General features: G+C 68.7%; 38 protein-coding genes and 4 pseudogenes. 10 read left to right on the forward strand and 32 right to left on the reverse strand.

Translation table 11 applies throughout. The annotated features are described in order from the left end of the window. Positions 1-133: 133 nt before the first annotated feature. The 4 genes and pseudogenes from BZY54_RS53520 to BZY54_RS24405 all read left to right on the forward strand — a co-directional run. A pseudogene (locus tag BZY54_RS53520) lies at positions 134-353 on the forward strand (transposase); the annotation flags it as partial. Between the two features lie 340 nt (positions 354-693). After that, complete coding sequence (locus BZY54_RS24395; RefSeq protein ID WP_086727476.1) at positions 694-2,961, forward strand: APC family permease; 2,268 nt, start codon at positions 694-696, stop codon at positions 2,959-2,961. Between the two features lie 232 nt (positions 2,962-3,193). Continuing rightward, positions 3,194-4,462: a magnesium transporter MgtE N-terminal domain-containing protein gene (locus BZY54_RS24400; protein WP_208640742.1), complete on the forward strand. Its 1,269-nt coding sequence runs from the start codon at positions 3,194-3,196 to the stop codon at positions 4,460-4,462. A 55-nt stretch (positions 4,463-4,517) separates the two neighbouring features. Then, the gene (locus BZY54_RS24405) at positions 4,518-5,825 is read left to right on the forward strand and encodes an NRAMP family divalent metal transporter (protein ID WP_086727478.1); all 1,308 of its coding nucleotides are present in this window, start codon (positions 4,518-4,520) and stop codon (positions 5,823-5,825) included. A 190-nt stretch (positions 5,826-6,015) separates the two neighbouring features. Here the strand turns inward: BZY54_RS24405 and BZY54_RS24410 are convergent. The 3 genes and pseudogenes from BZY54_RS24410 to BZY54_RS52320 form a co-directional block, all read right to left on the reverse strand. Further along, positions 6,016-6,300, reverse strand: a pseudogene (locus tag BZY54_RS24410) (TCP-1/cpn60 chaperonin family protein); the annotation flags it as partial. A 783-nt stretch (positions 6,301-7,083) separates the two neighbouring features. Beyond that, complete coding sequence (locus tag BZY54_RS52315; RefSeq protein WP_208640743.1) at positions 7,084-7,227, reverse strand: hypothetical protein; 144 nt, start codon at positions 7,225-7,227, stop codon at positions 7,084-7,086. 45 nt (positions 7,228-7,272) lie between these two features. Further along, entirely contained in the window at positions 7,273-7,611 is a 339-nt protein-coding gene (locus BZY54_RS52320; RefSeq protein WP_208640744.1) for an IS110 family transposase, read from the reverse strand. A 314-nt stretch (positions 7,612-7,925) separates the two neighbouring features. Here BZY54_RS52320 and BZY54_RS24420 point away from each other — a divergent pair, with 314 nt between their 5' ends. Further along, positions 7,926-8,975, forward strand: a complete 1,050-nt coding sequence (locus BZY54_RS24420; protein WP_086727480.1) for an IS110 family RNA-guided transposase — start codon at positions 7,926-7,928, stop codon at positions 8,973-8,975. A gap of 47 nt (positions 8,976-9,022) precedes the next feature. On the opposite strand, the gene BZY54_RS24425 is transcribed toward BZY54_RS24420, so the two are convergent. From BZY54_RS24425 to BZY54_RS24475, 11 genes are all read right to left on the reverse strand, one after another. Continuing rightward, positions 9,023-9,460 carry an NUDIX hydrolase gene (locus BZY54_RS24425; protein ID WP_244217314.1) on the reverse strand — a complete coding sequence of 146 codons (438 nt, stop codon included), beginning with the start codon at positions 9,458-9,460 and terminating at the stop codon, positions 9,023-9,025. Between the two features lie 78 nt (positions 9,461-9,538). Continuing rightward, complete coding sequence (locus tag BZY54_RS24430) at positions 9,539-10,615, reverse strand: vWA domain-containing protein (protein WP_086727482.1); 1,077 nt, start codon at positions 10,613-10,615, stop codon at positions 9,539-9,541. After that, the gene (locus tag BZY54_RS24435) at positions 10,608-11,516 is read right to left on the reverse strand and encodes an AAA family ATPase (RefSeq protein ID WP_086727483.1); all 909 of its coding nucleotides are present in this window, start codon (positions 11,514-11,516) and stop codon (positions 10,608-10,610) included. Before BZY54_RS24435 ends, BZY54_RS24430 begins: the two co-directional genes overlap by 8 nt. A 106-nt stretch (positions 11,517-11,622) precedes the next feature. Continuing rightward, positions 11,623-14,025, reverse strand: coding sequence for a xanthine dehydrogenase family protein molybdopterin-binding subunit (locus BZY54_RS24440; RefSeq protein ID WP_086727484.1), 2,403 nt, complete (start codon positions 14,023-14,025; stop codon positions 11,623-11,625). Positions 14,026-14,106: 81 nt separating this feature from the next. Then, on the reverse strand, positions 14,107-14,580 hold the full coding sequence (locus BZY54_RS24445) for a (2Fe-2S)-binding protein (RefSeq protein ID WP_086727485.1): 474 nt from the start codon (positions 14,578-14,580) through the stop codon (positions 14,107-14,109). A 67-nt stretch (positions 14,581-14,647) separates the two neighbouring features. Beyond that, on the reverse strand, positions 14,648-15,529 hold the full coding sequence (locus BZY54_RS24450) for an FAD binding domain-containing protein (RefSeq protein WP_086727486.1): 882 nt from the start codon (positions 15,527-15,529) through the stop codon (positions 14,648-14,650). 296 nt (positions 15,530-15,825) lie between these two features. Next, positions 15,826-16,314, reverse strand: a complete 489-nt coding sequence (locus BZY54_RS24455) for a (2Fe-2S)-binding protein (RefSeq protein ID WP_086727487.1) — start codon at positions 16,312-16,314, stop codon at positions 15,826-15,828. After that, positions 16,311-17,231, reverse strand: coding sequence for an FAD binding domain-containing protein (locus BZY54_RS24460; RefSeq protein WP_086727488.1), 921 nt, complete (start codon positions 17,229-17,231; stop codon positions 16,311-16,313). The genes BZY54_RS24455 and BZY54_RS24460 overlap by 4 nt, the downstream gene beginning before the upstream one ends. Then, positions 17,228-19,516, reverse strand: a complete 2,289-nt coding sequence (locus BZY54_RS24465) for a xanthine dehydrogenase family protein molybdopterin-binding subunit (protein WP_086727489.1) — start codon at positions 19,514-19,516, stop codon at positions 17,228-17,230. Before BZY54_RS24465 ends, BZY54_RS24460 begins: the two co-directional genes overlap by 4 nt. Continuing rightward, on the reverse strand, positions 19,513-21,123 hold the full coding sequence (locus BZY54_RS24470) for a hydantoinase/oxoprolinase family protein (RefSeq protein ID WP_208640745.1): 1,611 nt from the start codon (positions 21,121-21,123) through the stop codon (positions 19,513-19,515). The genes BZY54_RS24465 and BZY54_RS24470 overlap by 4 nt, the downstream gene beginning before the upstream one ends. After that, a complete protein-coding gene (locus BZY54_RS24475) occupies positions 21,110-22,177 on the reverse strand; it encodes a DUF917 domain-containing protein (RefSeq protein WP_208640746.1) in 1,068 nt (355 codons plus the stop codon). The genes BZY54_RS24470 and BZY54_RS24475 overlap by 14 nt, the downstream gene beginning before the upstream one ends. Positions 22,178-22,274: 97 nt before the next feature. On the opposite strand from BZY54_RS24475, the gene BZY54_RS24480 reads away from it, so the two are divergent. After that, the gene (locus BZY54_RS24480) at positions 22,275-23,756 is read left to right on the forward strand and encodes a PucR family transcriptional regulator (protein ID WP_107419797.1); all 1,482 of its coding nucleotides are present in this window, start codon (positions 22,275-22,277) and stop codon (positions 23,754-23,756) included. A gap of 35 nt (positions 23,757-23,791) precedes the next feature. Here BZY54_RS24480 and BZY54_RS24485 read toward each other — a convergent pair whose 3' ends face one another. The 10 genes from BZY54_RS24485 to BZY54_RS24530 all read right to left on the reverse strand — a co-directional run bounded on the left by BZY54_RS24485 (position 23,792) and on the right by BZY54_RS24530 (position 34,614). Further along, positions 23,792-23,977 carry a hypothetical protein gene (locus BZY54_RS24485; RefSeq protein WP_143668107.1) on the reverse strand — a complete coding sequence of 62 codons (186 nt, stop codon included), beginning with the start codon at positions 23,975-23,977 and terminating at the stop codon, positions 23,792-23,794. A 94-nt stretch (positions 23,978-24,071) separates the two neighbouring features. Further along, positions 24,072-26,369, reverse strand: a complete 2,298-nt coding sequence (locus tag BZY54_RS24490) for a xanthine dehydrogenase family protein molybdopterin-binding subunit (protein WP_086727494.1) — start codon at positions 26,367-26,369, stop codon at positions 24,072-24,074. Continuing rightward, on the reverse strand, positions 26,366-26,839 hold the full coding sequence (locus BZY54_RS24495; protein WP_086727495.1) for a (2Fe-2S)-binding protein: 474 nt from the start codon (positions 26,837-26,839) through the stop codon (positions 26,366-26,368). The genes BZY54_RS24490 and BZY54_RS24495 overlap by 4 nt, the downstream gene beginning before the upstream one ends. A 9-nt stretch (positions 26,840-26,848) precedes the next feature. Continuing rightward, a complete protein-coding gene (locus BZY54_RS24500) occupies positions 26,849-27,703 on the reverse strand; it encodes an FAD binding domain-containing protein (protein WP_158103908.1) in 855 nt (284 codons plus the stop codon). Positions 27,704-27,803: 100 nt separating this feature from the next. Beyond that, complete coding sequence (locus tag BZY54_RS24505) at positions 27,804-28,469, reverse strand: molybdenum cofactor biosynthesis protein (protein ID WP_086727497.1); 666 nt, start codon at positions 28,467-28,469, stop codon at positions 27,804-27,806. 32 nt (positions 28,470-28,501) lie between these two features. Then, complete coding sequence (moaA, locus tag BZY54_RS24510; protein ID WP_244217317.1) at positions 28,502-29,491, reverse strand: GTP 3',8-cyclase MoaA; 990 nt, start codon at positions 29,489-29,491, stop codon at positions 28,502-28,504. 40 nt (positions 29,492-29,531) lie between these two features. Beyond that, entirely contained in the window at positions 29,532-31,070 is a 1,539-nt protein-coding gene (locus BZY54_RS24515) for an aldehyde dehydrogenase family protein (RefSeq protein WP_086727499.1), read from the reverse strand. A gap of 14 nt (positions 31,071-31,084) precedes the next feature. Further along, complete coding sequence (gene npdG, locus BZY54_RS24520; protein WP_086727500.1) at positions 31,085-31,765, reverse strand: NADPH-dependent F420 reductase; 681 nt, start codon at positions 31,763-31,765, stop codon at positions 31,085-31,087. Between the two features lie 28 nt (positions 31,766-31,793). Continuing rightward, positions 31,794-32,894 (reverse strand): DUF917 domain-containing protein, encoded by a 1,101-nt coding sequence (locus tag BZY54_RS24525; RefSeq protein WP_086727501.1) that lies wholly within the window; start codon positions 32,892-32,894, stop codon positions 31,794-31,796. A gap of 40 nt (positions 32,895-32,934) precedes the next feature. Further along, a complete protein-coding gene (locus tag BZY54_RS24530; RefSeq protein ID WP_244217315.1) occupies positions 32,935-34,614 on the reverse strand; it encodes a hydantoinase/oxoprolinase family protein in 1,680 nt (559 codons plus the stop codon). Positions 34,615-34,965: 351 nt separating this feature from the next. Here BZY54_RS24530 and BZY54_RS24535 point away from each other — a divergent pair, with 351 nt between their 5' ends. From BZY54_RS24535 to BZY54_RS24550, 4 genes are read left to right on the forward strand one after another with little or no spacing between them, the layout of a single operon-like run. After that, positions 34,966-35,958: an LLM class flavin-dependent oxidoreductase gene (locus BZY54_RS24535; RefSeq protein ID WP_086727503.1), complete on the forward strand. Its 993-nt coding sequence runs from the start codon at positions 34,966-34,968 to the stop codon at positions 35,956-35,958. 13 nt (positions 35,959-35,971) lie between these two features. Continuing rightward, a complete protein-coding gene (locus tag BZY54_RS24540) occupies positions 35,972-36,283 on the forward strand; it encodes a hypothetical protein (RefSeq protein ID WP_158103909.1) in 312 nt (103 codons plus the stop codon). A gap of 42 nt (positions 36,284-36,325) precedes the next feature. Further along, positions 36,326-37,468, forward strand: coding sequence for an XdhC family protein (locus BZY54_RS24545; RefSeq protein WP_086727505.1), 1,143 nt, complete (start codon positions 36,326-36,328; stop codon positions 37,466-37,468). Positions 37,469-37,471: 3 nt separating this feature from the next. Then, complete coding sequence (locus tag BZY54_RS24550; RefSeq protein WP_086727506.1) at positions 37,472-38,188, forward strand: SRPBCC family protein; 717 nt, start codon at positions 37,472-37,474, stop codon at positions 38,186-38,188. Between the two features lie 272 nt (positions 38,189-38,460). On the opposite strand, the gene BZY54_RS51700 is transcribed toward BZY54_RS24550, so the two are convergent. From BZY54_RS51700 to glp, 8 genes and pseudogenes are all read right to left on the reverse strand, one after another. Continuing rightward, positions 38,461-38,649 (reverse strand): hypothetical protein, encoded by a 189-nt coding sequence (locus tag BZY54_RS51700; protein ID WP_167414055.1) that lies wholly within the window; start codon positions 38,647-38,649, stop codon positions 38,461-38,463. A 390-nt stretch (positions 38,650-39,039) separates the two neighbouring features. After that, positions 39,040-39,105: pseudogene (locus BZY54_RS55520) on the reverse strand (hypothetical protein); the annotation flags it as partial. Then, positions 39,083-39,214 carry a hypothetical protein gene (locus tag BZY54_RS55525; protein WP_425276310.1) on the reverse strand — a complete coding sequence of 44 codons (132 nt, stop codon included), beginning with the start codon at positions 39,212-39,214 and terminating at the stop codon, positions 39,083-39,085. The pseudogene BZY54_RS55520 and the gene BZY54_RS55525, both read right to left, overlap by 23 nt. 70 nt (positions 39,215-39,284) lie before the next feature. Beyond that, positions 39,285-39,536 (reverse strand): annotated as a pseudogene (locus BZY54_RS55530) (IS3 family transposase); the annotation flags it as partial. Between the two features lie 29 nt (positions 39,537-39,565). Further along, positions 39,566-39,808 carry a transposase gene (locus BZY54_RS55535; RefSeq protein ID WP_425276309.1) on the reverse strand — a complete coding sequence of 81 codons (243 nt, stop codon included), beginning with the start codon at positions 39,806-39,808 and terminating at the stop codon, positions 39,566-39,568. Positions 39,809-39,845: 37 nt separating this feature from the next. Beyond that, the gene (locus tag BZY54_RS24560; protein WP_086727507.1) at positions 39,846-41,291 is read right to left on the reverse strand and encodes a dipeptidase; all 1,446 of its coding nucleotides are present in this window, start codon (positions 41,289-41,291) and stop codon (positions 39,846-39,848) included. Between the two features lie 219 nt (positions 41,292-41,510). Continuing rightward, on the reverse strand, positions 41,511-41,828 hold the full coding sequence (locus BZY54_RS50340; protein ID WP_143668108.1) for a hypothetical protein: 318 nt from the start codon (positions 41,826-41,828) through the stop codon (positions 41,511-41,513). Beyond that, positions 41,825-43,198, reverse strand: a complete 1,374-nt coding sequence (glp, locus tag BZY54_RS24565) for a molybdotransferase-like divisome protein Glp (protein ID WP_086727508.1) — start codon at positions 43,196-43,198, stop codon at positions 41,825-41,827. The genes BZY54_RS50340 and glp overlap by 4 nt, the downstream gene beginning before the upstream one ends. Positions 43,199-43,380: the final 182 nt, after the last annotated feature.

Below are 43,380 nucleotides of genomic sequence, written 5' to 3' on the forward strand. Positions count from 1 at the left end.
GACCTTAAACGCCAAGCTAAGAGCTCGTAACAGGATCTTGTAGAGGTGTCCTGGTCGGGCGTGACCGATGTGATGATCCGGCCGTTCGTGTCGTGTGACGACTCGGCCGTGGATCGTGGATGACGACTTGTGGATGCGGATCGAACCGCTGCTGCCACCTTGGCCGGAGCGGTCGCCAGGGCCGAGGCCGGTGCCGGACCGGCTGTGCCTGCAGGGCATCTTGTACGTCCTGCACCAGGACATCTCCTGGCAACTTCTAACCTCTGGAGCTGGGGTTCGGCTCCGGACAGGCCTGCTGGCGGCGCCTGGACCGCTGGCAACAGGCCGGGGTCTTCGAGCGGTTGCACCGCCTGGCTTGACCCGACTGCGCCAGCACGCCGCTGCCCTCGCCCGCGAACCCCTGCCCGCCTTCTGTGACGAACTCCTCGCCGGACTCCTCACCGAACGCTACCCCGACGACGTCGCCCTCCTACCCTGCCTCTTCACCCACCCGGCCTCGCGGCGCTCCGGTCACCCGCAGCGACCACCCTGTGATTCATCGGCTGAGCACTGGACTCCATGACGCTGCCACGAAAGCCTTCAAGACGGTCTCCACCAAGGACTTCACCGCTGCTCAGCCCCGGCACGCTGCATAGCGATCGACCAAACGGGCACAAGGTGGTTACTGTCCAGGTATCGGGTACATGATCCCGCATGGAAGTCGGGCGTGGTCGCTCTTCGGATACGGACAACGGCAGCGGGAATGACAGCGCGGACACCTCCGCTGCGGGCGCGCCGAGCCCGGATGCCCTGCTGCCGAAGCTCAGTGACCGAGACCTGAAGACCCTGCGCTACGTCGGACGCGAGTGGGGGCAGGTGCTGGAGAGTCCCGAAGTGTGGCGATCCGTGCTGCCGGTGGATCCCAACCTCGGCGGCTACCCGGACGCCGTGCGCCCGAAGCGTTTCGGTCGCTTCGTACCCCTCACCGGCCTGCCCGCCGTCGAGGCAGAAGAGGAAGCTGAGGCCCCACCGTCGCCGCTCGGACGGGTCGGCCACCACGTCCGGCGGGTGCTGCTGGGCCCTCCGCTCGCGGGCACCGCAATCGCCGTCGAGCGGATGCGCAAACTAGTGGCCCTGCCGGTCCTGTCGGCGGACGCCCTCTCCTCGGTCGCCTACGGCCCCGAGGCAATGCTGGCAGTGCTGGTACTCGGCGGCGCCGCCGGACTGCGCTACTCCCTGCCGATCGCCGCGGTCATCGCCTTCATGATGCTCGCCGTCGGCGTCTCCTACCGCCAGACGATCCGCGCCTACCCGCACGGCGGCGGCTCGTACATCGTGGCCAGCGACAATCTCGGACGGGTGCCAGGTGTGATCGCCGCCGCCGGCCTGATGATCGACTACATCATGACCGTCGCCGTCTCGATCGCCTCGGGGGTCGAGGCGATCACCTCAGCGCTGCCCGCACTCGCCCCGAGCGCGGTGGTGATCGGTGTGGCGGTGATCGTCGTCCTGCTGGTGGGGAACCTGCGCGGAGTACGCCAGGCGGGTGCCGCCTTCGCGGCACCCACGTACGCGTTCATCATCGCGGTCTTCACGCTTGTGGCCGTGGGGATGGCCGACGCGGCCGGCCGCGGATTCCAGCCCATGCCGACGCCCCGGCTTCCGGTCACGGAAGGAGTCACCCTGCTGCTGGTCCTGCGGGCCTTCACCTCCGGATCCACGGCCATGACCGGTATCGAGGCGATCTCCAACGCCGTACCGGCATTCCGCCCGACGGAGTGGCGCAATGCCCGTACGACGCTGACCTGGATGGTCACCGTGCTGATCATCCTGTTCGGCGGCACGGTCGCGCTGGTCCACCTCGACGGGTTGGTGCCGCACGGCAACGAGACCGTCCTCTCCCAACTCGCTCGCCGTACCTTCGGCCCCGGAGTCATGTACGGCTATGTACAGGCGGCGACGGCCGCCATCCTGCTGCTGGCCGCCAACACCGCCTTCAACGATTTTCCCCGCGTGCTGTTCCTGCTGGCACGCAGCGGCCACGCACCGCGCCTGTTCCTGCGCGTCGGCGACCGGCTCGCCTTCAGCAACGGAGTCCTGGCCCTGGCGCTGGCCGCGATCGCAATCTTCGTCGGGTTCGCCGGCAACACGCAGTCCCTGATCCCGCTGTACGCCGTCGGGGTGTTCCTGGCGTTCACCCTGTCGCAGGCCGGCATGGTGGTGCACTGGCTGCGCCACCGCGTTCAGGCCCACTGGCGCAAGAGCCTGGTCTTCAACGCCACCGGCGGCCTGCTGTCCGCCGTCGTCTTCGTCACCGCAGGCATCACCAAATTCACCGAGGGCGCATGGGTCGCCGTCCTCGTGATCGGACTCCTCGTCCTGCTTGCCCTGCGCATCCGCCGCCACTACGACCTCTGCACCCAGGCCCTCGCCCTGCGCCCCCACGTCATCGAACTGCCCCGACAGTCGGCACCGGGTTCCAGACCGCAAGTGCGGCCGACTGCCATGCCCCCTATGGCAGCGGACACCGAGACGGAGGAACTAGAGGAAGTCGAGAGTGAGGAATGCCCGGAGGAGGTCAACCACCTGGTCATCGTGCCCATCGCCCGGCTCGACCTCGCCGGCATGCGCGCCCTGGCATACGCGGCCTCCCTCGGACAACCTCTCCTGGCCCTGCATCTCAGCCCGACCGAGACCGAGGCGGAACGCTTCCGCGGCTACTGGACGGCTTGGGGCGACCACCTCCCGCTCGAGGTCGTCGTCTCACCCCACCGCGCGATCGTCGCCCCGCTGGTCCACTACATCGAGACCCTGCACCACCAGCGACCCGATCTCACGCTGACCGTGATCCTCCCCGAGATCGTCGTGCGTCGCTGGTGGCAACGCGTCCTCCACAACCAGACCGCCCCCCGACTGCGGCGGGCTCTGCGACCACTGCCGAAGATCGTCATCACGACCATCCCGTTCCACCTGCCCAGATAGGCGAGCCGCCAGAAGGACAGGAAACCGCCGTAATGGCAGCCTGGCTACAGGGAGCAGGCGGGCTATCCCCCAGCCCGCACGACTCCGCCCCGCGCGGACGAAGCCAACAGCCACAGGCGTGTTGGTGTCTGCCTGATCCGAAGCGTGCGTGAGGGTATTCAACATGCCCGGAATGGAACCGCAGTCGGCCAGGCCGAAGCGTCGCGAGGACGGGGCCCTTGACAAAAGAGCTGTGCGGGAGGCCCTCGTCTCGTTGACGGCCTTGCTGGGCGTGGTGGTCGTCAACCCCGCCGGTCAGGAGATCGGCCATTTGCTGGATGTGATCTGCCGGTGGAGCGGCCAACGGTACCCGGCGGTGTCCGGGCTGGTGGTCAAGGTCGGCCACCGGGCCGCCTATGTGCCGGTCGCGGCGGTCGCGGACCTGGCCGCCGACGGCGTGCGGCTGAACTCGGCCCGGCTGGACCTGCGGGACTTTCAGGTGCGCGACGGCGAGGTACGCCTCGCCCACGATGTACTGGACCACCAGCTGGTGGACGTCGACGGGGTCCGCGTGATCCGCGCCTCGGACCTGTACCTGGCCCGCGTGGACGGAACCTGGCACCTGGTGGGCGCAGAGGTCGGGCTCAAGGTCCTGCTGCGCCGCATCGGACCGCGTCGCCTGCACCGGCGGCCTGCACCGGAGAAAGTGCTGGACTGGGCCGCTATCCAGGCGCTGGGCGGCCCGGAGCGCGAGGGCACCGCAGCGAGGCAGGTGCGGCTGCGCGCCCCGAACTCCGCCCTGAAGACCTTGCGTCCGGCGGAGCTGGCCGACCTGTTGGAGGACCTGGGCCGCGGACCGCGCAGCGAGCTGCTTCAGATGGTCGAGACCGGCAAGGCCGCGGACGCGCTGGAGGAGATGCACGCCGCCGACCTCGAGGCGCTGCTGCGCGAGGCCCCCACCGCACAGGCCGCTCGGCTGTTGGAGGAGATGGAGCCCGACGAAGCCAGTGAGGCGCTGCGCGACGTGCCCGAACAGGAGCGGGAGCGGTTGCTGGGCGCGATGCGCCCCCAGCAGGCTGACCGGCTGCGCAGGCTGCTGGGCTACGCCGAGGGCACGGCCGGTGCGCTGATGACGTCCCTGCTGGTCACCGCCACCGCCGACCGGTCGGTGGCAGACGTGGTGGCCGAGCTGCGCGGGCAGGCCGAGCACGCCGCCGACCTGGACGCCGTGTGCGTCCTCGACGGTGACGGCGCGCTGGTGGACGACGTGCCGGTGGTGCGGCTGCTGCTCGCCGAACCCGGCACCCGGCTGGCTGAACTCGTCCAAGAGCCGGCCCCGGTGACCGTCGCCCCGGACGCGCCGCTGAGCGAGGTGATCGAGCGGCTGACCGACACCCGCCGCCATTCCGTCGTGGTCGTCGACGACCAGCACCGTCCCGTCGGCCGGATCCTCGCCGACGACCTGGTCGACGCCCTCGTACCCGAACGCGGCCGCTTCCGTGTCTTCCGCCTCGTTCCCTGATGCGAAGCCGCGCGCCTCGTTGTTGCCCACATATCCGAGAGGAAAGGCCACGGTCATGGAGCGGAACTCCACCACGGCACCCGCCGCCCCCGACGTACCCGCCACGGCTGCGCCGGACCGGCCCGCGCCGCGCTGGAGGCGCCGCCTGGTCACTGCCCTGGCCGTCGCCGGTCCCGGCCTGATCGCCGCCAACGCGGGCAATGACGCGGGCGGGATCGCCACCTATGCCTCGGCCGGAGCCCAGTACGGCTACCGCACGCTGTTCTTCATGCTCCTGGTCACCGTCGCGCTGGTGGTCGTGCAGGAGATGTGCGCCCGGCTCGGCGCTTACACCGGTGTCGGGCTCGGCGGCCTGATCCGCGAGCAGTTCTCCGTCCGTGTCTCCGCCTTCGCCCTGCTATGCCTGATCATCGCCAACCTGGGCCTGGTGGTCTCCGAGTTCGCCGGCATCGGCGCCGCCCTCGAACTTCTCGGCGCCTCCCGCTATATGGCGGTACCGATCGCTGCGGCGGGACTGTGGGCGCTGGTGGTCTTCGGCTCCTACCGGTACGCGGAGAAGATCTTCCTGGTGCTGTCGCTGGCGTTCTTCACCTACCCTCTCGCCGCCGTCCTGGCCCACCCGGACTGGGGTGAGGCCGGAGCCCAGCTGGCCTGGCCGCACTTCATCGCCAGCAAGGACTTCCTGCTGCTCGGGGTCGCGCTGATCGGCACCACGATCACCCCGTACATGCAGTTCTACGTCGCCGCTGCCGTCGCCGACCGCGGTATCGGCCCCGCCGAATACCCGCGGGAGAAGACCGACACCGTCGCCGGATCGATCTTCGCCAACGCCATCAGCATGTTCATCATCATCGCCACGGCCGCCGCGATCGCCACTCGGGCACCGCTGGACTCCGCGGCGCAGGCCGCCTCGGCGCTGAAGCCGGTGGCGGGCCGCTTCGCCGCACAGCTCTTCGGCCTCGGGCTCCTCGGCGCCTCGGCACTGGCCGCCGCCGTGGTCCCGCTGTCCACGTCCTACGCCGTCGCGGAAGCAGTCGGTGTGGAAAGCTCCGTCTCCCGCCGTTTTCGCGAAGCCCCTTTGTTTCTCGGGCTGTTCTCGGCACAGATCCTCATCGGCGCCGCCATCGCCTTGATCCCCGGCAACCTGATCCAGCTTCTGGTGCGGGCCCAGGTCGTCAACGGTCTGATCACCCCCATCCTGCTCACCTACGTCCTCACCCTGGCCAACCGCCGCAGCGTCCTGGGCGCAGCCGCCAACGGCCCCCTCTTCCGCGCCGTGGCCTCCGTGTGCGTGTCCGTCATCGCCCTGCTGTCGGCCGTCGTTCTGCTCCAGACCCTGCTGGGCTGGCTCGGCATGGGCTGACCAAGGTGCGTCCCACCCGCACGGTCCACGCTCTGGCCGCGAAGGTCGAAGTAGTTCTGCAGGAATCGGGAGATAGATCTCGCGCTGATCACCGACACTCGGGCGACATCGGTCGACCGACGCGAAAGCGGGTGCCGACGGCACTTCAGCCATCGACACCCCCCTGATCTGCCGCCGCACGCAGCGACGGTCACAGATCGGCGCCGACTCCTGCGGTCGCTGCCTCCTTCTCCTCCCGCTTCTCGGCGATCAGGGCCTCTGAGGTGAGGAACAGGCCAGCGATGGACGCCGCGTTGTGCAGGGCGGAGCGAGTGACCTTCACGGGGTCGATGATCCCAGTGGCGAGCATGTCGACCCACTCGCCGGTCGCGGCGTCCAGGCCGTGGTCGACGGGCAGGGTGCGGACCTTCTCCACCACGACTCCACCCTCCAGGCCGGCGTTGCGGGCGATCTGCTTGAGCGGGGCGGTCACCGCGCGGCGCGCCTCCTCCTCATAGGCGATGATCTTGGCAGTCACTGTTGTGAATCCTCCGCATCGATGCCTGGGTCGACAATGGCGGAGCAGAGTGACGTCCGCGACGTTTCGCCCGTGCGACCACGCGCTTCACTCAGGGCCGCGCGAGCACGTCACCTGACCCAGCCAATTGGCACTCCCAGCGGGAGTGTGCCAATTTTTCGTGGAACACTTCCGCCCGCCCGGAGCAAGCGGGAGGCAGTGACCAGTCCGGCGGCCTGCGGGTGCGCCGAACAGGTGCCGCCGGGAGTCAGCTGGGGCAAAGGAAGACTGGCGGGCACACAAGGATCAAACACTTGGTGTGAGCTGCGACATTGCCATCGAACGCGACGAGCCGTCACCCTGAGGCGCATAACGGACGTCAAGGAAAGCAGCTCCTCATGGCCGATCATGTGCACGTGCGACTCAGTCAGGGGCTGAGCGTGTCCGAAGCCGGGGAACTGATCGAGCACTCCCATTGCCGCTGCGGAGCCACCTTCACCAAAGTGTTCACCGCCAACGACGGGGAGCCGGAACGGCCACCCAGCTGCTGACTCGTAACCCCGGCGGACGCACCCCGCCAGTGCCCCACCGTTCCCAGGCGGCTCCACCGACGAGCACCAGGGCCGCTTGGAAAGGCACCCTCGGCGGCACGTTCAGCGCGGACGGCAACTGGTTCCACTCACCAAACCCACGACGCCCGGCTGTTCCATGGACGGCGACAGACCTCGGGGTGACTCGAGGCCTATCGGGCTGGCTCGTTGGTCAGCTGCCCAGTTCCTTGCGGTCGCCGCGGCCGCTTAAGCCGGTGGGTGCTCCGCCGAGCAGGAGATCGCGCAGGACGGCATGGAGTCGGTTGAGGACGCGGGTGCGCTCGTGGACCAGGTCGTCGCGCCGCTCAGTCAGCAACCGCAGGATTGTAGTCTGGTCTTCCTGGACCACGAGGCGCAGGTCCTAGCGGAAGAGGGCGACCTGAGCGACGTGGAGGGCGTCCTTGGCATCGGTCTTGCGGTCTCCGCCAGTAGCGAGCAGCCGAGCCCGGGCCGACAGGGTGGAGGGCACGTCGACCACGTTCTCGCCCACGGCGGCCAGCTGCTGGGCGAGCGAGCGGCCCAGGCCGCCGGCGCCCTCGACCGCGAAACGACGGTCGGGCCACTGCTCACACCAGCGCATCAACTGGCGGAAGGTGCCGGAGTTCACCACGAACCGGCGCTGGGCCACCTGGTGGCCGGCGACGTCGACGGCGACGGCGGTGTGGGACGACTTGTGGGGCTCGACACCGATTAGGATCACAGACTGCTGCCCTCGCACTCGATGAGACAGGACGGGGAGTGCGGTGGGCACCCTGACTTGAAGTCACTGCGTCACCTTCATGCCTCTGTCGAGCCACACCGCGCGGGTGTGGCCGGCGGCGGCACGCTATCAGTGAGCCAGCCCGAGGGCGGCAAGGAGCACTGCGGGCCCGTGCCGACCGACACCCTGGACGCTACGGCTGCAGACCGAGCATCTGGGGTCGATTCAACAAGTCAGGAGCACGGCAAAGGCCCTGATTGAGGGGTGCCCACCGGCCGGTCCCGACACCAATCGACGGCGAGAGGACCCGGCTGATGGTGGTCTTTGGAATCGATGCACACAAGCGGAATCACACTGCGGTTGCCGTGGATGACCGCGGCCGCAAGCTCGGCGAGCGCACTACCGGGACCACCAGCGGCGATCACCTGCGCCTGCTGACCTGGGCGAAGCGATGGGGCGACGACCGGCTCTGGGCCATCGAGGACTGCAGGCAGTTGTCCCGTCGTCTGGCACGGGACCTACTGGCCGCCGGTGAGCGGATCGTTCGAGTTCCTCCCAAACTCATGGCCAACTGCCGCAGCTCAGCACGCACCTACGGCAAGTCCAACCCGATCGACGCCCTCGCCGTGGCCCGAGCCGCACTGCGCGAACCGGACCTGCCCACCGCCAGCCTGGACGGCGACACCCGCGAGCTACGGCTGCTGGTCGACCACCGCGACGACCTGGTCGCCGAACGCACCCGCGCCATCAACCGGCTCCGCTGGCACCTGCACGAACTGGACCCGACCCTGGACCCGCCGGCCCGCTGCCTGATCCCCGCCAAGCATCTCAACACCCTCACGGCACGACTGGCGGAGGCGGACGGCACGGTTGCACGGCTGGCTCGACACCTACTGGAGCGGTGCCGCTACCTCACCCTCGAGATCCGCTCCCTGGAAGAAGAAATCCAGGTACTGGTCAGTGAGGCAGCCCCCAGTCTTATGAACATCCCAGGCTGCGGTGCACTGAACGCAGCAAAAATCCTCGGTGAGACCGCCGGCATCGCACGCTTCCGCAGCAAGAGCGCCTACGCCCGCCACAACGGCACCGCACCGTTACCCGTGTGGTCAGGCAACCGCGAGCGTCACCGACTCGCGCGAACTGGCAACCGACAACTCAACGCAGCCCTGCACCGCATCGCGATCACGCAGGCCCACTATCATCCCGATGCTCGCGCCTACCTGCAGCGACGCAAGGAAGCCGGCAACACCAGCACCGAAGCGATACGAGCCCTGCGACGGCGGCTCTCCGACGTCGTCTACCGAGCCCTTCTCAGCGACGCCCACATCCTCAACGACCGCTCCTCTCTCCAACAAGCAGCCTGATTGACATAGGAGCAAGAGGACGCAACCACAGACCCACCCACGGCGGTTCACTGACTTCCCGGGCTTGGCATAAAGCCTGATCGGACGAGGAGAGGAAGGACGTGGTTCCGTACCGCTGGAGCGAGCATTGGTGCGTGCTCGTCGCTGCGGTTGATCCATCGCAGGTCAGCCAACTCGGCGGCTGGCCGAGGGATCTGGTCGATCTCGGCCCTGAAAACCGTCATATGCATCGGCACGCCTTCGATCGCGGCGACATCCTCGACGTCGCCCAACAGGGTGAGACTGGTGGGAGTCACACCGAGCTCTTCATCGAGTTCACGGATGAGTGTCTCCTCGGCGCTCTCCCCCGCTTCGGGTTTGCCACCAGGCAGATAGAAGATCTCTGGAGCGACCTTCTTACTGACCACGAGCAGCCGCCCCTGCTCTACGATTGCCGCTGCCACCACGGTGATCGTCGACTGCTGACCACCGTTGGTGTCCACCACGTCACATCTTTCATGCAGCACGCGCGCAATTCTGTCAGACATGGATCGGCCGGACAGGGCCTGAAGGACCGAGGAAAGTCATCGTGGGCCAAGCGCCCTGGCCAATCCCTCGACCAGGCTGGCGAGGTTGTGCCCACTGGAGAAGACATCGATGTGGGGCAGTGCGGCCTGCATTCCGCGTACGAGCGGCTCGTACGCCGGGTCCTCATTGAGGGGGTTGAGCCACACCACTCGGTGGGCGAGGCGGGACAGCCGCAGCATCTGCTGTCCGAGCAGCTCCGGGTCACCGAACTCGAGCCCGTCCGAGCAGACGACCACCCACGCCCCTCGGGCGAGACCGCCGTGGCCGTATCCGTCGAGGAAGCGCTTGAGGGACTCGCCGATACGCGTGCCACCGTCCCAGTCGACGACTTCCTCGGCGGCCCGTCGCAGCGCTTCATCCGGCGTGCCCTGCGCCAGCTCGCGCGTCACGCGCGTGAGCCGGGTACCGAAGCAGAACACCTCCCATCCCCGCTGCGCTCGCACTCCGGCGTGGGCGAAGAAGAGCAGTGCGCGCGAGTAGGCCGCCATCGAACCGGAGACATCGAGGAGGAGGACGACCCTGCGGGGGCGGAGCCTGCGCACACGCCACGCACGGCGTACCGGCTCCGCTCCGGTACGGAAGGAGGCCCGCAGAGTGCGCTGGAAGTCGGGTGACCCCTTGCGGGCGGCCCGGTACCGCCGGGAACGCCGGGTGGCCACCGGCAGGCGCGCGCCGACCGCGAACAACGCGTGGAGCTCGTCCTCGGTGCAGTCGGCGAAGGACTTCTTTCGCAGCAGCTCGACGTGGCTGGCCATGGCCACCTGTTGGTCGGCGTCCTCATCGGACGGGTCGGCCAGCCCCGCGGTGTGCGCGGTCCGCATGACGGCTGGAGCGTCCCGCTGCGGTTCGGGCATGGACATGGACTCGTGGCCGCTGAAGAAGGCCCGGAAGACGCGGTCATAGACAGCGATTTCTTCCCGATCGCTGACCAGCGTGGCCCGGCCTGCCCAGTAGAGCTCTCCGAGTTCGGCCGCAGCGCGGCAGAAGTCGATGATCTGGCCGGTGCCCACGGCCAAGCCCTCCGCACGCAACACCCTGCAGAAACGGGTGGCGAGCTCTACCGGGTCACTCACTGAGGAGCTCGTGAAGTCGCGGTTCGACCAGGCGCATGTCGTCCTGGTTCTTGATGGCCCAGCCGAGCGTCAGGCGACCCTCTTCACTGGTGACGGCCTCAGCTCCGAGCAGCGCAAGCGCATTGGCCCAGTCGATCGCTTCCGCGCTGCCCGGCCGCTTGATCAGGTCGAGCTCGCGCAGGCGCGAGATGGCGGTGACGACGGAGCGAGCAAGTGGCTCCGACACGTTCGGGGCCCGCAGCCGCACGATCTCCGCCTCCCGCTCGAGCTCCGGGAACTCGATCCACTGGTACATGCACCGCCGTTTGAGCGCGTCGTGCAGTTCCCTGGTGCGGTTGGAAGTGAGGATCACCGCGGGCGGTGACACCGCCCGGATCGTGCCCAGTTCGGGAACGGTCACGGTGAAGTCGGAGAGCACCTCCAGCAGGAAGGCCTCGAACTCGTCGTCGGCCCGATCGATTTCGTCGATCAACAGTACGACCCGCTTCTCGGCCCGAATGGCCTGGAGCAACGGTCTGGCGAGCAGGAAGTCCGGGCCGTACAGCTGCCGTACCCGGTCCGCGGCATCGACCTCGCCGTCCTGCAGGGCGCGGGCGAACAACAACTGACGTCCGTAGTCCCACTCATAGAGCGCCTGAGAGGCGTCGATGCCCTCGTAGCACTGCAGGCGGATGAGCTCGGTATCGAGGACACCGGCGAGTGTCTTGGCGATTTCAGTCTTACCGACCCCGGCCTCCCCCTCGAGCAACAGTGGCCGGCCCATCTTGAGGGAGAGCAGGATCGCGGTAGCCAAGCCACGCCCCGCCAGGTAGTTGCGTCCGCGCAGGACCTCCTGCACTTCGTCGACGGTGTCGAACGGAATACCGGACGGCCCGCCGCCCTGGTGCTGCTCGATGCTCATCGCTGCCCCTCCGGCTGATGCCGGGGTTGCCGTGACCTCGGCCTCGGCAACCCCGGCACCGACTTTGCTCGAATGCAATTGCTGTGCAACTCGCCGCGTTCTCCGGCTAACCGATCTTGCCCATCAGCCGCAGCACGTAGTCGGGCGTGATCGGCAGCTTCTCGATGCGGGCTCCGAACGGGGCGAGAGCGTCCGCCACCGCATTGGCCAGGGCGGCGGGAGCGGCGATCTGGCCGCCTTCGCCCATACCCTTGATACCGCCCACGGTGAAGGGAGACGGCGTCTCGATGCTGATCACCTCGATCGGCGGGACATCGGAGAAGGTGGGCACCAGGTAGTCCATGTAGGTCGTGGTGAGCGGCTGGCCCTCGTCGCTGTAGATCAGGTGCTCGAGCATCGCGCCGCCGAGTCCCTGGACGATGGCCCCGTGCACCTGCGCTTCCACGATCATGGGGTTGATCACCATGCCGCAGTCCTCGACCGCGACGATGCGGTCCAGGGTGACCACGCCGGTGTCGGCGTCCACCTCGCACAGCGCCACGACGCAGCCGTTGGCGTAGTTGGCCGGCGGGTCATAGAACCGGGTGGCCGACAGCAACGGTTCGCTGTTGCGCACCTCGGAGTCCCAGTGCGCGGCGTAGGCCACATCGGCCAGGGTCTTGAACCGCGACGGGGTGCCCGCGACGGAGACCTTCCCGTCCTCGATCACCAGGTCCTCCGGGCTGGCCTCGAGCATCTTCCCGGCCACCTGCAGGATCTGCTCGCGGACGTCCGCGGCGGCCCTGGCCACGGTGGCACCGCCGATGACCGCGCTGCGGCTGGCGTAGGTGCCGAGGCCGTACGGCGTGTTCGAGGTGTCGCCGTGCAGGAGCACGACGTCCTTGATGTCCACCCCGAGGCCGTCGGCGGCGATCTGGGCGAGCGAGGTCTCGTGTCCCTGGCCGTGGCTGGACACGCTGACCGCGACGGTCACCTTGCCCGACGGATCGACGGTGACGGTGGCGTTGTCGTGCGACGGGAGCGGCGTTCCGGCCTGGGCCGAGGATTCGCTGCCCCACGCGGTCTGCTCCACATAGGAGCTGATGCCCAGACCGATGTAGCGGCCCTGCTGGCGCAGTTCCTCCTGCCTCTGGCGGAACGCCTGGTAGTCCACGGCCTCAAGGGCCTTGTCGAGAGACTCCAGGTAGCTGCCGCTGTCGTAGACCTGACCGGTGCACGAGAGGTACGGCAGCTCGTCGGAGCGCAGCATGTTGCGGCGGCGGAACTCCGCCGGGTCGATGCCGAGGCCGCGCGCGGCCTCGTCGAAGAGGAGCTCCCGCGCGGTGTTCGCGGCGGTCCAGCCCACTCCGCGGTACGCCGCGACGGGGCTCTTGTTGGTCAGGAAGGCGCCGACCTCCTCCCGGTAGTTCTCGATCCGGTAGGGGCCGGGCAGCGCCTTCGCGGCCAGTGCCGGCTCGATCAGCGCGCTCTCGGTGTTGAAGGAGTAGCCGCCGCCGTCACCGACGAACTCTCCGCGGACACCGAGTATCTTGCCGTCGTTGGTGACGGCGACCTCGAGATTGATAGACTGCTGCTTGGAGTGCGTGGCCGCGATGAGGTGCTCGTGCCGGTCCTCGATCCACTTGACCGGACGCCCGAGCTGGGTCGCGATGAACGGAATGGCGATCTCTTCGGGGACCGTGCACATCTTCATGCCGAACCCGCCGCCGACCTCAGGTGCGATCACCCGGACCTTGTTCTCGGGCAGACCGAGCTGGCCGGCGATCACCGAGCGCAGGAAGTGCGGCATCTGGGTCGACGACCAGACGGTGAGCTGCTGGTCGGCCCGGTCGTAGTCGGCCAGCACACCCCTGGTCTCCATGGGCGCCGCCATGTAGCGGTTGTGCTCGAACGGGGTGCTGAACACGCGGTCGGCCTTGGCGAACGCCTCGTCGACCTCGCCGTGCGTGATCGCCTCACGGTAGATCTCGTTCGTGCCGAGTTCCTCGAACAGCAGCGCGGCGTCCGACGCACCGGAGGCCGCCACATTCGGCACCGGCGGCAGCTCCTCGTATTCGACGACGGAGCTGAGCAGCTCAGCCGCGTCTTCCGCCGCGTAGCGGTCCGCTGCGAGGACGATCGCCACCGCGTCGCCGACGAACCGGACCTTGCCGATGGCGATGACCGGCTGGGGAGTCCTCAGGAGGTTGTCGAGCGCGACGTGGTCGATCAGCGGCGGCACATCGCGCAGGTCCTCGCCCGTGAAGGCGAACACGGTCTTGCCGAGCCCTGGCAGCACGGACTTGTCGATGGAGACGATGCGGGCGTGCGGGTGGGGGGAGCGGACGTACACGGCGTGCAGCATCCGGGGCAGTTCGAGGTCCGCCACGTAGCGGGCCGCGCCCGTCAGATACCGCGGGTCCTCAAGACGCCTGGCCGGCTTTCCGATCCACTTCCCCTTACGGATCGCGCGGTTGTCGCTTCCCCATTTTCGGATCGCCTGTTCCCTGAGGTCCAACGTTTCAGACATGTGAGCTCTTCCTCTCGCCGGAAGGTGTTGCCGTCGCCCTGCTCTGCACCGGGGGAATTACGGCCATGAAAACCGGACTTCCTACTTCGCCGCCTTCGCGGCTGCCGCGGTCGACTTGATGATGTTCTGGTAGCCGGTGCACCGGCAGAGGTTTCCGTTCATCCCCTCGCAGATCTGCTCCCGAGTGGGCTCCGGGTTCTCGGCGAGGAAGGCGTGCGCGGTCATCAGCATCCCGGGCGTGCAGTATCCGCACTGCAGGCCATGGTTTTCCGCGAAAGCCTTCTGGATGTGGTCGAGTTCGCCGTCCGAGGCGAGTCCCTCGACGGTGGTGATTTCTGGTCCCTGGGCCTGGACGGCGAACATCAGGCAGGCCCGGATGGCACGGCCGTCGACCAGGACGGTGCACGCCCCGCAGACGCCGTGTTCGCAACCGAGTTTGGTGCCGGTGAGGCCGAGATCGTCACGGAGAACGTCAGCAAGTGTCTTCCGCGGCTCGACCAGCAGCTGGTGCGGAATTCCGTTGACATTCAGCTCCACGATTTGCTTCGAGCTCATTGCCATGGTGCTTCTCCTTCGCCTTGGTCGGACATCGCGAGCGGGCTGTGCGCCGTGCCCGAGGTGGTCACGCGGGAGATCCCGCTCGTTCGAGTGACCGGGTGACGGCCCGCCGCGTCAGCAGTCCCGCGACGTGGCGCCGGTAGTCCGCGCTGGCGTGGATGTCGTCGGTCGGCCGCACCGCGGCCGAGGCTTCGATCGCCGCACGTTCGAGGAGGTCACCGCCGATGTCACTGGCCTTCGCGCCAGTGATCAACTGCTCGGCGGCGGTCATCCGAAGCGGGGTGGCACCCCCGCCGAAAATGGTGATCCGCGCCCTGCTCACGGTGTCACCCTCGAGCGAGACGAGGGCCACCACGCCGAGGATGGCGAAGTCGCCATGGCGCCGGGCGACCTCCTCGAAGTACCACCCGGTCCGCCCGCTCGGAATGTCGAACTTCACCTGAGTGACAATCTCGTTGGGTTCGAGCGCGGTGGTGAGGTAGGACTCGAAGAAGTCGTCCGAGCCGATGGTGCGGGTTCCCGCGGCACTGTGGGCGGTCACCTCACCGCCGACGGTCAGGAAAACCGCCGGCATTTCGGCGGCGGGATCCGCGTGGCAGATGCTCCCGACGACCGTGCCGCGGTTGCGGATTTGCGAGTGGCCGACATGGGAAAGAGCCTCCCGCACCACGGGTAGCACCGAGTGGAGCTGGTCGGAGCGCTCCACGACGTACTGTCGTGTCCCCGCACCGATCGCCACATGATCCGGTTGGACACGGATGTGGTCCAGACTCTCGATGGAGTTGATATCCACGAGGTTGTCAGGAGCGGCCAGCCGGAGATTCAGCACGGGAACAAGGCTCTGGCCTCCAGCCAGCACCTTCGAGCCGTCCGGGTCGGAATCGAGGATGCCGACTGCCTCATCGATCGTTCGGCAGGCGTGGTACTTGAACGGAGGTGGCTTCATGGGTGGTGGTCTCCCAGGTTGCGAGCGCTCGGATTCGGAAGCTTTCAGGCGAGCTCACTTACATCACTCGACAGGGGCCCGCCGCACCGGATTGAGCTGATGACCTGCGAGATTAGTGGCCCGGCGACATTGCATCTTTAGGCGTTCAGCCGAAGCTGGGAAGGCCACTTGTCTGATCTGCACAAGGCGTTCCCCCTGCCGGTCATGAGCGACGTCACTACGCAAGGCACGTTGCAAAGTCCCCCGAACGGTGCACTCGGGGGTCTTTGGGTGTGTTTGCTGCGGTTTGCCCTTAGTTATCCAGTCGTGCCGGCCCGGTCCTGCAGCTGTTCAGCTGCCCGCAGTACGGCCCGGACGATCTTCTGGTAGCCCGTGCAGCGGCACAGGTTTCCGCCCAGTGCCAGCCGGACCTCGTCCTCGTCGCACGACGGGTTGGCGTCCAACAGGGCCTTGGCGGACATCACGATGCCCGGTGTGCAGAAGCCGCACTGCACACCGCCCTCCTCCAGCAGCGCCTGCTGGATCGAGTGCGGGCAGGAGGGCTCCGACACACCTTCGATGGTCGTGATCTCCCGCCCGTCGGTCTGCAGGGCGAGATAGGAGCAGGAGTTCACCGGCCGCCCGTCCACGAGCACCATGCATGCGCCGCACTCGGAGTCGTCGCACCCCTCCTTCGGCCCGGTCAGGCCGATATCCTCCCGCAACACGTTCAGCAGCGATCGGTGCGGCTCGACGTCCACGGACGTTTCGACGCCGTTGACCCTCACATTCAGCGGATACTTCATCCTGTACTCCCGGCGGTGACCGTGGGCAGATTGCGGTTGGCAGGGACGGCGATGTCGGTGCCCGCGGCGCGCGCGGCGGCAACCGCCAGCGCCCGGCTCACGACGACCGAGATCATCGCCCGGCGGTACCGGGCGCTCGCCCGCACGTCGGTGATGGGCTGTACGGCCCCGGTCGCGAGTGCCGCCGCGTCGCGGAAGGAGGCGCCGTCCGGCCGGAGTCCGCGCAAGAGGTCTTCGGCCTCGCGTGCCCGCACGCACGTGGGTGCTGCCGCGCTCAGTGCGACACGGCAGTCGGCCACCCGGCCGTCGTCCCCGAGTGTGACCAGCGCGGCGGCGCCGACGACCGCGATCTCCATCGCGCGCCGGTGTTCCAGACGGACATACGCACTCCCCGTCGCGGGGGGCAGATCCGGCAGGCGCACGGAGGTGAGCAGTTCGTCGGGCTCTGCCGTGGTGCGGCCGGCTCCGGCCAGCAGATCCGCGACCGGCACGGTGCGAGTCCCGCGAAGGCTCAGCAGTTCGACGTCGGCCTCGAAGACGAGGAGCGGGGCACCGGTGTCCATGGCGGGCGAGGCGTTCATCAGGTTGCCGCCCAGTGTGCCGTTGGCTCTGGTGGCAGGTGAGCCGACCAGGGCGGACGCGTCGGCCAGCGCGGACCAATGGGAGCCGATCAGAGGTGATCGTTCGATCCACGCGTGCGACGTCAGGGCTCCCAGGCGCACACCGTCTTCGTTCTCCACCAGGGAAGCCAGGTCGGTCGCGCCGTGGATGGCGATCAGCACCTCGGGCATCCGGTGTTTGCCGCCTCTGGCGGCAACGACCAGGTCGGTGCCTCCCGCGACCACGCGCGCGCCCCCGTGCTCAGCCAGCAGCGCGGCGGCCTCCGCCGCGGTGGTGGGCGCGAAATAGCGGCTCATGCCAGCTCTCCTTCTTGCTCGTGAAGTGCCGTCCACACTCGTTCGGCCGTCATGGGCAGGGCGCGGACCCGGGTGCCGGCCGCTGCCGCGACGGCGTTGCCGATCGCCGCGGCGGTGCCGACGACGGGCGGTTCGCCCACCGCCTTCGCACCGTGCGGTCCCCCGTGGTCGACGGGGTCCTCGAGCAACTCGACGTTGACTCGGGGAGCGTCAGCGGCGGTGATCAGCTTGTAGCCGAGCAGGCCGGGGTTGAGCTGGCGGCCGCCGTCGTACTGGCTGCCCTCCAGCACCGCCATGCCGATGGACTGGATCACCCCTCCCTCGACCTGGCCCTGAGCGCCGAGCGGATTGAGGATGCGGCCGAACTCGTGCACGGCGGTCACTTCGGGCACCGAGACGGTGCCCGTTTCCTCATCGACGCGGACCCTGGCGATGTGGCAGAAGAAGGAGGGCGCGAGGAAGGCGGAGTACCCGAGCCGGCCCCCACAACCGCTCAGGTCGTGCTCGGGCAGTGATGGCGGGTTGCCCGAACCGCTGCCGATCAGCAGGGACGATGTCTGCGACGCCGCCGCAACGCTCGCGATCGGCAGCGCCTTGGACGGAACGCCGCGGACGCGGGCAGCGCCGTCGACGAGTTCAAGGTCCTCCTCAGCGGCCTCCAGCATCTCGGCCGCCTTGCGCAGGAGCTTTGTGCGGACCTCTCCGGCGGCCTCGATCACCGCCCGTCCGTTGTTGAACGTGGTCTGGCTGCCGGCGCTGCCAAGGTCGAAAGGTCCGGACTCGGTGTCCTGGTAGACGATCGAGAACTGGTCGGGCCGCATGCCGAGTTCCTCGGCGGCGAGCGTGGCCAGGCCCATCACGGAGCCGCTGCCGTTCTCCTGCGCGCCGGTGACGATCGTGCCCGTTCCATCGGCGTTGAGCTTCACGTACGCACCGGAGCTCGCGGGCAGGCTGAACCACCAGCCCACCGCGATCCCCAGGGCCTCGCCGGGAGCGAAGTCCTTGCCGGGCCACCCGGCGATCTCCGCCGCGCGCTCCAGGCACTCCTTCGCACTTGAGCTGATGAACCGCTGACCGGTCTGACCTGTGTCTCCGGCCTGGACAAGGTTGCGGCGGCGGAACTCCAGCGGATCCAGTCCCACGCGCCTGGCGAGTTCGTCGGTGTGCTGCTCCACCGCCCAGCAGGTCTCCGGCCCGCCGGGGGCGCGGACGCTGCCAGCCGGGGTCCGGTTGGTGTAGACGGTGTGCACCTCGGCGTGGAGGTTCGGCACCCGGTAGGGCCCGGCCACCATCATCAGGCCGATCTCCGTCGTGAACAGTGCGTCTCCGCAGTACGCGCCGGAGTTCAGCAATATCCGCGCGCGCCGCGCGGTGATGGTCCCGTCCGCCTTGACGCCAGTGGTCAGCTCGATCTTCGACGCGTGTCGCACCTTGTCCGTTGCGACGAACTCCTCGCGGCGCGTGAAGACGAGCCGGACCGGTCGCCGGGCCTGCCTGGCCAGCAGTGCCACATGGGCCTCGAAGTGGAAGTCGCACTTCCCGCCGAATCCTCCGCCGAGGTGCGGAACCACGAGCCGTACGTTGCTCTGCGGTATCTGCAGCGTCTCCGCCACGCCGGCGCGGGCCGGGAACGGCACCTGGCTTGTGCTCCAGATCGTGACCTTGTCACCTTGCCACTGCGCGACGACGGCATGCGGCTCGATCGGGACGGCGTGTGCCATGTCGCTCTGGTAGGTCTCGGTCAGAATGTGGTCCGCTTCGGCGAATCCTGCCTCTACATCCCCCTTGACCGATGTCATATGGCCGCAGTCGTTCGGGCCCCGTTCCACGCCGTTCTGCGTCTGGTAGCTCTTCCAGTCCGGGTGCACCAGCGGCGAGGAACTCTTGAGAGCCTCCTCGACGTCGAGGATCGGGTCGAGATCCTCATAGACCACGCGGATCGCCGCGCAGGCGGCCTCGGCCTGCTCCGGGGTCTCGGCCGCGACGGCGGCCACGATCTCGCCCTCGAACCGGACCACCTCATGGGCGAACAGCGTCCGGTCCTTGACGAACATGCCATAGCGCACCATCGGGGCATCGGCCTGGGTGACCACGGCGTGTACCCCGCGCATGGCGCGCGCCGCAGTGATGTCGATGTCCACGATCCGGGCGCGCGCCCGTTCGGCGTACAAGAACTTGGCATGCAGCAGGCCGGTGAACGCCAAGTCAGCGGTGTACCGGGCTTGACCGGTCACTTTCTCCAGCCCGTCCCCTCGGACGAACTTCTGGCCGATGAGCGAGGTCATGCCAAGTGCCTCCTGGCTCGTTCTGCGCTTCCTGATGACTTTGGGGTGAAGGTCACGGGAGGTCCGACCGCCCGAGCCCTGATCCGGACCGCGGGGTCGCGGAGGTATGTCAGCGGGATCTCCTCGACGTCGACGACCCGTACATGTGCCGGGTCGGCACCGGCTTGGATGGCCCGCCCCACGGCTTCTGTCGAGACCTCGTCCACGGCCGCCCGAAGCCGGTCGGGACGGCTCGCGCAGATCCGCTCGGCGTGCCCGCTGACCGGGGCGATGGCGGCGCCGAGTGCGTTCGCGACCTCGAAGTGCGGTGGCCGGATGACTTCGCGGACGCCGGGGAAGCTGTCCGGTGCGATGTCGCCGCCTCCGCCGACCACGATCAGGGGGAGATCGTCGGCCCCCAGCCGGACCCGGTCGACGGCTTCGGCGAGCAACCCGTCCCACAGCTCCAAGTGCTGGGCCAGTCCGGCGTGCCATTTGGCCGGGACGGGGCAGGTGCCCGTCGTGGCGCGCCCGGCGGCGACGGCCGCATCCGTGATGGTGGGTGTCGGTCCGCCGAAACAGAGCGCTTCAGTGACCAGTGAGTTGCCGACGTTCATCCGGCCGTTCGCCCACTGCTCTGCTGCGCCCAGGACGACGGAGCCACCGCCGACCGGGATACTGAGCACGTCCGGCAACCGGAAGTTGGTGTCGACACCGCCTATCGAATTGGGCGGCAGCGATTCCCAGGGAAAGCCGTTGACCAGCCGTCCGACCGCGGTCGTCGCGCCTCCGATGTCGGCAACGATGGCGTCGGTGACTCCGCTGCTGTGCGCACCACCACGCATGCCGTTCGCCGGGCCGCTGCCGATGGTGAGCATCGGGAACCGCAGCGAGTACTCCAGTGCCATGAGGGTGCCGTCGTTCTGGGTGATGTAGCACTCCGCCTCAAGGCCGGTCCGCTCGACCGCGGTCTGGAACGAGCGCCCGACCTCGGCTGCTACGCCGGAGAGGGCAGCGTTGAGCACGGTGGCGTTCTCCCGCTCCACCAGCCCCATGACGCCGATCTCGTGACTCATCGAGACGGGGACGTCCCCCAGTTTCCGGCGCATGATCTCAGCTGCCCGCAGCTCGTCCGCCGGGTTCACCAGGGAGAACACGGACGTGATGGCGACTGCAGCGGCACCGGAGCCGACCGCGGACGCGAACGCGACAATCCCCGCCTCGTCAAGGGCCGCGAGCGGTTCGCCGTCGAACTCGCATCCGCCGGCGACCGTCGCGCTGCCGGCGTGAACTGCGCTGCGCAGCTCCGGCGGCCAGGCCACCAGCGGCGGTATCGCGAAAGTGAGCGGGGCGCCGATGCGCAGGACGGCGACGCGGCGCAGGCCCGAGGCGGTTCGGATCGCGTTCGTCGCGCGTCTGGCACCCAGCGTTGCGCAGCGGACCCGCATGGGATCGACGGCCGGATCCTCGAGCAACCGCGCGATCCCCTGTTCGACGTCGCCGCACAAGTCGTCCGTGGTCGGGATCTTGACCTTGGCGACCAGCATCCCCGCCGAATCGACGACCACCGCATCGGTGTTGGTGCCGCCTACGTCGACGCCCAGGCGCAGCTCTTCAGTGGTCGGCACCCGTGACTCCCCGTACATAATCCATGTCGTATCCGAACGACCTCGGACCGACCACTTGCAGGCCCTCTTCGGTTCGCCACACGTCGGGTCCGGGGAGGGCCACGACTCCGACCCGCTGCCCGTGGCGCAACCGCTCGGTACCCACCGGGTGGCCGTCCGCGAGGGTGAGCATGGCGATGATGTCCGGGACCGTGACCAGCACCTCGCCGTCCTCGAGAGCGACCAGCACCTCGTTCTGCAGCTCCAGGCGCAGTCGCCGCCCAGAGCAGGCGCCGGTGCCGTCGACGACCGCATGACCGCGGCTGAATCCGGCGCCTGTCCGCCGCTCGATCTCGGTGACCCGTCCCTTGATCAGGACACGGCCGGCGGTTTCGTCAGCCAGGGCTTCCGGCCATCCGCTTCGGCGTTTTGTCATCATCTGACCGATCCGGAGTGCCTTGGAGACGGATCCACGGATCGCGGCCTTGGCGGCAGAACGGGCGGTCATCGTGTACAGGGCTCCGGCGCAGGTCCCACCGAACGTGGCGGCACAACTGCGGACGAGGCGTTCGGCATCCCGATTCCCGGCCGCATTGACGACGATCACATTGCCCCGGCCATCGGTCAGCAGGACCGGACTCGCGGCAATGCCGGCGATATGCATCGCCTGCTGCTGCATCTCGGGGAACGCCCGTCCCATGCCGTCGGCGTCGAGCAGTGGCTTCCCCTGCCGGGATGCCCACATCACCGGCAGCAGGCCGTTCACCCCGGCGATCTCATAGCACATCAACGCGCTGACCGGGGAGTGGGTGCTGCCTTCGACAGCAGCCACCAGTTGCGCGCCCTCCTCGCCGCTCCACACCCGCTCCTGGGCGACCGTGGGTGAGCCGATCAGCCCGCAGGGCATGATCAGGGCCTCGGGATCCAGCGCGTCGGGATCGATGATCTCGACCGGCCCGCTTTCGGCGATGGCGTGGCGGGCCATGACGAGCCCGATGCCGGGGTCTCCGCCGCCGCCGGCGCTCAGGATCGCGCAGCCCAGCGCGAACGCCTCGATGTTTGCCGTGTCCAACACCACGGCATCGAACCTAGGGCTCTCACATTCCCGGGTTCATTGACGTCGGGCACAAAACGCTTCTATGTTTTCGTGCACTTCGCCGAGGGAGAGTCGTATGACGATGCTCGCCGACCTGAAGGACGCGCCCGGGCTGCGGCTCGAATGCGTGGCCCGTGGCGCCGACGATCCGGACGTTGAATGCGTCTTTGTAGCTGAGCGGCTGCTCGACTTGCAGAACGCGCCCTCAAAGTCCGTCGCAGTCCTTGGCTCACACGTCTGCGCGGCCGTGGACGGCTACCAGTTTGACATCGCGTTGCGTATGGCCGTGGCTCGAGGCGTGGCCGCTCTCGTCCTCTCCGAGCCCAGCACGCCCCCGTTGACCTCCACCTCCGTGGAAACCGCACGCCGGTTCGGGATCGCCATTCTTCGCCAGACGGATCCGGTGAACCTGGCGGACCTCGTCACCACTCTCGATGCCGGACTGCGCGGGTCGGCGGAGCTGGCCCTGCGCCGGGCGGTCGAGGCCTTCCAGCGGACCACCGCCATGGCCCCGGATCCCGCGGCGATGGTCGAAGACGTCGCCAAGGCAGCAGCTGCGGAGATAGTCGTCAGATCGGAGCCGGATGGCGAACTCTCGTATCCGGTCGAGGTGGACGGCGAACCGGACCGGTGGGTCGTCGTCCGAGACGCCTCGGCCCGGTCTCGCCCCGAGCTTGTACTGGTCGGCAGGCTGCTCGCGGACACCCTGGCGCTCGCGGCGGACGCCGCCCGCCGTGCCGAGGAGCTGCCGATCCGGTCCCGTGCCGAGCTGCTGTCCGAGATTCTGGACAGTTCGGAGCATGGCCGCTCGGAGCTGCTGCGGCGGGCACGAGCCATGGGCCTGACGATCGACGGCTGGCATGTCGTGGTGCGAATCGAGCACGACAACGCCGAGGAGCTGTGGCGGGAGGAGGTCGCCGGGTTCGAGGCACGCCAACTGCTCGGCCGGACAGTCCTGGACGCCGTCCGGTCCACCGGCGGCACCTGGCACCTGGCCTGGACGGAACGCTCAGTGCTGGTCATCCGCATGTGCCGCAACGATCCAGGGCCCTCCGCCGGAGCCCATGCCACGAAGTCGGCGAACCAGGCGTTGCAGGAGGCGATACGCCGGTTCCCCGATGCGGTGCTGTACTGCGGCGTCGGCACCGCGCACTCGGGTTCGCTCGGGATGATCAACTCCGCCGCCGAAGCCAGAGCGGCCGTCGCCGCCTCCCGGACCCGCAACCGGCCGGGCGTCGCCATGGCCTTCGACAACCTGGGCCTGCGGCGCACACTCGTGGAGTGGTACGCCTCGCACACCGCGCGTAAAGCCATCGCCACAGTACTCGCACCGCTGGACCGGATGAGCAACAGCAAAGCCGAGGAGGCGATCAAGACGTTGCAGGTCTACCTCGACAACCACGGCTCGTTGTCGAAGACCGCGACAGCGCTGCATCTGCATCGCAACTCGGTTGCCTACCGGATTGAACGAATCTTCTCCGAACTCGACGTCGACCCGGACAACCCCGACGACTGGCTGCTTCTGCAGCTCGCCTGCCGAGCTCGCGGACTTGCCTGAGCCGCATGGCACAAGGGCGCACAGGACCACGGGCGTTACCGGCAGAGCACCACCACGTACACGATGACGCCCACGACGATCGCCCACGTCACCCGCGAAAACTTCAGTTTGAGGACGCGGGCGGCCACGTTCTCCAGGTTGGTGGTCGCAACGTAGAAATTGGCGGTATTGATCCTGGTTTGCCTGACCCAGACCAGGATGACCACTGTCAGGCCCATCACGTCGGCACGGTGGACGCCGGCCTCTTCTTCGGCATGGGTGCGAACACGGGTGTCGCCGCCTCCTGTTCGTGTCGAGCTCGATGGTGACCAGCTGTCAGTCGCGAGGGCTGATCTCCTGGTCCCGGTGGCGCAGCGCGGCGAGCACGTCGAACGGCGTGAGCGGGAGCGACTGCAGCGGCGTGCCGATCGCGTCCGCGACGGCACAGCCGATGACGGCGGCCACCGGGATAATGGACGGCTCCGCAACTCCCTTGGCCCCCAAGGGGCCGTAAGAGCAGGGGTTCTCCAGGATCGCGATCTCGATCGGCGGCACGTCGAGTGCGGTCGGCAGCCGGTAGGTCTCCAGGCCGCTGTCCACGACCACCCCGTCGCTGATCCGCAGGTTCTCGTAGAGGGCGTAGCCGATGCCCTGCGCCACACCCCCCTGGATCTGACCCTCGATCATCTGCGGGTTGATGGCCCGGCCGACGTCCTGCACGACCACGTAGCGGGTGACCCGTACCCGCCCGGTGTCGGGGTCGATCTCCACCTCGGCCAGGTGTGCGTGGTAGGAGGCCGCGCTGAAGTGCGTGAGCGCCGCACCCACCATGCAGCCCGCGTCGAACGGCACCGGTGGGGCGACGAACTTGCCGGCCGCCGAGATCGGTCCGGAGGACCACATCGCGGTCGCGGCGACCGCCGCGAGGCTCACCCGTCGTCCCGGGACGCCCACCACACCCACGTGGCCGTCGACCAGCTCCAGGTCCTCCGGAGAGGCCTCGAGCATCCCGCCGGCCACATCCAGCACCTGCTCGCGGACCTGCGCCGCGGCGTCGAGCGCCGCGCTGCCCGTCCCGAAGGTCGTCCGGCTGCCCTGGGCGCCGTGGTCGTAGCCCGCCGCGTCGGTGTCGGCCGGCGTGACCAGCACATCCTCGAACGGCACGCCCAGCTCGTCGGCGACGATCTGGCGAATTCCGGTCGCCACCCCGCCGGTGCCGATCTCGGCGGCCGCGCAGGTCACCGTGACGGTGCCGTCCTCGCCCAGCTTGACCGTCGCTCCGGACGGACCGGGGTTGGTGATCCAGGTCATCGGCACCACCGCCACGCCACGCAGCGGCCGGCGCGCGGCGGTCAGCTCCTCCCAAGGCGCGATCTCGTCGGCCTTGGCCAATGCCTGCTCGAGGAAGGCGTCGTCGAGTTGCTGGCCGTTGACCATCTGCTCGCCGGCCTTCAGTACGTTGCGCAGCCGCAACTCCCGCCGATCGATCCCCAGTTCCCTGGCGATGTGGTCCAGGTGCATCTCCTGGGCGAAGACGCAGTAGTTGCCGTTGACGCCCCGGAACGCAGCGGTGGGCACGGTGTTGGTGTAGACGACCTTGCTGACGTAACGGGCGCTCGGGATCCGGTAGGTTCCGCCGAGGGCGAGCGGTGCCAGGTTTGCGCACGCCACGGTCTCGCCGCTGGAGTTCGCGCCGTTGTCGCAGAGAATCACGCCCTCCTGGGCGAGGATGGTGCCGTCCTTCGCCACCGCGGTACGCAGACGCACGATGGCGTTCTCCCTCGGACCGCAGGTGGCCTGCTCTTCGGCGCGGCTGTTCACCACGCGGACCGGACGCCCTGCCTTGCGTGCCAGGACGCAGGCCATCGGCTCGAGCATCGCGTCCAGTTTGCCGCCGAATCCGCCGCCGATGGCGGGGACCACGACCCGCACGTCGGAGGGGCGGACGCCGAGCAGTTCCGCGACCCGCCCCCGCACCAGGAAGGGGAACTGGGTCGGAGTGTGCACGATGTAGCGGCCCTGCTCGTAGCGCGCGACGGCGGCGTGCGGCTCAATCGAGCACTGATGCTGGCGGGGGGTGCGGTACTCGTCCTCGACCACCAGGTGCGCCGACGCGAAAGCGGCCTCCACGTCGCCCCGTTCGACACGGGCCTCCCAGGCCAGGTTCCCGCCGCGAGGCCCGTCGAGGAAAGTCTCGTAGCTCTCCCAGTCGGGGTGGATGACCCTGGCGTCGTCGGCGAGTGACGCCTCGAGATCGTAGACCGGTTCGAGCGGGTCGACCTCCAACTCGATCGCGGCGATCGCCGCGTCGGCCTGCTCGATGGTGTCCGCGGCGACAGCGGCGATCGGCTCGCCGACGTAGCGGATCTCGTCGCGGGCGAACACCGTCTGGTCCTTGAGGACGAGCATGCCGGACAGCCCCGGGGTGTCGGCCGCGGTGGCGACCGCCCGGACCCCCGGGATCTTCTCCGCTCGGCTGGTGTCCAGCCGGGTGATCCGCGCGGCCGGCACGCTGGAGCGCAACACCCGGACCACCAGTGCGCACGGTTCGGTGTAGTCCATGCCGTAAACCGCGGTTCCGCGCACCTTGGCGTCCCCGTCCGCTCGGCGGACGCTGGTACCCACCACTGTCATCGGTGACCTCCGTCGGTTCCGGCGGCGCGCAGTGCCGCATCGACGATCTTCTGGTAGCCGGTACAGCGGCAGATGTTGCCGGTCAGGGACTGGCGCACGGTCTCCTCCGACAGGTCGCGGCTCTGCTCCAGAACCGCGGTCAGAGTCATCGCCATCCCCGGTATGCAGGCCCCGCACTGCACCCCGCCGGCGTCCAGCAGCGCGTCCTGGACGGGGCTGAGCGGGCCGTCCGCTCCGGCCAGCGACTCCACGGTGCGCACCGAACGTCCCTCCACGGCGGACCCGGGGAGCAGGCAGGACACGACGGGCTGATCGTCGAGCAGGACGGTGCAGGCGCCGCACCGTCCCTCGCCGCAGCCGGGTTTGGCTCCGGTGAGGCCGAGGTGCTCACGCAGCACCTCCAGCAGCGGCGTCAGCCCCGGGACGTCGACGTCGACGCCTCGGCCGTTGAGCGTGAACGCGTATGACACAACATCCTCCTAGACGGCAAGCTCGGCGCACGCGCGGCGCACCAGCGACGGCAGCACCTCGCGGCGGTACCAACCGGGAGCGTCAAGACCGTCCCTCGGCGTGCAGTCGGCTGCGGCCAGCCGGCCCGCTTCCTCACCGGCGGCCGCCGACGGCCGGTTGCCGACCAGCGCATCGACCGCGGCGTGCGACAGCCGCGCGACAGGTTCCACGGATCCGATCGCCACGCGCGCCGCGCTGACGACTCCGTCGGGATCGAGATCCACGCAGACGCAGACATTGGCGATGGCGTACTCACCCCCGCCGCGCACGGTCAGGCGGGCGAACGCGGAGCGACGGGTGGCCGGCGCCGCAACCAGCGCCCGCACAACGATCTCGTCCGCAGGCCGCTGAGCGCGCTCCGGCAGGTATTCGCCGAGCGGCACGGTCGCCCGGCCCCGCAGCGAGGCAGTCTCGAGCCGGGCGTCGAGAGCAAGCAGGGCAGGGACCAGATCCGCCTCCGCGAATCCGGTCGCGCCGATGTTGCCACCCAGTGTCGCCACGTTCCGCACCTGCGGGAACGCGGACTGACCCGCCGCGCCGACCAGCCCCGCCAGCGCGGCGGGCAGTTCGCGCGACGCGAGGTCGGTGTGCGTGGTGAGCGCGCCCAGCGAAACCTCCTCGCCCGATTCGGTCGCGCGCAGCTCTGCGATGCCGTTCAGCGAGACGTAGCGGGGACGCAGGTCCTCACCTCGCAAGGACGAGCGCATCACCCAGGTTCCGGCGGCCAGGGCCGCTCCGCGGTCACCGAGATCGGCCAGTGCGCGCACCGCCTCGTCGACCGAGGTGGCCGGTAGTACTTCGCAGCCTTTCGTGGTCGTACTCACCACATCACCTCGCGGTGTTGTTCGTTGTGGAGTCTCCAGCGGAGACGTGGCCAGAGCGGCGACACCCGCTGCCGCACCGAGGGGTCCGAAACCCCGCGGCTCATGGACCCATACCGATCCACTCGGCGCCGTCAGGTGAGATCTCCTTCTTCCAGATCGGCACTTCTTCCTTGAGCAACTCGATACACATCCGGGACGCCTCGAAGGCCTCTGCCCGATGCGGGGCGGATGCGGCGATGACGACGGCCGCGTCGCCGATCTCGAGTCGGCCGGTGCGATGGGCGACCGCGACGCGGACACCGGACGCGATGGACTGGCACCGGTGGATGATGTCGGCCAGGGTCTTGAGGACCATGCCGGGGTAGGCCTCGTACTCCAGGCGGGTCACCTGCTTGCCGTGGCTGTGGTCGCGCACGGTGCCGACGAACACGACGGTGCCCCCCTGCCCCGGGCCGGTGACAGCGGCCAGGACTTCGTCCGCGTTGAGGGGCTGTTCGGTGAGGCGGCAGTAGGGCTCGGCACCACCGGCCACCGGGGGGATCAGGGCGACGACGTCACCATCGGTCAGTGGCCGCTCGGGTGGCGCGAAGTCTTCGTTCACGGCCGCCTTGACGTGGCGGCGGACACCCTCCAGGCCGGGGTGCAGGTGGCACAACCGGTCGATGAGCCGGCCCAGAGTCGTTCCGTCGGTGACGGTGACGTCCTCCCGGTGGGTACCAACGAACCGTTCGCGCAGCGCACCGAAATACAGCACGCGGATCTGCATGCATGTCCTCTTCCTCTGCCCGGGAGCAGCTCTCAGCCCCCGATGGCGGACATCGGCCTGGACGGCTGGAGGAATCCCAGGTCGTCGATGCCCGCGCCCGCCTTCTTCGTCCACATCGCGGCTCTCCAGCGCTCGGCGAGCTCCTCGTCGGTGGCTCCGCCACGCAGCGGGGTGCGCAGGTCGGACTCCTCCCGCGTGAACAGGCAGTTGCGGATCTGACCGTCCGCGGTGAGCCGAGTCCGGTCGCAGGAGCCGCAGAACGGCCGGGTCACGCTGGCGATGACGCCGACCCGTGCCGGACCACCGCCCACCAGCCACGTCTCCGCCGGGGCGCTGCCACGAATCCCTTCGTCCTCCGGGGTCAGGTCGAACGCAGCCGACAGCGAGTCGAGGATCTCCGCGGCGGTCACCATGGCGTCACGGCTCCAGCCGTGCTGGGCGTCCAGCGGCATCTGCTCGATGAAACGCAGCTGGTAACCGCGCTCCAGACACCAGCGCAGCAGCTCGGGCGCCTCGTCGTCGTTGACGTCGCGCACGAGCACCGCGTTCACCTTGACCGGCCGCAGGCCCGCGGCGTCAGCCGCCGCGAGGCCTGCGACCACATCGGCCAGCCGGTCCCGCCGCGCGAGCTTGCGGAACCTCTCGGGCACCAACGTATCCAGGGAGACGTTGACGCGGTCGAGGCCCGCCTCACGCAGCGGCCGGGCGAGTCGGGGAATGCCGATGCCGTTGGTGGTCAACGAGATCTGGGGCCGCGGCTGAAGCGCGGCGACCCGGCCGATCACATCGAGCAGGTCGCGCCGCAGGAGTGGCTCGCCGCCGGTGAAGCGGACCTCCCGGACGCCGAGCCGCGTCACCGCGACGCGGATCAGTCGGACGATCTCGTCCGCGGTCAGCAGCTCGGGTTTGGGAAGCCAGTCCAGTCCCTCGGCGGGCATGCAGTATGTGCAGCGCAGGTTGCAACGATCCGTCAGCGACACCCGAAGGTCGGTCGCCACCCGACCGTAGGTGTCGATGAGCATCGGTGCCTGACCAGTGATCCGCTCCATGCGGTGCCTCGTCTCAGGTTGCGGGATGCAGGGTGTAGGACGGGAAGTTCCCGTGCAGCGGGTCGTCGGGCGCGCCGTCGGTGACCGCGCGCACGAGCAGCTCCCCTCCCACGAACGCGCCGCGCCACGAGGCTCCGTTGCCGCCGAAGACCTCCTCGCGGTCGCCGCGGGACCGCGGCTTGTTGATCCCCACCTTGAACGCCTGCAGCTGCCTGCCCAGCCGCTGGGCCGTCGCTTCGTCGTCGCAGGCGAGGGACGCGACGAGCGCTCCGTTGCTGGCGTTCATCGCGGTGAGCAGCTCGGCCTCGGTGTCCACGAGCACGATGGTGTCGACGGGGCCGAACGGTTCGGCGTGGAAGAGCGCGGACGAGCTCGGCGGGCTCAGGACCACGACCGGCGCCAGGTAGGCGGAGCGGTCCTGGCCGTCGATGAAGCGGCCGCGGCCGACGTCGCCCCGGTAGAGGGGGACACCGCCCCGGTCGAGGGTCTCCGCCACGGCGTCGTTCAGCTCTTTGACCTTGGCGGCGTTGATGAGTGGCCCGTAGTCGAGATCGGGCAGCGCATCGTCCGGTGAAGCGACCGCGAGTGGGTGCCCGAACCGGACCTCGTCCAGCACGGGCAGATAGGCCGTGAGGAAGTCGTCGAACAGCGAGCGCTGCACCACGTAGCGGGGGTAGGCGGTGCACCGCTGCTTGGCGTAGTCGAAGCTCTTGCGCAGATGACCGGACAGTGTCTTCCAGTCGCTGAACTCCCACACCCCCCAGCAGTTCAGACCTTCCTGCTCCAGGATGTGCCGCTTCCCCTGGTCGACGAGGCTCTCCACCTGGCTGCCGGCCGCACGTCCGCCGACGAACGAGACGCCGCCGATCTCCGGTGCCGCCACCAGGGCCGGGGAGAGCGTCCTCCCGGAACCGCTGACCAGCGTGATGGGCAGGACCTCGCGTGCCGCCAGCGCACAGGCCAGCGTCAGGCAGGCCAATCCGCCGTCGGTCGGCGTCTTCGCGATCACGGCGTTGCCGGCGAGCAACTGGACCAGCATGGCGTGCATCAGCACGCTCATCGGGTAGTTCCAGCTCGCGATGTTGCTGACCGGTCCGGCCAGAGGCGCGCGGCCGACGAGCATCCGGTCGATCTCCTCGACGTACCACCGCACTCCGTCGATGCAGCGGTCGACGTCATTGGTGGCCAGGCGCCACGGCTTGCCGATCTCCCACACCAGCAGCAGGGACAGCAGGTCCCGGTGGGTCTGAAGCGCGTCCAGCGCGGCCGTGATCTTGGCCTTGCGCTCCACGAGCGGCACCTGACGCCACTCGCGGTGCGCCTGCGCGGTGGCAGCGACCGCGGCGGAGGCCTCCTGAAGACTCAGAAACGGCGGCCCGGCGATCTCAGTCCCGTCAACCGCGGAGGTCGCCGGGATGGGAGCACCGTCGCGACGCCACTGGCCGCCCCATAGGTTGAGTACCCGGTCGTCGTGGAATGCCTCCGGGGCGACGGCCACGCAGCGTGCGTAGGCGTCCGCATAGGCCGTGCCGGGCTTGAGGATGAGAGACATGTGCACCTCCTCGTTCAGTGACTTCTGGTCAGGCCGGTGACAGCGAGGCCGGAGTGCGTCTTGTACTTCTTGTTGATCGAGATGAGCACCGCCGTCAGCGGTTCGAGCTGGCGGGCCAGACGCAACGCCCCGGCGTCCACTCCGATGCGGCCGGTGACCGCACGGACGAGCTCCTGCACGACGCCCTTCGCGGCCGCGTCGTCACCGCAGACGAGGACGTCCTCGTCCTTGAGGTACTCGGCGTCGCCGAGCAGGCTTACCGCGGACACGTGGTGGAAGGCCCCGACCACACGGCTGTCCGGCAACAACCCTGCGGCCTGTTCGGCGGCACTGCCGTCGCTCACCGGCAGGCCGTAGGGGCCGCGCTTGTCGAACCCCAGCGGATTGACGCAGCTGATCACGATCTTGCCGGCCAGGTGGTCGAGCAGATCTGCCACGAGCTCGGCGTGGCCGTTCCACGGAACGGCCAGCAGTACAACCTCGTTGACCGATGCGGCCGTGGCGTTGGACGTCCCGGAGACTGCCTGGTCCGCGGGAAGTCTGGCGTTGAGCTCCTGGGCCGCCTCCTGTGCCCGCTCGGGCGAGCGGGATCCGAGGAAGACCCGGTGTCCGGCGCGGGCGAACCGGTACGCCAGTCCCTTGCCCTGCGGGCCCGTGCCACCGATCACGCCGATGGAGTAAGTCTGCGACTGCATGGGTGCTCCTGGGGGTGAATGGTCCGGGTCACAGCGGCGCGAGCTTCTCGACCGGCGTCCAGTCCTCGTCCAGGCCGAAGGCCCGGGGACCAAAGACGTCCAGTGCCTCGGGGGTGCGCATGATCGCCGGCGTGGAGATGGCGATCACCCGGACGCGCTGCCCGTAGCGCAGCGCCTCGGTCGTGATCGGCGTCGCGGTCTCGGCGTCGAGCACCGATATAAGGTCCGGGACGATCGCGAGCAGCTTTCCGTCGCTGCGGGCCACCAGATGCTCGTTCTGGAAGGTGAGCTCCACCTTCGTCGCGCCGTCGAACGTCGCGATGGTCGCGGTGCCGCGGACGAACCCGTCGGCGCTGCGGCGCTCGATGTCGACGACCTTGCCCTCGAGCAGGATGCGTGCGTGCTCGTAGATGGTGCCGGACAGGTAGTCGATCAACGCCTGGAACGGATCTTGCTGGCTCTCCCTGGCTTCCCGGATCACCCTGCCGAGCCGGAGGGCCAGCGTCATGGTCCCCGGGATCGCGGTGCGCTTCACGTCGGTGCCGCTCATGGGATATTCGGCGATGTAGGAGACGCCGCCCATCCGAATCGTCACTCCGCGCGCGAACCACTCCATGCTGCGGTTGTCATCGCCGGTGTCGATGATCGTCACGTTCTGGCGCTCGTCGCAGATCGCCATCGGTGAGCCCGCGACCCCGTACACCCCGAAGGTCTCCATCTGCAGCTCGGGGAAGGCGCGTCCCATCCCGTCGCCGTCGACGATCGACAGCCCGGTGCGCGCCGCGACCAGCAGCGGAACCATCGAGTTCAGGCCGCCGCACTCCATCGGAATGATGGCGTCGGCCTTCCTGCCGAGATGCCGTTCCAGCCGGCGCAGTGCCGTCACCGGCTCGTCCCCGCCGGGGATCTTCTCGATGACGACGGTCGGTGCGCCCATGAAGGCGCTGGCGATGACCAGCGCCTCGTCGTCGACCTCGTCCGGCTCGATCAGCCGGATGGTGCGGCCGCGCCGCAGTTCCTCGGCCACCAGCAGGGTCCCGATGTAGGGATCTCCGCCGCCCCCGGTCCCCAGCAGGGCGGCGCCCCGCGCCAGGTCTTCCAAGTCGTCGAGCTCAAGCGTGTATGCCATGTCTCCCTCTGTCCTTTCGATCGCCCGATACCGCACCGCCTCACCGGGCGAGGACGAGATCTCCCACTGCCTTGACCCGGATCCGTGTCGCGTTGCCCGGCAGGTAGGCCAGGGGAACTTCGTCGACATCCACGATCTGCACCGACGAGCGGCTCGCACCGGCCGACACCGCCTTGTCGACGGCCTCCTGCTTGGCATCGTCGAGCACGGCGTCCCGCTGGCCGGGCTGGATCGAGTACATGCGGTCGACCTCGCCGCCCACCTGCGCGATCGCCGCGCCGATCGCGTTGGCGGTGGCGAAGAACTCCGGCCGCCGCACCTCACCTACGCCGGGAAGGCTCTCCGGGACGAGGATGCTGCCGCCGCCGACGGCCACCACGGCGATGGGCTCGGAGCTGGTGCGCACCCGGTCCACCACGTTGGTCATGTCCTCGGAGATCCGCTGCAGCACGGCGTCGATGAACGTCCGGTCCAGATGACGGACCAGGCTCCGGTCCCCGATGTCGGCGATCCCGGCGGCCACCGCGATATCGGTGCAGGTCAACGTGTCGCCCCCGAACACCAGCGCCTTCTCGGTCAGCCGGTAGCCGACGCTGTCGGGGCCGACGCCGAACGGCTCGGACCGTATGCGGCTGCCTCCGCCGATACCGATCGAGAGGACGTCGGGCATACGGAAGTTGGTGCGGATGCCGCTCACGCTGACCTCGGTCGAGGCTTCGTGCGGGAAGCCGTTGCGGAGCATGCCCACGTCCGTCGTGGTACCGCCGACGTCCACCACGGCGCAGTCGCGCAGGCCCGACAGAAAGGCCGCGCCGCGCATCGAGTTGGTCGGTCCGGAAGCGAAGGTGGCGACCGGGTAGCGGCGCGCGTAGTCGACGTCCATGAGCGTGCCGTCGTTCTGGCTGAGGAACAGGGGCGCGTCGATCCCCGCGCCGCTCACGGCCTCGGCCAGGCCGCGGCAGATGTGGTCGGCGAGTTCGCTCAGGCAGGCGTTGATGATGGTGGCGTTCTCACGCTCCAGCAGGCCCATACGCCCGATCTCGTGGGACAGGCTCAGCGACGCCCCGGGAAGGAGCTCCTTGAGGATTTCGGCGGCCTCACGTTCGCACTCCTCGTTCACCGGGGAGTACACCGATGAGATCGCGATGCTGCGCACTCCCTGCGCGGCGATCTCCTCGGCCACCCTGGCCAGCTCGTCGCAGTTCATGGGAGCGATCCGCCGCCCGTCGATCTCGTGCCCGCCGTGGCACATGTAGGCCCGGCCGTCGATCGCCCGCACCAGGCGCTCGGGCCAGCTCGACATCGGGGGCAGGGCGGCGGTCGCCGGCAGCCCCAGCCGGATGGCGGCCGTCGGGGCGAGGCGGTTTCCCTCCACGATCGCATTGATGAAATGCGTCGTGCCGATCATGACGCCCTGGATCGCCGATGGTTCGTATTGCGTGCCCGACAGGAGGGTCTTCACAGCCTCGGCGATGCCCGTCGTCACATCTTCGGTGGTTGCAATCTTGGTATGCGCGCACACCCGATCGCCGTCCATGAGGACCGCGTCGGTATTTGTTCCACCTACGTCAATGCCAATGCGCATCGGCTCTCCATTGTTGTGTCCATCAGACCTCGACCTCGTGCCTTGTCCGTAGCCGCAGCCTCGCGGCTTGTCCGCGAACGAACGCATATACCGACGGCCTGAATTGACCTTAGATTCGGCGCGCCGACGGGTCATTGTGCTTTCTGCGACCAGTGAAGCCGGAAATTGTGCAACTCGCCCGACGCGGCCTGCCGGCCAGCGGCGTCACGCAGAGTGAGAGGTTGTCGGCGGCATGCCCGCGACCACGCGGGGCGCTGCTTCGGCCGGGCTGCGGAGCCATCCTTGCGAGATGCACAAGATCTCGCGAGGAATTGTGGGAAGCACCGAAGACCAGCAGGTCCGGCGGCCCCTAACTTTCCGGGACATGGGGCCGGGGCACCTCCCCGGCCACCGCTGATCCCCTTCGGCGTCTGTCCCCGGCCCCCTCACTTCAGGAGGAGCGATGCTTGAGCAACCTGCGATGCGGCACCCACGGGTGGGCGTGCGATGAGCGCCGCGACTGACATGCCGGTGGGACTGGTCCTCGGAAGCCACATGCCCGCCAAGGACATCGTGGCGATGGCCCGCCAGGCCGAAGATCTCGGTTTCGGAGAAATGTGGTTCTCCGAGGACTGTTTCTTCTCCGGTGGAATTGCCGGAGCCGCCGCGGCGCTTGCCGGGACCAACCACTTGCCGCTCGGTCTCGGAATCGTCTCCGCGGTGACTCGGCACCCCGCGATCCTGGCCATGGAACTCGCCACTCTCGACGTACTGTTTCCGGGCCGCATTTATGGCGGCATTGGGCACGGCGTGCCTGCCTGGCTGGACCAGATGGGCCTCATGTCGCCAGCGCCGTTGAAAACCCTCCGCCAATGCGTGACCGCGGTCAGGCAGCTGCTCGACGGCAAATCGCTCACCGAAGAGGGACATTTCAAGTTCGACAACATTGAGCTGACGTACCCGGCGGCCACCCGCGTGCCGCTCTACACCGGGGTGGTGAACGAGAAGGGGCTGCGGGTGTCGGGCGCTGTCGCCGACGGCACGATCCTGTCGGTCCTGGCCAGCCCGGCCTACGTCGAGTGGGCCAGGGCCCGGATCACCGAAGGCGCCGAAAAGGCCCAGCGCACCGACCCGCACCGGCTGGTGACCTACACGCTCTTCTCGGTCAACTCCGATTCCAAGGTCGCCAGGGCCGCGGTGCGGGAATCCATCGCCTTCTACCTCGCGGCGATGCCCAACAGCGCCCTGTCGCAGGTGTACGGGATCCAGGACGAGCTCAATGAGCTGCTGGCGGACGGCGGAGCCGAAGCCGTCGCGCGGGACATGCCCGACGCCTGGGTCGACGACCTGGCGGTCGCCGGCGACCCCGACGAATGCGCCGAGAAGCTGCGCCGTCTGCTCGATGCGGGCTCCGACTCCATCGGGCTGTGGTTGTTCCCGGCGGACCAGGCCGGCGAGGTCGCCCAGCTCACTGCCCGCGAAGTACTCCCCCGGCTCTGACGAAAGGACCCTCATGCCGTACCGTGTCTTCTTCCTCAACAAGCTCCGCGAAGGTGTCGACCCGGTCGACTACGAGAGCTGGATCCGGCGCACCGACTACCCCGTCGCTCGCGCGAACCCGGCGATCCAGCGCTACGACGTCACCAGGCTCGAGTCGACGCTGGACGACGGCTCCCCCTCCTACGACTACCTCGAGGTGCTGGAGGTCGTCGGAATCGAGGAGTACCGACAGGCGCTGGACACGCCGGAGTTCAAGCAACTCCTCAGCGAATGGTCGGAGTTCATCGCCTCCTCCGAGGCGGTCCACGGTGGAGTGATCGAGTGACCGGCCGCCGCTCGGCGGCCCCTCGGCACATGGAAGCGACCCATGCGTGACGTCCTGCACGCCATCTCCGGCTGGTACGACTCCGGGGAGCGGTTCGCACTCGGCACCGTGGTTCATACCTCCCGCAGCGCGCCCCGCGGCCCCGGAGCGACCATGGCCGTCTCCGGCGCCGGCGAGGTGGTGGGCAGCGTGTCGGGCGGCTGCGTCGAGGGCGCCGTGTACGAAGCCGCCCAACTCGCCGTCCAGATCGGAGAACCGGCGCTCGAGAAGTACGGAGTGAGCGACGACGACGCCTTCGCTGTCGGCCTCACCTGCGGCGGGATCATCCACGTCTTCGTGGAGCCGGTCGACCGGACGACGTTCCCGCAGTTCGGGGAGGTCGTCGCGTCGATCGAGCGGAGCGAGCCGGTCGCGGTGGCGACCGTGGTCGACGGCCACGGCCAAATCGGCGCCCGCCGCGTACTGTGGCCGGACCACGCTTCCGGATCACTCGGCGACAAGCGGCTCGACCACGCGGTCACCGAGGACGCCCGCGCCATGCTGGCCCAGGCGCAGACCGGCATTCGGCACTACGGGCTGCACGGGGAGCGACGTCACGACGAAGTGTCGGTGTTCTTGCAGTCCTACACGCCCGCTCCCAGGATGCTGGTGTTCGGCGCGATCGACTTCGCCTCCGCGGTGGCCAGAATCGGAGTCTTCCTCGGTTACCACGTCACCGTGTGCGACGCCAGACCGGTGTTCGCCACGCGCAGGCGGTTCCCCGAGGCTCATGAGGTGGTCTGCGAGTGGCCGCACCGGTACCTGGCCCGGACGGCTGTCGATGAGCGCACAGTGATCTGCGTGCTCACCCACGACCCCAAGTTCGACGTACCGCTGCTCCAAGTCGCCCTCGGGACGCGAGCCGCCTACATCGGTGTGATGGGCAGCAGACGGACCCACCGCGACCGGATCGACCGGCTCCGGGAGCAAGGGGTCACCGGCGACGAGTTGCAGCGGCTCGCATCGCCGATCGGTCTGGACATCGGTTCGCACACCCCGGAGGAAACCGCGATATCCATCGCGGCGGAGATCATCCAGACCCGCACGGGTGGAACCGGCGAGCGACTGTCGAGGACCGACGGACCCATTCACCACGCAAGTGCCCGACCGACCGCATCACTGGCAGAGGCAGATCTCAGGGAGTGATCCATGCAGCTCGAAAACACGTTTACCGTACCCCTGCCCGCTGACCAGGCCTGGCCGGTCCTGCTCGAAGTCGAGCGGGTGGTGGCGTGCGTACCCGGGGCGACGCTGGACTCAGTCGACGGCGATGACATCACGGCCCGGATGCGTGTGAAGCTCGGTCCGATCATGATGACTTACCGGGGCCGGGCCCGTTTCGTGGAGAGGGACGAGGCCGCTCGCCGCGTCGTCATCGAGGCGTCCGGAAAGGACAGCAAGGGCGCCGGGACCGTGAGCGCGACGGTGCAGGCGTCCCTGTACGACCACGGCAACGAGACCGAGGTCCGTGTAGTCACCGTGCTCAAGCTGACCGGGAAGCCGGCGCAGTTCGGTCGCGGCGCCATACAGGATGTGTCGTCAACGCTCATCGACCGGTTCGCCCAGGCCCTGTCCGCCGAGTTCACTACCTCTGGGCCGCAAGGCCGGACAGACTCGCAAGGCCAGACAGACTCCCACCAGGGTGGTGTGTCGCAGACCCCCACACCGGTGTCCAACGGCAGCGGCGTTGCGGCCAAGCTCACGGCTCCCGCCGCCCCTGGGACTCACCTCCGTGCCGCGGACGACCACTTGGACCTGCTCGATGCGGTCGGTCCCGTGGCGAGGCGGATCGTGCCCAGGGTTGCCGGCGTGGCACTGCTCATCGCCCTCCTGGCATTCCTGGGCTGGTACTTCACCAGCAATTGACCGGTCAGCGCAGGCCAGTCAACTGCTGGTGAGTCCGCAGGTGGGTCCGGCCGTGGTTCATCGCCGCCCCGGTGGCGCTGTCGCCCGATGCTACGGGCTGAGGTACGGGTTCTCGGGGTGGGGTGGGGACGGAGGAACGGTCTGTGCGTGGGGAGGCCAGGAGGATCGGCGTGGTGAAGCTTCCCCTTGATCGTGGACACCTGGAGACAGGGGCGTGTGATCTCTTGAGCCGGGCGAGCTGGACCGTGGTGATGAACGAGACCGCTCGGGATTTACCTCGCCTTGTTCGGCGGCGTGAGCCTTGAGTGCGCACACGGCTTGATAGACGGTGACGCGTAGATCTCCTGGCAGACGAGCTCGGGGGTCTTGGAGCGCAGGATGAAGCTGGCGCCCCGCAGGCGGTTTTTGAGCTCGGCGAGACCGTTCTCGATCTCCCGGCGTTCGTGGTAGAGCTGGTCCAACTGCCGTGCGGGCGCGTGCCGGTGATCCAGGGGACTGGTCGCCAGGCGAAACTTCTCCGCCTGCGCCGGCCGGTCCTGGGGCCGGTGCGCCGGGCAGGCAGGCGGCGCCAGTGGGCCGCATCGACGCTCGAAGAGCGCCTGCAGCGGTTTGCCGCCCAGACGCTGACGGGCCCTGATGAGCGTTGAGCTGGCTGCCGCTGCACGAATCCGCCCGGCAGGTGCCGCAGCTTCTCGGTCAAGACCGCAGGACCACCCTGTATCCGGGAGACCGGCACCTGTCCGAGCTGCGGAACAGACACAGCGCCAGAACGAAGTACTGACCCATCGCTGGGCGAACTCGGCTGGGGCAAGCGTGCCCAGGGCGGAATGGGGACGGTAGTTGTTGTATTCCTCTCGCCAGTCGGCGACAAGGACCTGGGCTTTCAGCAGGGTGTCAAACGTCCGCGTCGATCGAATAAGCGACCAGGTCGGCGAGTGACTCGTGGGTGAACTCGTCCACCACATGCAAGATCTTGACGGTGCGCCCCACAGCGGTGACATCGACCTGGTAGTCCAGCGCCCACACGTGGTCCGGGCGCTCGGCGCGCGGCCGGGGCGACGGACTCGCCCAGGCGCCGGCGCTTGCTCCGCTTCGCCGGGACGCGCAGGCCCTCCTCCCGCCACAGCCGCTGGATCTTCTTGCGGTTCACCACAAGCTCTTCCCGCACCAGCACGGCATGCGCCCGCCGGTATCCCCACCGGGGATGAGCACGCGCGAACCGGCGCAGCCACTCCCGCAGATCGGAGTCCGGCTCAGCGTCGGCCGGCTGGTAGCGCTGGGTGGAACGGGGCCGGCCCACGATCCGGCACGCCCGCCGCTGCGACAATCCGAGCCGTTCTTGCAGCATGGCCACGGCCCGGCGGCGCCGCGACGGGCTCACCAATTTCCTTTGGCGATCTCCCGCAGCGCATCAATCTCCAACTCTTTGTCGGCGACGATTTGCTTCCGCCGGGCGTTCTCGGCCTCCAACTCCTTCAGCCGCTTGACGTCGTCAGCCTTCATGCCACCGAACTGAGCCCGCCACCGGTGACAGGACGCCTCGGAGATCTCCAGGCGCCGAGCCACATCCGCGACCTCACCGCCTTCAGCCAGGTCACCTGCGGAAACTTCCTGGCTCACCGGCATTGCAAATCAAACGCACCGCTCGCTTGTTTACTCAAGGACCGGACAGCCCACCTCGCGAAAGCGCGAGGTCGCGGTGTTGCCCCTCATCCGACTGATCCGGACAACTCCTCTTCAAATCCGCGTAGCCGATCAGGAACAGCGCCTCGGTGAGCGAGAGCCGCTCCAACTCCTGAGGCGACACGCTCTCGTTCACTCCGTGGATCTGCGCCTTCGGCTCGCTCAGGCCGATCAATAGGATCTCTGCCTTCGGGTAAAGCGAGGCCAGTGTGTTGCACAGCGGGATTGAGAAGCCTTGTCCTGCGATTTGCATCTCGTCTCCCGGGTAGGCGACCCGTATGGCCTCCGCCATCGACGTGTATGCCGGGCTGGTGGTGTCCACCTGGAACGGCTGCCCCTGGCCAACCTGCTCCACCGCGACCCGCGCACCCCAAGGGACCTTGGCCTCGAGGTGCGCGGTCAGCAGTGCGGCGGCCTCAACCACTTCCGTCCCTGGCGGGACCCTCAGGCTGACCAGTGCGCATGCGAACGCCTGAATGGACGCCGTGGCGCCGGTCACCGGCGGGCAGTCGATGCCGAGCACAGTGACGGACGGCCGCGCCCATAGACGGTCCGCGATCGTTCCGCTACCCGTCAGTGCCACCCCTTCGAGAACTCCGGCGTCCCGCCGGAAGTTCTGCTCCTGGTACTGCAGCCCCTCCCACACTCCGTCCGCGGCCAGTCCTTCCACGGTCGTCGAGCCGTCCTCGTCCCGCAGCGAGTCAAGGACGCGGATCAGCGCGGCGAGCGCGTCGGGCGCGGCTCCACCGAACTGGCCTGAGTGGAGGTTGTCCTCAAGGGTGTTCACCTCTACGCGCATCAACGCCATGCCGCGCAGAGTCGCGGTGACTGTCGGCAGCCCGGCACGGAGGTTGCCGGCGTCACCGATGACGATCGTGTCGGCCGAAAGAAGCTCCGGGTGCTGCTCGGCGTACTGCTGCAGGCCTCCGGTGCCCTGCTCCTCCGAGCCTTCTACGACAACCTTGACACCAACCGGTATCCCGCCGTTGGCCCTGAGTGCACGCAGCGCGAGCATGTGCATGATCAGGCCGCCCTTGCAGTCGGCCGCGCCACGCCCGTACCAGCGCCCGTCGCGCTCAGTAAGCTCGAACGGGGGCGAGAGCCAGGCGGACTCGTCAAGTGGTGGCTGCACATCGTAGTGGGCGTAAAGCAGCACGGTCGGGGCATCCGCAGGGCCGGGAAGACACCCGTATACGGACTGAGTACCGTCCGGGGTGTCCAACAGCGCGACGTCCCTGAACCCCTCCGCGCGGAGCAGGTCGGCGACCCACTTCGCGGCGGCCTCGCACTCGCTCTTCGGGAACTGGGCGGGGTCGGCCACGGACCGGAATGCAACCAGTTCGGCGAGCTCAGTCCTGGCGCGCGGCATCAGCGACGCGATGGTCTCGGCCAGCGCGGTCGCGGGCGAAGGGGTGGTCATCGATAACTCCTCGTGGATACAACAGGGTTACGCGGGGCACGGCCGCAATGGCTGGGAGCGCGGCGCGTCTTTGGGCCGCCTTGCGGGACGTCGTGGTGGTCGGGGATCCGCCGACATGCGGGCGGCGTGCACGGCAGTCGTGCCCCGACGGCGGACGCTGTTCCCGGAAGGAAAAGCTGCCCCGCCACAGGACACGGCGGCGGCCACACCACGGGCTCCTCACCTGGCGCGCTCCCGCCCGGCTGCCACGTCCCATGGCCCGAGCATGGTGGTGCTGGCGCCGGCCCGTTCCGCCTTTCCGCCTTGGCGCATCTGGATGATTTCCGCAGCGATGGACGCAGCCGTCTCCTCGGGTGTGCTCGATCCGACGTGAGGAAGAAGACGCGGTGTGTCATCAGAGTCCTTGTTTTCTGAGCCGGGCAAGACGTCGCCGGAGTCAGACCCTGCGACAAGAAGGCGGCCCAGCTTTTCCGCGCACTCGTCGGGATCACCCGCAATGGCCAGATCGTCGCCCCAGGATTCGGGCATCGCCTTCACCAGCCCCCAGCCGAGGAAGCTGAGCCGAGGAGGACGACGTCCAGTTCGACACCGGGCTCGACCGCCGTGGTGTCCTCCGGGATCACGATCAGTGCGTCCGCGCGCGCCAGGGCGGCGACCAGATGCGACCCGGCTCCCCCGACGGGAGTGACGCGGCCGACCGCCTCGCCCTGCGAGGGCGGCTCGTTCCTGCCGCGCAGGAACTGCCGCTTACCGGCCGGCGAAGTGAGCGGCTCGCTGATCTCGAGGCGGGCCCGGACCATCCTGCACTCACGCGGTTCCAGCCCCATGAGGGCGCGGATCGCGGGGCGGACGAACAGCTCGAAGGAGACGTAGGAGCTGACCGGGTTGCCGGGGAGGGCGAGCAACGGGGTGCGGTCGGGGCCGATGCGGCCGAAGCCCTGCGGCTTGCCCGGCTGCATAGCGATCTTGCGGAACTCGACCCGGCCCTCCGCGACGGAGGAGCCCTCGTCCGCACGCCCGCCGAACTCCGAGAGCGTCTCCTTCACCACGTCGTACGCGCCGACGCTGACACCGCCGCTGGTGACGACGAGGTCGGCGCGGGCCAGCTGGTCCTCAAGGGTGGTGCGCAGCGTCTCGGCGTCGTCGGCGATGGCTCCGACGCGGTAGGCGATGGCACCGGCGTCCCGGGCGGCGGCGGTGAGCGCGAAGCTGTTGGAGTCGTAGATGCTGCCGGGGGTCAGCTCCTCGCCAGGCTGGATGAGCTCGCTGCCGGTGGACATGACGACCACGCGCGGGCGCGGACGGACCCGGACGGTACTGCGGCCGATGGCCGCGAGCAGTCCGATCTGGGGCGGGCCGAGGACCGTACCGGCTTCCAGGGCGAGGTCTCCGGCCTGCACGTCGCTGCCGCGGAGGCGGATGTGCTGCCCGGCCTCGGCGGCGCGGTGGACCCGGACCTCACCGCCGGCGCCCTCGGGAGCGGAGGAGTGGAAGCGCATGGTGGTGGCGGGCCGTCGGCCCGTACCGCCGTCGGTCCACTCGACCGGAACGACGGCCTCGGCGCCGGGCGGCAGCGGGGCGCCCGTCATGATGCGGGCGGCCTCGCCGGGGCCGACGGTCGGCAGCTCGCCGCTGCCCGCGGCGAGGTCTCCGATGACGGTGAGGACGGCCGGGTACTCCTCGGAGGCGCCCTGCACATCGGCGGTACGCACCACGTAGCCGTCCATGGAGCTGTTGTCGAACGGCGGCAGCGCGACCGGGACCGTGACATCCTCGGTGAGGACACAGCCCTGGGCGTCGAGGAGGCGCAGCTCGCGGGGCTCCAGCGGGCGGATGTGCGCGAGTATGTCGTCGAGGTGCTCCGCCACGGACCAGATCCGGCTCGCGGCGGCAGCCTCCCGGGTCAGTGCGTCGCCGACCGGGGCCGCCGCGCCGTGGTAGGTGCTGCGGGATCCGCCCGACGCGGCGGTCTGTTCGGTACTGCTCAAGATGCTACATCTCCTCCGTGACGTAACTGCGGAGCAGGTCCGGAAGTCCGGGCCCAGATCTTCACGTTCGGGCGTCTGACAATGGCACGCAGGTAGTCGCC

The sequence above is a fragment of the Streptomyces carpinensis genome (assembly GCF_002154505.1).
Lineage (GTDB): Bacteria > Actinomycetota > Actinomycetes > Streptomycetales > Streptomycetaceae > Streptomyces > Streptomyces carpinensis.

Excerpts from the sequence above, each read along its gene's own strand:
- BZY54_RS24515 (WP_086727499.1), bottom strand. The coding sequence starts at position 31,070 with ATGTCTCTCATCCTCAAGCCCGGCACGGCCTATGCGGACGCCTACGCA.
- BZY54_RS24545 (WP_086727505.1), top strand. The coding sequence starts at position 36,326 with ATGCGTGACGTCCTGCACGCCATCTCCGGCTGGTACGACTCCGGGGAG.
- BZY54_RS24395 (WP_086727476.1), top strand. The coding sequence starts at position 694 with ATGGAAGTCGGGCGTGGTCGCTCTTCGGATACGGACAACGGCAGCGGG.
- BZY54_RS24525 (WP_086727501.1), bottom strand. The coding sequence starts at position 32,894 with ATGGCATACACGCTTGAGCTCGACGACTTGGAAGACCTGGCGCGGGGC.
- BZY54_RS24465 (WP_086727489.1), bottom strand. The coding sequence starts at position 19,516 with ATGACCTCGCTCATCGGCCAGAAGTTCGTCCGAGGGGACGGGCTGGAG.
- BZY54_RS24420 (WP_086727480.1), top strand. The coding sequence starts at position 7,926 with ATGGTGGTCTTTGGAATCGATGCACACAAGCGGAATCACACTGCGGTT.
- BZY54_RS24455 (WP_086727487.1), bottom strand. The coding sequence starts at position 16,314 with ATGAAGTATCCGCTGAATGTGAGGGTCAACGGCGTCGAAACGTCCGTG.
- BZY54_RS24540 (WP_158103909.1), top strand. The coding sequence starts at position 35,972 with ATGCCGTACCGTGTCTTCTTCCTCAACAAGCTCCGCGAAGGTGTCGAC.
- BZY54_RS24550 (WP_086727506.1), top strand. The coding sequence starts at position 37,472 with ATGCAGCTCGAAAACACGTTTACCGTACCCCTGCCCGCTGACCAGGCC.
- BZY54_RS24440 (WP_086727484.1), bottom strand. The coding sequence starts at position 14,025 with ATGTCTGAAACGTTGGACCTCAGGGAACAGGCGATCCGAAAATGGGGA.
- BZY54_RS24460 (WP_086727488.1), bottom strand. The coding sequence starts at position 17,231 with ATGAGCCGCTATTTCGCGCCCACCACCGCGGCGGAGGCCGCCGCGCTG.
- BZY54_RS24505 (WP_086727497.1), bottom strand. The coding sequence starts at position 28,469 with ATGCAGATCCGCGTGCTGTATTTCGGTGCGCTGCGCGAACGGTTCGTT.
- BZY54_RS24435 (WP_086727483.1), bottom strand. The coding sequence starts at position 11,516 with ATGAGCATCGAGCAGCACCAGGGCGGCGGGCCGTCCGGTATTCCGTTC.
- BZY54_RS24450 (WP_086727486.1), bottom strand. The coding sequence starts at position 15,529 with ATGAAGCCACCTCCGTTCAAGTACCACGCCTGCCGAACGATCGATGAG.
- npdG (WP_086727500.1), bottom strand. The coding sequence starts at position 31,765 with ATGCAGTCGCAGACTTACTCCATCGGCGTGATCGGTGGCACGGGCCCG.
- moaA (WP_244217317.1), bottom strand. The coding sequence starts at position 29,491 with ATGCTCATCGACACCTACGGTCGGGTGGCGACCGACCTTCGGGTGTCG.
- BZY54_RS24480 (WP_107419797.1), top strand. The coding sequence starts at position 22,275 with ATGACGATGCTCGCCGACCTGAAGGACGCGCCCGGGCTGCGGCTCGAA.
- BZY54_RS24405 (WP_086727478.1), top strand. The coding sequence starts at position 4,518 with ATGGAGCGGAACTCCACCACGGCACCCGCCGCCCCCGACGTACCCGCC.
- BZY54_RS24445 (WP_086727485.1), bottom strand. The coding sequence starts at position 14,580 with ATGAGCTCGAAGCAAATCGTGGAGCTGAATGTCAACGGAATTCCGCAC.
- BZY54_RS24535 (WP_086727503.1), top strand. The coding sequence starts at position 34,966 with ATGAGCGCCGCGACTGACATGCCGGTGGGACTGGTCCTCGGAAGCCAC.
- BZY54_RS24490 (WP_086727494.1), bottom strand. The coding sequence starts at position 26,369 with ATGACAGTGGTGGGTACCAGCGTCCGCCGAGCGGACGGGGACGCCAAG.
- BZY54_RS24530 (WP_244217315.1), bottom strand. The coding sequence starts at position 34,614 with ATGACCCGTCGGCGCGCCGAATCTAAGGTCAATTCAGGCCGTCGGTAT.
- BZY54_RS24560 (WP_086727507.1), bottom strand. The coding sequence starts at position 41,291 with ATGACCACCCCTTCGCCCGCGACCGCGCTGGCCGAGACCATCGCGTCG.